The following is a 57671-nucleotide window of genomic DNA, read 5'->3' on the forward strand; positions in this document are numbered from 1 at the left end:
CTTTTGATGTAACCGTGATTTCAAAACAGGTACATAATGGCGAAAAAATAAGTTCAACCATAATCAGGAAAATAGTAAGGGCCGGAGATGTCCACCTTGTTCCTTACTATATGGGACATCATTTTGAAGTTAAAGGGGTCGTTTATGGTTCAAATAGACATAAACACGATAAAAAGAAAAATATGGAGTTCCATATCGAAAATAAGTATATCCTGCCAGCACCAGGTGTATATCATGTAGAAATCAAAACCTGGAACAAAACTTGTCAGGGGTTATTTATAAGATATGGGTCCAGCAGGAAAAATGATGAAATTAGCGGTCAAGTTATAGAAATGCTGAAGGGAGGTGTTGCGGAAGAAGTGACGGTTAAATTTTTAAAACAGATACCTTTTGAGTCAAAGTCTCAGTGCAGTACAAATTTTAAGGAGGTTATAAAATGATGGATGATAGAAATTTTAGAAATGCGATGGGGAAATTTGCTACAGGAGTAACAGTGATCACGACACTTTTAGAAAATGAAGCACACGGTATGACGGCGAATGCATTTATGTCAGTTTCCCTTAACCCAAGGTTGGTTATCATATCCATAGGCGAAAATGCTAAAATGCTAGATAAAATTAATGAGTCTGGAAAATTTGCTGTAAATATATTGTCAGATGCCCAAAAAGAGTTATCCATGCATTTTGCAGGGCAGATTAAAGATAATCGCCAGATTGAATTTGGCTGGATAAATGAACTTCCAGTAATAAAAAATGCTTTAGCAAACATCGTCTGTAAGGTCCATAGTAAACAAATAGCTGGGGACCATACACTCTTTATTGGAGAAGTAACTGAACTCGACATTAGCGAAGGGGCACCACTAACCTTCTATGAAGGGAAATACGGCAAAATACTCAGCTAAACTTATGGCAGGATTATTTTTTAAGTTTAATAGTTAAAGTTGTGTGAGCTTTCTAAAAAGGGCTTTTGTTGTGGTTAAGGAGGGGAAACTCATGCAAAGCAAAAATAAGACAGTCGTCAGATCAATGGATATCCTTACTCTTTTCTTAACGCATTCAAAGCTAAGTCTTAATGAAATCGTACAGTTTTCAGGGATACCGAAAACATCTGTTTTTCGAATGGTGATGTCACTTGAAGAGATGGGTCTTCTCGATAAAGATAGAGGTGGAAAATACTCACTTGGGCTGTTATTTCTTCAGTTTGGCCATTTAGTAGCTGAACGGTCCGATATTCGAGAAGTAGCTCTGCCGATTATGCAAAAACTTCATGATAAGGTAGGGGAAGCCGTTAATCTCATCGTACTTGATGGCAATGAGGCAATCTGCATCGAAAAACTGGATACAAAACAGCGGGTAAGGCTTAATACGGCAATTGGCCGGAGAATGCCGCTATATGCCGGAGCGTGTTCACGTGTTATTCTCGCTTTTCAGCCGAAGTATGAACAGGAACAATATTTAGAGCAAACCGAACTGAAGTCGATCGCATCTGGAACGATTACAGTTAATGAGAGACTTCGTACTCTTCTAGAAGAGACTCGAAAAACGGGATTTACGGTCAGTCACTCGGAACTTGAAAATTATATATCTGCAGTAGCCGCTCCTATTTTTGATCATAAAGGTTATATCATAGCGGGCATTAGTGTTGCAGGTCTTGAGGTGAACTATGAAAAGGAGTTATTGCCTCCATTGGTTAAAAAGGTTAAGTGTGCAGCACTCGAGATTTCATGGAAATTTGGATATACCGATAAACATCTTTGCTTAGGTTGATATATCAATATGTCCACGGTTGAGAACAAGTGGCGATTGTCTTTAAACTTTTTCACCAGAACGACTTTTATCTTTATTGACTGTATTTCTATAATGTATTGTGTATACACAATACATTATACATAATACATATTGAATTAAAAGCTCATTAACTCATGTTCAAGATGATTACGGATGGGAAAGCAATACGAGAGGTAAGAGTCAGGCTCTCTACCTTCTATTAAAGAAAATGTGGAAGAATTATCGGAAGGCCATCTTGATAATTCTTCAACATCTAAGAAACCACATCCAGAAATATAACTAATTCGGAGGTGTGTTAAATTGAGTGGGAAAAAGAAACTGGACAAGAAATCAAAAAAGATATTATTTGCGAGTTTACTTGGCAGTACCATTGAATTTTATGATTTCTTTCTTTATGGAACCGTTGCTGCACTTGTGTTTAATAAACTGTATTTTCCTAATGATGATCCATTTGTAAGTTTATTGCTTGCTTATGCATCATTTGGCATTACTTTTTTTATACGACCTCTTGGAGGGCTTGTATTTAGTCATTTGGGAGACAAGTTTGGCAGGAAAAATACTCTCGTGCTTTCACTTTTATTAATGGGAGTTTCTACCGTCTGTATTGGACTCCTTCCAACATATAGCATGATAGGGCTTTGGGCACCAATCCTCCTTGTTTTCTTTCGTCTCGTTCAAGGTATCGGGCTTGGCGGAGAATGGGGAGGAGCAATACTCCTAGCTGTTGAATCTGCGCCTAAAGAAAGACGTGGCTTTTTTGGAAGCTTTCCTGCAATGGGTATCCCTCTTGGGATGTTACTAGGGACATTTTCCATTTCATTAATGAGTTTACTTCCAGAATCACAATTTCTATCATGGGGATGGAGAGTGCCATTTGTCTTAAGTGCGATTTTGGTTGTTATTGGTATTTGGATACGAAAAGGGATTGAGGAAACCTCGGCATTCAAAGAAGAGAAAGAAAAAGGAAACGTCGTAAAAATTCCACTCTTTGAGACACTCCGATATCATTGGAGAGCGGTATTGATTTCTTTAGGTGCAAAATGTGTTGAAGTGGGCCCATTCTACTTATTTTCCACATTTTTCATCTCCTATGCTACGGAAACACAGGGTTTTTCAAGGACTACAGCTTTAAATGTAGTTACGGTGGCAACAATCGTTACAGCAATTTGCATGCCATTTATGGGAATGTTGTCTGATAAAATTGGCCGTAAACGAGTCTTTCTTATTGGGACAATCGGGATAACTCTTTTTGCCTTTCCATACTTTTATTTGTTTTCCTTACACTCTACTCCTTGGTTATATGTTATTTCAATAGTAGGATTAGGAATTCTATGGCCTCCAATTGCGGCGACTATTGGTACAATGTTTACTGAAATGTTTAATACGAATGTTGGCTATACAGGAATAACACTTGGTTATCAAACAGGCTCTGCATTATTTGGTGGAACTGCTCCAATGATTGCGACTATATTAGTCGGCGCTTACAATAATTCTTGGATTCCACTGGCATTATTTTTAGTATTTCTTTGTATCGCCTCTCTTATTTCAGTATTATTTGTCCGAAATAGTCAAAGTAACAGTATTCCTCTCTCTGAAAGTAGAACAATCGACTAAAAGGATTCAGAAAATCCAATAGGTGGGTAATGGTTTGTTTTCTACTGGGAGATCGTTGGTGAAGAAAAATCGAATCAAATGTTTGATTTAATCTTTAATAATAGTAACGTTTTCACAGTTGATGAAGATTAAAGTTGGACGGTAGCGGTTGCTGTTAGGGATGAAGAGATGCTTTACGTTGGTGAAAACTTTGAGTGATTGAAATCTGAAGTTAAGCAGAAAAAATTAAATATCATGATTCCATTATCCATTAAGGGGAGGGATATTTTGAAAAAGAAACCAACAAAGGTTAGATGGGGACTTGCACTGTTTTTCTTTATCATCGGTGTAATCGCTTACATGGATAGGTCAAATATTTCTATAATAGCAAAGCCTATGATGGATGATTTAGGATTGGATAAAGTTCAGTTTGGTATGCTTGCATCATTATTCTCATTAGGTTACGCGTTAGTTCAAATTCCAGCTGGACTTTTGGCGGAAAAATTTGGGCCAAGGAAAATGATTGCATTTTCTCTTATTTGGTGGTCAGTATTTACAGGTCTTACAGGTTTAGTGAAATCTCACAGTCTTTTGTATGTAGTGAGATTCTTATTTGGAATAGGTGAAGGACCAATGTTTCCATCTAACGCCGTATTTAATACAAACTGGTTTAGAAAAGATGAAAAAGCTAGAGCTTCTAGTGCCTTATTGGCAGGTTCATATTTTGGACCAGTTATAGCCCCTATCGTTACGGTTTATATCTATCAATACTTTGGCTGGCAAGCTGTATTTTACATTTTTGGTATTTTAGGAATAATGATTGCAGCTGTATGGTACGTTATTGCCAGGGACTATCCTGAAATTCACAAATTAGTTAATGAACAAGAAAAAGAATATATACTTGAAAACAGAGAAATTGTTGAAACTGCTAAAGTGAGGGCACCTTGGAGTAATTTTCTGAAAAACTCTCAATTTTGGGCGTTAGGAGTGCAGTATTTTGTTGTTTTATATATTATTACTTTCTTTTTAGTTTGGTTACCTACTTATCTATTGGAAGATAGGGGATTCTCATTAAGTAAAATGGGATTTGCTGCAAGCCTACCATGGTTGGCAATTCTGATAACTGTAATGTCTGGTGGAATTCTTTCCGACTACTTAGTGCATAAAGGATTTTCAAAACAAATATCTAGATCCTCTTTAGCAATAACAGGCTTATTAGTTTTTATTATTTCAATGTACCTGGCTGTTATGACAGTATCACCATATATGAATGTTTTGTGGTTATCATTATGCTTGGGCTCACTCGGATTCACAGTAGTGTGTTCTTGGGCCGCAGCTACAGACTTAGGGAGAAACTTTTCTGGATCAGTTTCAGGTTGGATGAACTTATGGGGGAATTTAGGAGCATTTGTATCACCGTTATTATGTGGATGGTCAGCAGAAAACTTTGGTTGGAATATCACTTTAGGAGTAACAGTAATCCCTGTGTTTATTGCAGCTATATTGTGGGTGTTTGTGAAACCAGATACCTCTTTACTAAATACAACTGAGCAATTACCAATGAATTTTTAGTATTTCAAGTGGATTAAATAGTTCAATGTCAAATTTTTTTTAGTTCCTATAGAAATTTGATTACTAGGGTGAAAAAATCAATCGATAGGGGTTTGATTACGATGAAGAAAAAATACTTCTTACTTTTTTTTATAGCTTTGCTTTTTAGTTCGGTATTTACCGGGTGTTCGTTGGAAAAGAAAAGTTCGAATAAGGTGACTGGGAAGGTAACTTCGAATCAAACGGCTGATTTGATTTTTAAAAACGGTGAAGTCTACACAGTTGATAAAGATCGGAGTTGGGAGAAAGCAGTTGCGGTTAAGAATGGCAAGATTCTCTACGTTGGTGATAACAAGGGAGCTGCAGCCTTCAAGGGGAACGATACCAGAGTGATTGATCTAAAGGGGAAAATGGTCATGCCTGGGTTTACCGACAGTCATAACCATGCGTACCTAATGGCAGAAAGCCTTTTTTGGCTAAGTCTCAATCCTTATTCCACAGTGGAAAAACGCCAACAGGCTATCAAGGATTACTTAAAAGAGCATCCCAATATAAAGCAATTACGTGGAGTAGGCTGGGATGACATCAAACGAGATAGTAAATCCAGAGGGCTGGCTCCTAAAGAATTGCTTGACCAAGTTGTCCCTGATATACCTGCTGTCTTTATCTCAAACGGCCATCACAGTATATTAGTCAACTCAAAGGCTCTTGAGATTGCAGGGATAGACAAAAACACCCCTGATCCGCAAGGCGGGACTATTGAACGTGATCCTAAAACAGGAGAGCCGACAGGAGTTTTAAACGAATTTTCCGCCGAAAACCTTGTAATTAACGTTCTTCCTCAACCGGACTTTACGGTAAAGCAGTATAAAAAGACGCTTTTAACTTGGCAGAAAACAGCTGCAGAGGATGGAGTTACCTCAGTATTCGTGCCTGTTCACTACCCAACGGAAAGTTTGCTTAAAGCATTTGAAGAGCTTGATAATGCGGGTAAATTGACCGTGAGATACGATTTAGGGTTATGGGCTGATGAAAACAAAGGGACAAAGCAAATCGGGAGGTTAAAAGAACTCCGTAACAAATATCAAGGAAAGTCGTACAAGATAGATACAATTAAAATATTTGCTGATGGTGTCGGAGAAAATAAACTAGTTTGGGATCAAAATATATTAGAGAAGACCGTGGCAGCTTTGGATAAAGAAGGTTTTCGCGTCTATATCCATGCGATTGGCAATCAGGGGTTTTACCCTTCTCATAATGCTTTAGACGCTTTTGAATATGCGGCTAAATTAAATGGAAAAAGGGATTCGCGTCATGTAATCACCCATTTAGACTGGGTAAAGGAAAATGATGTTGCCCGGTTTAAGGACTTAGGAGTAATACCTACTCCTCAACCTTCCTGGTTTGGTAAGGATTGGTATACCAATGTAAGAGGTGAGGGGTTGAAGGAACTTAATCATATGGGTAGCTATTTTGAAGCCGGAATACCGGTTGCTTCATCGAGTGATTTTCCTTCAACAGATACTTTTAAAAGAGATATGTATCCCCTTACAGGATTAGAAGTAGGGATAACGAGATTGGATCCAGACAAAACCACAGAAGACGATCTAAATAAAGTAGTGTGGCCTAAGGAAAAAGCTTCTCTCGAAGATATGATTACTAGCTATACAATCAACGGAGCTCATTTGATTTTCCAAGAGGATGAAAGAGGTTCTATAGAGGCGGGCAAGAAAGCGGACTTGATCGTTTTAGACAAAAATCTCTTTCAGATTCCAGTAACGTCAATTGGTGAAGCGAAGGTCTTGATGACTTTTTTCGAGGGGAAGGAAGTATTCCGTCATCCTAATTATTAATGCATCCTATATAAAGACACTTGTTGAGCAATTCGAAGAAGATAGGGAAATTGTCAACCATGTGTTGCCCGTTCACTACAGACACATTTGGATACCGTGGTCCGTTTTGAAAAACTGGAAGCAGACAAAAGGATTGTCAAGCACATTAAAAGGTTTAACAAGTTACTTGGTAAGCATAAAAAAGATGGGTTGATATCCAAGGATGCGTATACCTTTAATTAAGAAGTGGCAAAAAGATTGCAAGAAAGACCTGGGTTACCAAGTTGATGTCGAATAATGTAGTTTCAAGGGGAGGGATGTTCGTGGTCCCTTTTCTTATACTCATAAATAAATAAGTTTTGAGGGCTTTTTCTATATGACACAGTAGTAATAAGCGCGGGATTTGCGTGTCATATCAGATACAATTTAACGATGACGCCATTACGGCACGTAGCTTATTTCGAACCTTATTCGTATGAACCAGAATACACGGTGAGACATCTTCGTAGCTAATGACTATTATGCAATCATAATTAATTGATGCAATATTGCATAAAACTAGTAATCCATTAAGTAGTCAGTATATTTTAGTTATTGGGAATATACGGATAATTCAACCGTTAAATAATCAATCTCCGCTTGGTATGGTATTTGCATATAAATTAATTAATCACGAATAAGGGTGGAGTGATACATGGAGAATGCAAAATTAAGACGTTCGTTAACAGTATTTCCCTTAGTTCTATTTGGATTGGCTTATATGGCACCTACAACAGTTTTTTCAACTTATGGAGTTGTTGCGGAAATAACGAAAGGGATGGTGCCGGCTGCTTATATCATAGCTTTGGTAGGTATGTTGTTTACAGCCTATAGTTATGGTCAAATGGTCAAGGCCTACCCTGTTGCCGGTTCTGCTTATACATTTACTCAAAAGGCCCTTAATCCTCACCTTGGATTCTTAGTGGGATGGGTCATCCTATTGGACTATTTATTTTTGCCAATGATCAATGGATTATTGATCGCCATTTACTTAAACGCGTATTTTCCATCCGTTCCCTTTTCCGTCTGGTTAATTGCCTTTGTCATTTTAATCACCGCTGTAAATATAATTGGAGTGAAAATAGCAACAAAAATAAATCTATTATTAGTTGCCTTTCAATTCTTAATAATCGTTATATTTACATTCCTCTCGATTAAAGGGTTACTGAACGGAATGGGTTCAGGAACATTATTCATGAGTTCTCCATTCGTGAATGGCGATATACCGCTATCTTTAGTATTGGCAGGATCCTCCATTTTATGTTTATCTTTTTTAGGATTTGACGCTGTAACCACATTTTCGGAGGAGACCATTAATCCGAAAAAAATGATACCAAAGGCCATTTTCCTCGTCGCATTAATAGGGGGAGGTCTGTTTGTCGCCATCTCATACATCAGTCACCTTGTTTACCCGAATTTCCAAGCCTTTAAAGATCCAGATTCCGCTTCCTTGGAAATTGCCATGTACATCGGGGGTCATTTATTTCAATCTATTTTTCTAGCAGGATACATTACCGGGGGGCTGGCTTCCGGTTTATCAGCTCATGCAAGTGTTTCGCGGCTTTTGTATGCGATGGGAAGAGATGGAGTTCTTCCAAAGAAAATATTTGGTCATATTCATCCGAAATTTCAAACTCCAACACACAACATCATCTTAGTGGGTATTTTTGCTTTATCTGCTTTATTTGTTGATTTAGTGACAGCCTCATCCTTTATTAACTTTGGGGCGCTTGTTGCATTTACTTTTGTCAATCTTTCGGTTATCTCCCATTATTTTATTAGAGAAAAACAGCGAAAAGGAATTAATGCACTGAAATACCTTATACTGCCGATTACTGGTACGGGTTTCACAATTTGGTTATGGACCAGTCTTGATTCAAAGGCACTTTTACTCGGACTAGGATGGTTCGGAATTGGTGTCATCATGCTGCTTTCAAATACGAAAATGTTTAGTAAGCGGCCGCCAGAGCTTTCTATTGATAGTGCGATTGAAAAAGAAATTCAAGCATAAAAGCTTTATGCATCAAGGAGGATAATAATGGTAAATGCAGATATCATTCTTTCTGGTCAACATGTTTTTACTGGATTACAAGATGAGCCTATACAGGCAGCTATCGCTATTAAAGATAATAAAATGATTAAAATCGGTTCTAAAGAAGATATAATGTCATTCCTTGGAGATCAAACAAAGGTGTATGACTTCGAAGAAGGGCTGATCATTCCGGGATTTCATGATTTTCATATGCACATTATGATGGGAAGCATTTTACAGAAGGATAGTGCCAAATTATTTGATGCAGCTTCAGAAGAAGATGCAGCCAAAATAGTAGCCGAATTTGCAGAAACGAGACCAAATGATGAGTGGATATTCGGTGTTGGCTGGGATCATACCAATTGGAAGAATAAAGTGCTGCCACATAGAACGACACTGGATAAATATATTTGTGATCGTCCCGTTTTATTATTCAATGCAGAAGTGCATTACGCATGGATCAATAGTAAAGCGATGGAAATGATCCAATTAACGAAGGATACCCCAAATCCGGAATATGGGGAAATTGGAAAAGACGAAAATGGGGAACTGACAGGCCTTCTATTTGAACAGGCAATTGGGTATGCATCAGAACATGCATACAAATTACCGAAAGAAAAACGTGTAAACCTATTCCAAGATTTTCTTAATGAAACAAAAAGGTTGGGAATCACATCCGTAAATGATTTATACGGAGCTAAAATTGCTCCGAATCCATTAGACGACCTTGAAATTTTTAAGGAATTTGAGAGAGAAGGGTTACTAACAACCAGAATTCACTTTTCGCCGGAGTTAAAAATGGATGTAGCTGCGGCCAAGGAATTACAAAAAAATTATCAGTCAGACAAGCTTACCTTTTCTGGATTAAAACAATTTATAGATGGGGTCGTGACTAGTCATACTGCTTTTTTATTGGATTATTACAAAGACCGTCCTGAAACAAAAGGCGGGACCACTTTTCCAGCTGAAACAATTAAACAATTAGTAAAAAAGGCAGATAAGGAAAAATTTCAAATTCGTTTCCATGCTATTGGTAACGGTGCTGTCCGCTTAGCATTGGATGCATTTGAAGAAGCGAGAAACGTAAATGGGGAAAGGGACGCCAGACATGTCATTGAACATGTGGAGGTATTGCATCCAGACGATGTTCATCGCTTTAAGGAATTAAATGTAATCGCCTCATTTCAACCTAAACATATTGAATTAATGGAAAGTGAGGCATATACGGCCAGAATCAGTGAAAAACAACAACCACTCTATTATCCTATCAAAACACTCATGGATACTGGTGCAAAAATTGCCTTTGGTACAGATTTTCCTGTAGTGCCCTTAAATCCCATGATGGGCATTTATCAGGCAATCACGAGAAAAGATTTAACCGGGAAGGCGTGGCAAGAGTCGGAAGGAGTAACGTTAGCAGAAGCGTTAAAGTATTACACGGCTACACCGGCATTCGGGTCTTTCAGAGAAAAGGAATTAGGCACATTGGAAGCAGGGAAGATAGCGGATATCGCAGTATTAAATAAAAATTTATTTAGCATATCAACAGAGGAAATTCTTGAAACAGAAGTGAAGATGACGATCATGGATGGAAAGATCGTATATGAAAACCAGGTCGTCACAACCGTATAAGATAAAAAATGATAAAAGGTAGGTAGTGAGAAAATGTCAAAAGTGAAAGTTGGGCTTATTCAAATTCATTGCGGGGAATTCATTGCGGAAAATATTCAAAAAACGATAGGGAAAATAAAAGAAACAGTAAATAAAGGCGCACAAATCGTTTGCTTGCAGGAATTATTTTCTTCGCAATATTTTCCGCAAACGGTTAGTGTGAAAAATTATGATTTAGCAGAAGATGTAGATAGCGGTACATTGGCCGCAATGGGTGAATTGGCTAAGGAATTGGCCATTGTCTTGATTGTCCCTTTTTACGAAAGAGCAGGTGCTGGTATTTATTTTAATAGTGCAGCTGTATTTGATGCTGATGGGGAATGTTTAGGGATTACAAGAAAAAATCATATTCCGGATGGTCCCCAGTATCATGAAAAATATTATTTCGTTCCAGGCAATACTGGATATCCTGTCTATGAAACGGCTTATGGAAAAATAGGAGTCGGGATTTGCTGGGATGAGTGGTATCCAGAAGTTGCCCGAATTTTGAGCTTACAAGGTGCAGAAATATTATTCTATCCTTCTGCTATTGGTTCAGAGCCAGACCATCCCGAGATATCAACAAGATCATCCTGGGAAAAGGCAATTTCCGCTCATGGCATTTCTAATGGTGTATTCGTTGCTGCGACAAATCGAGTGGGCCAGGAAAAGGACATGAATTTTTACGGCGGTTCATTCATTAGCGATACATTCGGGAATATTTTAGCTTCACTTGATGAGGAAGAAGGAATTATTGTCCAAGAAATTGATTTAAAAGAAATAGAAGAGACCAGAAAAATTCTGCAATTCTTTAGAGACCGTCGTGTCGATACATACGGTCCTATATTACAAAAAGAAATACTCCCGACCCCATCCCCTTCAAAAAAGGGAACAAACAAAGCGCTGTTTAGTTGATATGTAAGAAATAGCAGGCCGGAGTACCTGCTCAGACTGTAGGCAAACCTGATAATGATCGAGTTTGCCGAAATCAATTTATTTTCCACTCTAGACACTCGTTTTCCGCGGGCGGTCCGGGAGCCTTCTAGGCACGGCGCCTGTGGAGTCTCCCTTGGAGAGGCTAAATTTTAGGCGAAGCTATTAGTGGCAGAACTAAATACACTGTGCTTGCAGCAGTTACAAATAATGACTGACTGCATTGCTTGGATAATCTATCGTTGAAATGATAAAAACCAATTTTCCTATATGGAGAGTTGGTTTTTTACGTTATTCATTGGCCGTTAATGTAACAGGCATTCTATTTCTTGCTTTATGATCGGAGCTGTCGCTAAGGCGGCTTTTTCTTATAAGACGGTTAGCTAAGAACAATATGGGAAATACTAAGAGAAACGAAATTCTTACCGAATTTTCAGAAAAATACATTGACGGGAAAACAAGGTTGTTATATATTATTAATAAGTTAAATTTATTGTTATATAACAGAAGGAGGAATCTAGATGATGAACATTTATGACAAAGCTTATGAAAGTTATTTAAAGATTTGTGAAAGGTATGAAATCGAGTCGATAAACATTGACCATTTCATCAAAAATTTAACTAAAGATCAGTTGGATGAATACAGTAAATTAGCCGTTTAAACGAAAGGACGTGATTGCAAAGATGGACCTCCCGGTTGATGTAGATGTAGAAGCCAGTTAGAAACCCCACCAGTTGCTATGGGAACAGGTGGGGTTTTGTCATATGTTTTAAGAGCTTATTTTTAATAGGATAACTCGGCATGTTGCACAGATTTTGTTGGCAATTTATACCAGCGATGACCCTCTTTATTTGTTGTTGAGCACTTTAATAGCTCGCCCGATGACAAAGGTAACTATCAATATGTTCATCGTTTCATGGTCATGTTTGCGAAAGAACCTTCTATTGTTCGAGGACGTGTATAGGGTAAAGCCAGTATGATTGTAATTGCTGGTGTTTTATTAGTTCATCTGATCTTATAAAATCAAAGCAATAAAATATCATTTACTATTACATTACTAGTAAAAGAGAAAGGCTGTGTCATAAACTTTAAGGGGAAGGGTGTAAAATTCAGAATTTTCTTGAAAGTGGTTCATGCACATGTTAGAATTCATTTCAGGTAAGAATATTATAAATAAGATGATTTTGATTTTTTGTTGAAACTACGTTTCCTAATAAGCAACGAAAACCAATAATGAAGGGACTAAAGAATCTATCTAGGATAAAGTCTATGGCGACGCCTTCTTGCCTAGTACTTTAAAACAAAAAATCAGTACAATGATTGTTATACCGTTCGACATAACTAATCATTCTTTTTATACAAAATTTTTTGGTTATAGAAAGGAACAGCGTTGCTTATTAGGGAACTAGGAGTGTTGATTAAACATCTTCAGTTTTAATATTCTTCAAATCTATTTATAAGGGGGGGAGAAAGATGATTTGAAGTGCTTCATTGGACGGGAAATAATAGGTAATAAAATTAGTTTACAGCACCGGTAAAAGTTATGGCGATGTATGTTAATGATTTATTTTGTGGAATGGAAGAAATGTAAGCGCTTGTATAAAGGTTATCAGTTGGTAATGTACCGTGTTTTTACTGTAACACCGTAACTAGTTTAGAAAAGGCACAACTTTACATGATGGAAATGAAATCATTCAGGAGGTTTTTGTTTAATGAACAAACAACTGCAGCTGAAAAAGAAATCTAAATGGAAAGTTCGTTATACTGTCTTATTCGTATTATGGTTATGTTGGCTGTTTTCTTTCCTGGACCGAATGGTAATCACTATTGCATTGCCATATATTGGTGAAGATCTTAATCTTACGGCAACAGCTCAAGGATTACTGTTAAGTATTTTCTTTGCGGGGTATGCACTGTTCCAAATTCCGGGCGGGATGTTATCAGATAAATTTGGCTTTCGTCGTGTGATGAGCATTGCGATTGTTTGGTGGTCAATTTTCACATCATTGACTGGTTTTATTTTTTCTTATCCACTTATGTTACTTATTCGATTCGTTTTCGGTTTAGGTGAGGCATGTTTACCAGGTGCTGCTTATAAAGGAATAGCTAATTACTTTCCCAGTAAACAACGAGGAACAGCTACTGGAATTCAGTCAACAGTTAATACTTTAGGACCGGCTATTGCTGCTATTGCTGCTGCAGCAATTATTGGGGCATTTGGATGGCGTACCGTTTTTATCGTAATGGGTATTCCGGGCATTATACTCGGTCTGTATATCTGGTTTAAATTCAAAGATAATCCGAAAGATCATCCTAAAATGACGAAAGAAGAGCTTGCAGAATTAGAGGAAGACATTGAGAATGAAAAATCGAATGAAGAAAAAAACTCAGGAGTTTCCTTTAAGGAACTATTTAAAAAACCGATTTTATGGCAAATGGCGTTCATTTGGTTCTTCTTTGATATTACTTTCTGGGGCTTCACTTCTTGGCTTCCATCTTATCTGATAAATGTTAGGGGGCTTTCTTTAATGGATACTGGCATTTTCAGTGCCTTACCGTATTTAGTAGGTACAGTCTCCATTATTCTTGGTGGGTACTTGTCAGATAAAGTAAAAGGAAAGAGGAAATGGGTGTTTATTCCTAATGCTGTAATTAGTGGGCTGGCATTATTATTAATGCTTCAATCTACTTCCACTGCAGTGGTCATTACGTATCAATGTGTTGCTGCATTCTTCATGTTCTTAGCTCAAGGAGCATTCTGGGGACTGGTTGTTGACACGCTTCCTGCGAAAATAATGGCTGCAGGTTCATCTACTGTTAACTGTTTCGGATCGATTGCAGGATTTATCTCCCCGTTATTAATGGGTTATATGATTGAAAGCAGCGGTGGTTCTTACAATTCAACTTTCATATTAATGATTGCAGCCATCATTGTAGCAGCAATTATTGCCCTTACGATTGGCAATAATACCGAAAAAGAAAATTCATTAAAGTCAGGAACAATAGTGGAAGCCTAATTTGAATTGCTAATTTAGTAAGTAAATGGATTCATTTATCTTTGTTGAGAATGTTTTTTTACGTGGTAATAGCATTATATTTAGAAAACCCTTGTTGAAAAGAGGCTGTCAGATGCCGAATCCTGTACATTGAAATACAGACGCTTTTTTTCAGATAGTGGGTAAGAAAGAGGGGGAAATGTTGGATTTTCAGAAAAGTATTTAAAATTAAAAGGGAACACTGTTGCTCATTAGGTAACTTAAAGGGCGTGAATGAACGAAATAAGTTAAATCATCTTTAAGGGAGTTTGAATGAATGAAAGTAAATATAAAACCAAACAATGTTAGTTCATTAACAAAGGTACTTGCAGTAGCTACGCAAAATCAATTTGCTGTCGGTTCGTTTACCCCTAGAGCTACAAAGATGGTAGCTCCTATACTTAGAGCGGCCCAAGAAAAGAAATCTGCGGTTATTGTTCAAACTTCTGAGAGGGAGCAGGAACGATATGGAATTAATTTAGCGGAATTTAGCCGAGAGTTTTATCGTGTGATCCAAGAGGAGAATATTACGATCCCTGCTGTGTTACATTTAGACCATACGAAGGATTTCAATGTAATTGCAGAAGCCATCGAAGTTGGTTTTACATCCGTTATGATTGATGCATCAGAGCAACCATTCAATAAAAATATTGAGATAACAAAAAAGGTTGTTGAGTATGCACATTCAAAAGGCGTAACTGTAGAAGCTGAATTAGGCAAGATAGGGACAACCGACTTTATTGAAACCGACGTTGATGAAGAGCTATTTACAGAGCCTGAAGAAGCAAAACAGTTTGTTGAAGAGACCTGTATTGATGCATTAGCGATTTCTATCKGAACTTCACATGGGGTTTATCTCGTTAAAGATCCAAAAATTGATATTGATCGTTTAATGGAAATTCGTGCATTAACATCTGTACCTTTAGTGTTACATGGCGGTTCAGGCACTCCTTCAGAGATGATAAAGAATGCAATTCAAATTCCTAATGGTGGAATTAGTAAAGTGAATATTGCAACAGATTTAGAACATATGATGATAAAAACTCTTAATCGAGAAATTCATGTTACAGAAAAAGAGTGGTCGGAACTACCGACTGAAACATTGACTTTAGTCCAAAACGCAGTTCAGAACGTAGTAAAAGAAAAAATTGAAAACTTTTTACTAAGTAGTGATAGTGCTTCTTACTATGTTTAAGGAGTAATATGATACGAACCTTTGAACAGTACCCCATATATTAGACACATGGATAAACCCTTTAACCACATAATTTATGGCTATACTACTTATCGTTGAAGGTAACTTTTTTTAGAAGAATTGCTAAGGGAATAGGAGGAAAAATAATATGTCTATAGAAAGATCAAATATAGTAACATTTGCTGGAAATCCAGTTACGTTGATTGGGAGTGAAATTCGTGTTGGGGATAAAGCGCCAAATTTTGAAGTGTTAGCAAACGATCTCTCAAAAGTTACACTTGAAGATTCAAAAGGGAAAGTCCGCCTTATCTCATGTGTTCCCTCTCTTGATACAGGAGTATGTGACGCACAAACACGGCAATTTAACCAATCAGCTAGCAATCTAGGAAATGATGTAGAAGTGTTAACAATTAGTGTAGATCTTCCATTTGCACAAAAAAGATGGTGTGGAGCAGCAGGAATAGAAGAAGCCCAAACCCTTTCAGATCATTTTAAGATGTCATTTGGAACAGCTTATGGCACATATATAAAGGAACATCGTTTAGAATGCCGTGCAGTATTCGTTGTAGATGAAAATGATATCGTACAGTATGTTGAATACGTTCCGGAAATTACGGAACATCCGAACTATGAAGCAGCTATAAAAGCAATTAAATCATTTATAAAAGTTAAAAAGTGATATAAGTAAGCAATATACCATGTTTAAAGATCCTAAGAAGTAAAATGTTACTGCATTAAAATCTTTTTTTCTCAGTAGATAGGCTGCCTTTCAAAAGGTCAGCCTTTCTCCTATATGGCTATTAATAATGGGGTGGTGAGGTGCAAAAGTTGTTATTACCTTAAAGGAATAGTCTTAAGTAGAAAAATTGCATCCTGCTATAATAGTATTTATTTTATGTAAATAAGGAGATAAAAATATTCTGAATTTTGAAATTTTTTGTTGAAAAACTAAATTAGTGGTGATAGTATAAAAAATGTGAAATATAGAATAAAATGTTATATTTTACTCACTTATTGAAACGATGTTGCTTATTGAGGGACAGGAAGGGCGGCTAGATCTTTTGAGATTTGGCAATGTTCTTTGAAAACAGACAGATTGAAGCAACTTAAACAACTTAATTTAAATGATCAATCATATAAAATTTAGTACAATAATCCAGTTCAAATTTTTTTACCCAGTATTGTATACAATACTGCATTCAATTTTGAATTCTTCATTGAGGGGAGGTATAAAGTGTTGAATAGTTTAGAAATGGATATCTATAAAAAAATCAAGCAAGCTATTATCCAGCAAAAGCTTCGGCCAAATATGCAACTCATAGAAAAGGATCTTGCTGAATCGTTTGGCGTAAGCCGTACCCCTGTTCGAAATGTTCTGCGCAGATTGGAATATGAAAAATTAGTGAAAATTAAAGAGCATAAAGGTACCTTTGTCTCCTGTTCAACAATTGAAGAAGCAAAAGAAGTATTTGAAATGAGGAGAATCTTAGAAGGGGAAGCAGTGCGAAGAGCATGCAGACTCTATAATGAGGAACAATTAAAAGAACTAGAGACTCTGGTAGAAGAAGAACGACATATTTATGGTAGTCTGGATTTTTATGAATCTTTAAAAGTCTCTGGGGATTTTCATTTGAAAATAGCTGAAATCGCAGGGAATTCGTATTTTTATCAATATCTGGAAGACCTGATTTCCCTAACTTATGTGATTATAGCAATCTATGGAAGAGGTAAAATGGAAACATGTGGTTCTCACGATCATTTGCAAATTTTTAATGCCATTAAGCAAAGGGACGGTGATCTTGCAGAACGCTTATCTCTCATTCATCTTAGTGAAATTGAGTCGAATCTTCATTTTAATGAGGAATTACAGATCTCTTCCTCCTTGTCAGATATATTTCTTTAATTGTAATTTGATATACAGTTAATGAAAGCGCTTACCATTAGGGTTTTTAAGGAGGTGATACAGCCCTTCGAAAGCATTTTCAGATTTAAAGTGTTGTCATGTGGTTTTTTTTTGCAAATTCAAAGAAACGACGTTGCTTAATGCGCGACAATACATCGAGTGATGGAAAATAGTACTTTTAACAAAACAAATTCGCATTTTAATTCCTGTGAATGATGAACGGAAAAGACCACTTAGAAGGAAGTTTGTAACATATCATAGCCTTGGCAAACATCTAAGACCTAACTTGTTAACCAATGCATTAAAATGCGGCAAACAATAAAAAAGGGGTTGGATGTATTATGTCTACAAATTTAGAAAGTTACGTTCCACAAGAAACGCAGATCCAACATGATACGGGTGTGGATGAATCACTTAATCCGAAAACTGAGGAAGGTAGGACGGTAAGTCCGGTAGACTATATTTTCATGTGGGTTGGTGACGGTGTTAATCTAGGTAATATGACGCTTGGAGCCAGTATGATTGTAGCGGGAATCGCTACGTTAAACATCTTTCAGACATTTGCCGCAGCTATCATGGCAATTGGTATCATTTCAACTGTTTTTGCTTTAAATGATAGGCTCGGATACAGAACGGGTATCCCATATGTTGTACAGCTTAGAATGTCCTTTGGCCTGAAAGGTTCCGTAATATCATCACTGATGCGCGGTATTCCCGCCATCGTTTGGTACGGTTTTCAAAGTTGGATTGGCGGTACTGCCTTAAATGAAATTGCGAAGATTATGACGGGTGGAGCCTTTGATAATGTTGCCATTTGCTTTGTCGTGCTGCAGTTAGTGCAAATTGGACTTTCGCTGTATGGATTCCATGCCATTAAATGGGTGGAAACGCTTGCGTCTATTGTTATTGTACTTGCGCTTCTCTATGTATTTGGCGTTCTACTAACCTCCTATAGCGATGTTATTGCAGAAAAATGGGTTCATGCAGAAGGATCATGGGGCTTGCCTTTCTTTGCATTGATCATGATGTTTATGGGGAATTATGCGGCTATCTTTTTAAGTGCAGCGGACTATTCAAGAGAGCTAAAAACCGGTATTAGCGACAAAAAACGCGGGTTTTTGTACTTTCTTCCTATTTTAACAGCGTACGGCTTGACACTTACAATCGGTGGAATGCTTGCTTCCGCAACCGGCATCAACAATCCTGTGAAAGCATTTGCGGTCGTGGTGGATAACTCGTATATTACCCTCTTTGTATCCGCATTTATTGTTTTGGGTGCGGTGGCAGTAAACATGGTTGCCAATATCATTCCGCCAACCTATGTTATTACATTGCTTACAAAAATGAAATATAAACCTGCAGTTACCATAACCGGACTGCTTGCATTTTGTTCATTCCCTTGGGTTCTTGTGCAGGATTCTTCGGCAAAGGGTCTTGGAATCTTCATTCTTATATATTCCGCATTTTTAGGACCGATTGTTTCTATATTATTAGTCGAATATTATATATTAAGAAAGCAGAAGGTGAATGTTGCAGATTTGTATAAGGAAGACGGTCCATTTGCCGGGTATAATCCAGCAGCGGTGCTTGCATTGCTAATCGGCGCCGGTGCAGCCTGTTTGAAAGTGGAGCTGGCATGGATTATCGGCGTTGTTGTGGGAGGCAGTGCATATTTGCTTTTGATGAAATTTGCATTTAAAGATTCAAAATTCAAAAAGGGTACAATTTTTGAAAAGTAGACTTGTATTTCTATGTTTCCGGGGGCTATTCTCTCTGTCTATTTATAATGGATTGATGCAATCTGAGGAGGAAATGAACAAGGCAATTGAACAATGTTAATATACTGAAAATTGCAAAAAAAGGGGGTTGGGAGAATGAAGTTTGATTTAGTTATAAAGAACGGAAATGTAGTAATTGAAAATACAGTGGAACAACTAGATATCGGTATACTTCATGGTAAGATTGCAGAAATTTCAAAAGAAATAACCGGAGAATCTGCTGAAATCATAGATGCTGCTCATCAATATGTCATGCCTGGGATGATAGATGCCCATGTCCATATTTGCGAGCCAGGCAGAACGGAGTGGGAAGGGTTTGTAACAGGAACTCAAGCACTGGCTGCAGGAGGAACAACATCATTTGTAGATATGCCATTAAACGCTTTGCCGGCAACGACTACAAAGAGTTCACTGCATTTAAAATTAAGATCTGCTGAAAATAAGGCGTATGTTGATTATGCTTTGTATGGTGGATTAGTTCCTGATAATCTCCAAGATTTAGAGGACCTTTCTAACGAAGGCGTTGTGGCTTTCAAATGTTTTATGGCAACATGTGGCAGTGAGGAAATTGGAGATTTTAAAAATGTTGATGATTTTACTTTATATCAAGGTATGAAAAAACTATCGGAATTGGGGCATATTTTATCTATACATGCTGAGAATGCAGAGCTTACCGATAAACTGGCAATTGAAAAGAAAAAACAAGGGAAGACAACAGCAAGGGATTATGTAGAGTCCCGCCCCATTTTTACTGAGGTTGATGCTGTAAAACGTGCTTTGTTATTGGGGAAAGAGACTGGATGCAAATTGCATTTTGTTCATATTAGCAGTGAAGAGGCTGTTGAAGAAATCCTTAAAGCACGAAAACTAGGCCAAGAGGTTACGATAGAATCGTGTCCTCACTATTTCACGTTGGATATGGAAACCTTTGAAAGGATAGGACCTGTTGCGAAATGCGCCCCGCCGCTTCGTACTAAAGCAGAACAAGATAAATTATGGGAAGCTCTTAAGGAAGGGAAAATTGATATCCTGGCCTCAGACCATTCCCCATGTCCTCCAGAAATGAAGCAGAGCAACACGAATAATATGTTTGATGTGTGGGGAGGGATTAGTGGCTGCCAAAATAATGTTGATTTAATGTTTGACGAGGCTGTTAAGAAACGTGGGGTTTCTGTAAGTGATTTTTCAAAGATGATTGCGACTAAACCTGCAGAAATATTTAACTTAAGAAATAAAGGAAGCATTAAAGTTTCCTATGACGCTGATATCATTCTTCTTGATCCAAATAAATCATACACCATTCAGCCAGAAGATTTGTATTACCGTCATCAACAAAGCCCTTATGTTGGAAGAAAGATTAACTGTCGAGTGACGAAAACGCTTGTAAGAGGACAACTAGTATTTGATTTTGAGAAAGGGATTGTAAGTCATCCAATTGGGAAGTTCATTTCGGCAAAAAATAGTTTCGTACAAGCATAAAGTTATGTAAAGAAGGTTGACCCAAAAGGGCACTTTAGTTGCCCTTAATGGCGTCATACCTTCTTTTTTGGTTTATTTTTTGACTGGTATTATGTCTGGGTATTGCTCTTGTGGTAAGATAAAGAAACAGGATCAGTAATATAGGATTTAATCGGAGGTTAATATAAATGGTTAAGTCAGTAGATAGGGCGTTAACAATTATTTCATTAGTGAGCAAGCGTAAAGAAGGGATTGGGGTTACTGAGCTGGCCTCCAACCTAGATTTAAATAAAAGCTCTATATTCAGACTATTAAGTACTCTTGTAGATCATGGATTCATCGAACAAAATCCTGAAACTAAAAAATATAGATTAGGCTATAAATATTTAGAATTAAGTTCGATGCTGCTTGAATCTATTGACTTGAGAACTCAAGCTAAACCATTTCTGGAAGAGTTAGAATCACATATTAATGAAGTGATCCACTTGACCGTATATGATCAAGGAGAGGTAGTCTATATTGAAAAACTTGAGGGAAGTGAAACCCTTAGAACACATTCACAAGTAGGAAGACGTGCCCCAATGCATTGTACGGCAGTTGGGAAGGTAATCTTGGCCCATCTGCCATTAAATGAGATCGTAGATATAATTGACAAGCATGGTTTACCAAAACATACTGAACAAACGATTACCGATAAAGAATCCTTTTTTAAAGAATTGGGAAAAATAAGGAACGAAGGTATTGGTAGGGAAATTGAAGAAAATGAACAAGGAATCACCTGTATTGCAGCGCCAATTTTTGATAATCGTAAGAAAATTACAGCTGCTGTTAGTATATCAGGACCAAGCATCCGAATGACTGAAGAAAGATTAACTGAAATTAAACCAATTATAATGGATATTGGTAAAAAGATTTCCAAAAGGCTTGGTTACACAGATAATTAAATAATGTGAAAAAGAATTGGTATAATGCCAATTCTTTTTTTGTGAACAAAAGGGGTTCTAAAAAGTTAAAACAAAGTTGATTGGAACGGAGGGTGCGATACTTCTGCTGGAAAAGCGAGTGCCCGGAGAGGAGAACGTTCAAATTGTCTACAGTCTGAAAGAATGTTTAAGACCAATTCTTTTTTTGTGGAAATTTATTGAATCAAAAGTTTATCTTTGAATAGGAACTTTGGTGTTTTGCCCTGCGAAAATTTTTATAAAAAATTTAATGGTAAAATACTTGAAATATTCAAAAAACGGTGATAATATCAAAATAAGAAACAAGGTTAGTTAATAAGCAACAAATTACTTATTTTTATTTTTTTAATCATTTAATGAAACAACGTTGCTTATTGTGCGACTAAAAGGAGGAGTAAATAGTGGATTTTTCTAAAGAGAAAGGCGAATTTTATAATAATCTAACGAAAACGATTCGCCGGCACATAGTTAAAATGACGAACCATGCTGGAAGTGGTCATCCTGGTGGTTCTTTATCGGCAACTGAATTAATGTCCGTCCTATTTTTTGAACACATGAATGTTGATCCTGACAACCCAGATTGGCAAGACCGAGATTGTTTCTTCTTATCTAAGGGACATTGTACACCTGTATTTTATTCAGTATTAGCTGAAAAAGGTTTCTTCCCGGTTGAAGAATTAATGACATTCAGGGATGTTGACGGTAGGTTACATGGACATCCATGTGGAGAGCATATTCCAGGTGTAGACATATCTTCAGGATCACTTGGTCAAGGATTATCGGTAGCTAATGGTGTTGGATTAATTGCAAAACTGGATGGCAGCAATAGAAGATCCTATTGCATGATAGGTGATGGAGAATTACAAGAAGGTCAAGTTTGGGAAGCGGCAATGACAACTGCACATTACAATCTTGATAACGTTTGTGCGATTATCGACTGGAACAAAATTCAACTTGATGATTTTGTTGAAAATGTAAAAGGTGTAAAAAATCTTGGTGATAAATTTAGAGCTTTCGGTTGGCACGTTGTTGAAATTGATGGTCATGATATTCATGCAGTTAATGAAGCGTATAAAGAAGCTAAACGCACTAAAGGCAGACCTACTGCAATTCTAGCTCATACGGTTAAAGGCAAGGGAGTTTCATTTATGGAAGATACCCATGATTGGCATGGAATGGCTCCGAATGATGAGCAATTAGAAATCGCTTTAAAGGAGTTGGCTTAAGATGGCAAATCAAGAAGCACCACGTAAAGGTTTTGCTGATGCACTAATTAGACTTGGAGAAAAACATGACAATTTAGTGGTACTTGACGCGGACTGCGCAAAATCGAATATGACAAATCTATATAAAAATAGATTTCCAGAACGCTTTTTCAACATCGKTATTTCTGAATGTGATTTAGTAGGTACCGCAGCCGGTATGGCAGTGGCGGGTAAAGTGCCATTTGCCAATGCTTATGCAAACTTTCTTACTGGGCGCGCATTTGATCAAATGAGAATTTCAGTATGTTATTCAAATAACAATGTGAAAATTGTCGGTCATAACGCTGGTACATCAGCTGCACAAGAAGGTGCAACACATTTACCGCTTGAAGATATTTCCTTAATGCGATCACTTCCACGTATGACGGTAATTGTTCCAGCTGATGCGGTGGAAATGGAAAAAGCAGTAGAAGCTGCTTATTACCATGAAGGACCAATTTACCTCCGTGTTGGCAAATTACCAGTACCGATCGTTACCAAAAAAGAAGAACCATTCAAAATAGGTAAAGCAATTAAATACCGTGAAGGATCTGATATTACAATCATCAGTACTGGGATAATGCTTGATGAATCACTAAAAGCAGCAGGTGAATTGGAAAAGCAAGGTGTAAGCGCCGAACTTTTACACATCCATACAATTAAACCTATTGATAAAGAAGCCATTATTGCATCTGTTGCGAAAACAAAACATGTCATCACAGTTGAAGAGCATTCAATTATAGGTGGATTAGGTAGTGCTGTTGCTGAAGTATTATCGGAAAACCAACCAGCTAAATTAAGAAGAATCGGTACAAATGACCGTTTTGGGGTTTCTGGAAAAATGGATGAATTACTTGATTTATTTGAATTAAGAGCACACCGTATTATTTCTACTGCAAATGAATTATTAGGGCATAGAGTAACTAGCTAATCACATTTTTAGATAATGAAAGGGGGAGGGTTTTTGTCAAACGCAACCCAATATCTAAGTTTAAAGGATACTTTAGACCTCTTCTCTAAATCGGATGACAGCCTTCGTGCTGAAATCAAAGCTCATTTAAATCAAACAAAACATAAGTTTATCGTTTTAGATGATGATCCAACCGGTGTCCAAACGGTACATGATATTTTTGTCATCACGGACTGGGGAAAAGACTGGATTAAAAAAGGATTATCTGATGAAAGAAGTGTACTTTATATTTTAACTAACACAAGAAGTTATAATGCAGAAAAGACGGAAAACATCAATAGGGAGATTGTCCAAAACATTGTTGACGTTACTAAGGAAATGGGAATCAATTATTCAATTATCAGTAGAAGTGACTCAACATTAAGAGGGCATTATCCACTTGAAATTAATGTGCTCCAAGATGAATTATTAAAAACTGCTGATGTACAAATTTCAGGTCATTTAATCATTCCGGCTTTTTTTGAAGCACATCGTTACACCATAGATAATATTCATTATTTAGGTGTGGACGGCCAGCTTGTCCCAGTAAATGAAACAGAATTTGCGAATGATTCCGTATTCGGTTTCAAAACCGCTAATTTGCCAAAATGGATTGAAGAAAAGACAAATGGAAGCGTAGCTTCAGAGTCAGCATTGATCATTTCACTGGAAGATATTCATAATGGCGGCATTGATAGAGTTTATGAGATTTTACTATCTGCTAACAATAATGCTCCTATTATAGTAAATGCTAAATCTTATTATGATTTGGACATCGTATCATTAGCTGTCCTTAAAGCAATTGATTCTGGCAAGCAATTCTTGTTTAGAACTGCAGCATCTATTGTTAAATCGATTGCGGGAATTCAGGATCGTCCATATTTATCAGCTAATGAGATTGTTTCAAATGATGAAAGCCAAAACAATGGTGGCTTTATTATAGTAGGTTCTCACACGAATAAAACTACGGAACAAATTAAGGAACTCATGAGTAAATACCCGATTGAACAAATCGAAATGAGTGTTGTGAAAATTCTAAATAAAGAAACAAGAATTGAAGAGCTAACACGAGTATGTCAATTAGTAGATCAAAATATTTCTTCTAATCGCGATACGCTTGTATATACGAGTAGAGATTTAATTAGTGCGGAAGATAAGGAAGAAAACTTAAAGATTAGTCAAACTGTTTCAAGTTCTTTAGTTAAAGTTATTCGCTCACTAAAAGTAAAGCCGAAATTCATCATTGCAAAAGGTGGTATAACTTCGAGTGATGTGGCAACTGACGGCTTAGATATTAAATATGCAAAAATTTTAGGGCAAGCGATCGCCGGTGTTCCAGTATGGTTAACCGGAAGTGAAGCTAAGTTCAAAGATACACCTTATATCGTATTTCCGGGCAACGTTGGGGATAAAGATTCAATTGCTCAAATCTTTGAAAATATAAAAAAGGATCAAAAGGGAGAGATATAAATGGCTAAACAAAAAATGACAGCTGCTGAGTTAATTGCCTTGTATTTAGAAAAAAGAGGGGTGAAACATGTTTATGGTGTACCGGGAGCTGCGATTTTACCATTCTATGATGCAGTAAAAGAATTAACTAAAATTGAATCATATATTGTTCGTCACGAACAAACGGGTGCTTTCATGGCTGATGGTTATTCAAGAGCAACTGGTGAAGTAGGCGTATGTGCTGCCACATCAGGTCCTGGCGGAACTAACTTCTTAACTGGCCTTTACGGTGCATGGATGGATTCCATTCCAATGATAGCCATTACCGGTCAACAAAAAAATAGTTTAATTGGAACCATGCAATTCCAAGAAGCGCCTATCGTTGAAATGGCAAAGCCTGTAACGAAAGCTGCATACCGTTTAACTGACGGTTCGAAAGCTGCTGAATTTATCCATGAAGCATGGGTAACAGCTACTACTGGCAGAAAAGGTCCAGTTCTTCTTGATTTACCAGTTGATCAACAAAAAGTTGAAATAGAAGTCGACTTAGATGTGCTTATCGGTTCTACTCCAGTCGATAACTTACCACAAGCTTCTGACGCTGATATAGAGAAAACATTGGAATTATTAAAAGATGCTAAAAGACCGGTCTTACTATCTGGTGGAGGGGTCAACATTGCAAACGCTACCATTGAATTGAAAGCGTTAGCTGAAGAACTGCAAATCCCTGTAGTAACTTCTGGCATGGGGATGGATACCTTCCCTAACGATCACCCTTTATTCGCTGGACGTATGGGAACGATGCTTGATACTCCATTCGGTAACAAAACAATTGTTGAAGCTGACTTAGTAATCAACCTTGCCGGACGTTTCGCTGATCGTTCAACTGGTAATGTTTCTGTATTCACACAAAACGGTAAGAAAATTATCCACGTAAATCTTGATAATAAGGAAATTGGTAAAGTTGTACCAACGATTTTAGGTATCGTTTCTGATGTTAAAACATTCATGGTTAAACTTGCAGAAGCCCATAAAGCACTTGGTGCTCAAGTAGCTGCAACTGCCGAAGTAGGTACTAGGGTCAACTTAACTGAAGAGCGTAAGAAATGGGCACGAAAAACGGATTACACAACACTTCCAATCAGACAAGAACGTGCATTGCGAGAACTTCGTGAATTCTTAGATCGAGATGCCTTCGTATCACATGACTGCGGTATCAGCCAAATCTGGTCTTCTCAATTATTTGAAACGTATGTACCAAGAACTTACTTATTAACTGGTGGTGCGGGGACAATGGGTTGGGGCCTTGGTGCAGCAATGGCAGCGAAACTTGCATTTCCTGAAAGACAAAGTGTAAACATCCTTGGTGATGGAAGCTTGGGGATGTCATTACAAGATATTGCTACAGCTGCAAAGCATGATATTCCGGTCATTATTTTCTGTATGAATAACTCATTAATGGGTTTAATTCGTCAACAACAAAACTGGTTCTATAATGGACGTCAAATTTCTACGGACTTAATTTACAAAAATGAATTATGTGATAATGAAGAGCGCGGAATCGACTTTGTTAAAACGGCTGAAGGTATGGGTGTTCGTGGTGAGCTTGTTACACATTATGATGATATCAAACCAGCTCTGCAACGTGCAGTTGACTCAGGTAAACCATATTTAATCGAAGTTATAGTTGATCCAGATCCTAAGAACGCATGCGAATTCTCTAATAACGGTGCACTTAACGGCTTCAAATACTCCGAAAAGATTGATTATTCTAAATAATCACCACTCTTGATGGAAGTGTTTTTTGAAGCAATGGGATATAACCTATTGCTTCAAAAAACATATTAGTAATGAAAAGCAGTCTTGACTGTACTTAAATAATGGGTTCATTAAAGGAGGGAAGCCGAAAAATCGGCGAAACAATGTCAGCAAATCTTCATAATTCTATGAAAGTCGGAATTGTTCACTTCATGGCTTATCCGGAAACAATGGGTGGAGATGGCCCAGCTGTTGAAACAATTAAGAAAATTGTACAAGATGATTTTTTCTCTGGAATTGAAATTACATCTATTAACAATCCTGAAGAACGTAAAGAGGCTGCTCAAATTTTACAATCCGGTGGAATGAATGTAGGATTTGGTGCACAACCGATTCTATTAAGAAACAAAGGAAACCTTAATTCTTTTGATGAAGCTGAGCGTAGAAGGGCTATCGATTTAGTAAAAGGCGGAATTGACCAGGCTTACGAAGTAAATGCTGCTAAACTTGGTTTCTTAAGTGGGGCTAAACCAGATACTCAACAAGATGTTGCCTTACAATTACTAACGAATTCTATCAAAGAATTATGCGATTATGCAAAATCTAAAGGTGATTTAGTACTCTCACTTGAAACATTTGATGATGAGACTGATAAGAAATGTTTAATCGGTTCGAATAAACTTGCTGTTGAAGTTGCAAAAGAAGTTCGTAAAGTAGATCCCACTTTCGGTTTAATGCTTGATTTAAGTCATTTACCAATGCAGCGTGAAACGTCTCATGATGCATTAACGTTAGCTCGTGATTATATTAACCATGCCCATATCGGAAATTGCTATATTAAAGATACTTCTGATCCTGCTTACGGCGATCAGCATCCGCGTTTCGGATATCCAGGAAGTGAAGTTGATGTTCCTGAATTAGCGGAGTATTTACGATCTCTATTAGAAATTGGTTACATCGGCGAAGGTATAAAGAATATAGTCGCTTTTGAAGTAAAACCTGTCGGTACAGAATCATCTGATATTGTAATTGCACAGTCAAAACGTACTCTCGTTGATGCATGGTCATTATTACATTCAAAAAAAGGGCGTTTAGTTAGTTAGCCTATATATATGTACGATATGTATTAAACGGTGACAAGTGCTTTTGCTTGTCACCGTTTAATCTAACTTTTAATTAGCTTATCATGCAGAATTCCTATTGAGCAAAGACTAAATAAAGTGTTAATATGACTTTGCATATTAAGTAACTGGATTTAAATAACAAAAATTTTACTTAGAGATTAAATTGGCAGGGAAGTGATCGATTGGTTAAACTTCAGAAGGATGTTGATGCTATAAGAATCAACACTAGAACCGAAGAACTTGCTGCTTGTTCATCCACAACTGTTGGTGTCACTAGACTTCCTTTCACAGTGGAAAGTTTAAAAGCAGAAAGTCTAGTTGAAGAGTGGATGAAAGCAGCTGGGATGTCGGTAAGAAAAGATGCTCTTAATAATATAATCGGACGTTATGAAGGGAAAGATCCAACAGCTCCAGTCTTAATGATTGGTTCACATTTAGATAGCGTGATTGAAGCAGGTAAATATGATGGGATTCTAGGAGTTATAACTGGAATAGAAGTTGTTCAAACTCTTAAGGATAATGGCATTATATTATACAATCCAATCGAAGTGGTAGGTTTTTGTGATGAGGAAGGAGTAAGGTTTCACTCAACTTTCCTTGGTAGTAAAGCGATTGCAGGAACTTTTACTGCTGAAGATTTAGAAAGAGCAGATGAACAAGGAATAACAATTGCTGAAGCGTTAAAAGGAATTGGTATTGCTGACCCATATGCTTATAAAGACGCTAGTCGTACTCCAGAAGAACTTCTCGCTTATTTGGAACTTCATATCGAACAGGGGCCTGTGCTTGAGAAGGAGAATGAACCTGTCGGTATAGTTCGTGGGATTGCAGGTGCTACAAGATTTTATTTTGAAATTATCGGGAAACCTGGACATGCAGGGACAGTTCCTGTTGCCCTTAGACAAGATGCGCTTTTAGGAGCTAGTGATCTCATTTCCTACATTGAGAACATCGCTATCCAAAATGAACCATTAGTGGCGACCATCGGAAAACTTACTGTAAGTCCGGGTGCTAGTAATGTAATACCTGGCCTTGTAACAGGAACGCTGGATATCCGTGATTTAAATGTGGATCGTAAGAAAAAAGCCATTGATGCCATATTAACTGAAAGTGAAAGAGTAGCAAAAGCTAGAGGACTCCAAATTCATTTTGAACAGGTCATGGAAGCCGATCCTGTATACTGTGATGAACAATTGATTAAAGTAATCGAGGAGTCCATTAGCGAATTGGATGGCAGTCCTATCAGTCTTGTAAGCGGTGCTGGTCACGATGCGATGGCTATGGCGGAGGTAACGAATGTTGCAATGATTTTCGTTCGTTGTAAAGATGGTCTCAGTCATCACCCAGATGAATTCGTGACTGTAGAAGATATGGGTGCAGGAGCTAGAGTCCTTTACTCTACAGTGATTAAGATAGCCACAAAACAATATTGAGGAACTTATAAGTTTTAGCTATCAACTAAAAGAGAACTTACAAAAAAACTCGTGATCCGACTGTATCGGAACACGAGTTTTTTCAAAATGTATACATTTCAATTATAGGACAAAGATCCTTCATTCGATGAAACAGTCATGCGTATCGACAATGATCCAATGTAATTTAAAAAAGGCCACTGAAATTCCTGGATTTCCTTAATCCAAGACACTTCCAGAAAAAAAGTCGAGATTTACTCTTTATATTGATCTCTGTCTGCGTGGAGCAGTTTACCTTCAGTCAATATCTGCTTTAGTAGTGATTACAATAACTTATTAATCACTATTACCCCTGAAAATTGAACTCATGAGTAAAGCTATACGTAAATGAAGTGAGTTTTTTGCATCATGAACGGAATAATTCAACATGTCCTCACATTTGGCAATTCGGTATTTAACGGTATTACGGTGAACAAACAGTTTCCTGGATGTAATAGCAAGTTCACAATTATTATCCAAATATACCAATAAGGTATTAACTAAGTCTTTTTCATCTTTATTTTTCGGGTAGGATAAAGAACGTAAAGTATTTTCATAAAATTTTTTTAAATCTTTTTCGGGAATTAACCGAATCAGTTCGATTAATTGCTTGGTCTCGTAAAAGTTGATAAATTTATTTTGAAACAGTTCAGCCCCATTTGTCCATGCTTCCACTGCCTCTTCGTATGTAAGGTGGATATAGGTAAGGTCATTAGAAAAGTTACCAACTCCAAACGACAACGAAATTTTTAGATTTGAATAAGCCTCATTCTGGAACTCCTTCAGCCGTTCTTCTATTATGCTTTTAATCGAATCATTAATATTCAGAGGAGCTTGCATCAAAATAACAAAATATCCATCTTTCATAAAAACGATGTTGTTAGTATCTATTTTTAAAAATGATTTATGTAAAAATTTATATAAATAGTCGTATAATCTATTCATTATGTCTGCACTTTTTTGTAAAGCGTTTTGTTTATCATCATCAATCTTACATACAATGCATACATATTTCATATTGTCGATTAAGCCATGCTGTTTTCCCCTATGAATAATTTCTTGTTTGTTAGAAATCTTTCCATCAACAAGGGAAGCAAAAAAGTTATTTTCTAACAAACGACTGTTTTCTCTAATAGCCTCGTTTTTAAGCAGCGTGAATGAAATGACTGTTGATGCTTGTTCTATAGCTAATTGTGAAGATGGGTATGAAAGCTTCTCAGGGTGAAGAATTAATAGAAAATAGGGATAGGGACGCATTGTTTTCACCCGAAACATTTTTATAGAAATGTCCGTATTTTGGATGTCGATAGTAAGCTGGTTTTTCTCTAGGTATGTTTCTATATCACGTTTAATTTGTTCTTGAACATTTTTCATAACGATTTTCATATTTCCTGTACGAAAATGATGAGAAAAGGATGTCACATCACCAATAGGATCAAGTAGGAGAACAGGACATTTTAATAGGGAGCCAAGATTTTCAATTAAAGAATTCAGACTGTAGCCTTTTATCATCATATTGGTAAATTCCTTGTGAATATGCATCGCATAGAATAACTCTTCAATTTGGTTATCCCATATAAAGCTTAATAATTGATGAGCAACCGCACCTAATGTTAATGTCTCTGGAATTTGAATAATTGGAAATTCTAATGAATCGGCCAATTCGATTACATCCTGCGGGATCTCATCAATGAATCTTTTAAGTTTAATGGCAATCCCTGCACATGGAAGTTCATTAATTTGGGAAATGAGATTGCATAATGCATGGGGGTCGTTTTTAAAAGCGTATCCTGTTGTCAATAATAGGGAGTTCTTAGCTAAAAAATTGATGGCATCTGGTGTTTCTGAAATCTCAATTGATTCTACTTTCCTTTTAAGTCCGGCATGTCCAGCAATAATTTTGGCTTCTTGAAACACATCAACGATAAATAAATCTTCTACCTTTTTCATCATACACCTTCTAATTCTACATTTTGTCAGTTTTTATTACTAGAAAGGGAAGCAAACGAATCTTGTTAAATTTGGACAAAAATTTAAATGGAAATTGTTTACATCGCATAATGATTTTGTGAATGAATCCGCTTATAATCAATTGTATAGAGGATTGAAGGTTAATGAAACTGTTTTCAAAATTTTTTTTACATTCCATAAATCCCAAGTTTTTATTATATTTAGAAACTATATTTATATTTTGAAGCGTATACAATCCGCCAGTTCTCTATCATTTTTCTCAGGTACGATGCTCGCATTCGTTCATCTATATTGTTTTTGTTTAAGGCTGTTCGCCGCATACTTTGTTGCTATTTACGAAGTAGTGCAGTGTGGTTGATTTCCCCTCCAGGTGCTCGCTTTCCTTGGGGCGGGCGGTGAGCCTCCTCGGCGTATACGCCTGTGGGGTCTCACCTGTCCCGCTGCTCCCGCAGGAGTCTCGCACTTCCGCTCCAATCAACCTAAAATAGTTTCGTTTTAAAAACAACAATCTTTACGAAAGAACCTTGTTTAAAAAGCGCAATAGGAACGAGAGGATGTGGTTAAAGGGGCTTAATTAAGAAACGTGAAATAGTCAGGAAAAGAGTCCGAATATTTAAAAAATGTATCAGTGTTGACGTCCTTGGTGAGGGTGCCGTACAAAACCAGATAACAGCCAAGGCTGCGCATCTCGCTTCCTGTCTTCATAAAGGTGGATGCGATTAAGTTGGGAAAATGGATTGTGAGTTTCATTCCAAAATTGCTTGATAGAAGTTTTAGCGGAATCTACTAAATCTCAAAACGATGTTCAGAATGTAATAGTTGTATTTAATTCCGAATACGATTTCAGCTGACCAAAGCAAGATGTTCGTTTCTTCATTATGCAACTTGTAAAAGAGGATTCTCCTTAAAAGTTTTTATAAAATTTGAATTCCCACAGAAAGGAATGAACCTATGGCTACATATGATTTACTCATTAGAAATGGAAATCTTGTAATGTTTGATTCGATTGTTCAAGGAGATATTGCAATTAAGGAAGGAAAAATTAAAGAAGTGACTATCGGAAAAAATATTGATGCTTTAGCAACAAGAGAAATTAATGCTGAGGGGCAGCACATCCTCCCAGGATTAATTGATACTCATGTTCATTTCAACGAGCCAGGCAGAACTGAGTGGGAAGGTGTTCAAACTGGTAGCAGAAGTTTAGCGGCAGGTGGGGTGACAACCTATTTTGATATGCCATTGAACAGTACACCACCAACAATCAATAAAGAATATTTGGCATTAAAGAGAGCTTGCTCCGAAGAAAAGTCGGTAGTCAATTGCCGCTTTTGGGGTGGACTTATACCGGAAAATATTGAGAATATTAAGGAACTTGATGAAAATGGAGTAATTGGATTTAAAGCTTTTATGTCACCGAGCGGAATTGTCGATTTCAATCATGTCGATGATAGTACGATTTTTAAAGGGATGAGAGAAATTGCCTCTGTTGGTTCACTTTTAGCCGTTCATGCTGAAAGTACAGTGATTTGTGATCAGCTTGCACAAGAAAAACAAAGACAAAAAAAGACGACTGCAAAGGACTTCGTCGAATCAAGACCGATAATTTCCGAAATTGAAGCGGTAAGAAGAATAATTTCATATGCAGAAGCTACAGGGTGTAAACTGCATATTGTTCATGCGAGCAGCCGCAAAGTAGTGGAAGTCATCAATCAGGCAAAACAAAGAGGCCTGGATATTACGGTAGAAACATGCCCTCATTATTTATCTTTGACATTAAAAGACTTAGAGGAAAAAGGCGGGTTGGCAAAATGCTGCCCTCCACTGCGTGATGATGAAGAAGTAGAACAATTATGGGAAGCTGTAGCAAACGGTGAAATTGACGTAATAGCATCCGACCATTCACCAGCACCTGCCTCTATGAAAGAAGTAATAAATGATGACTTTTTCAGTGCCTGGGGCGGGATTTCCGGTGCCCAATCTACGCTCAATATTATGTTGACAGAGGGGCATTTCAACCGTAATCTTCCTCTGGGGAAAATTGTTGAATTAACATCAACGAATCCAGCTAAGTTATTTGGCCTTTATCCCCATAAAGGGATAATAGCCGTTGATAGCGACGCTGATCTGGCGATAGTTAATCTGAACAAAAGCTTCGAGCTGAAAAAGGAAGATTTGTTCTACCGCCATCAGCAGTCGCCTTATGTTGGCAGGACATTCAAAGGGCAAGTAACAACAACGATCGTCAATGGGGATATTGTTTTTGAAAATGGAAGCATTACCACTGTGGAAAAAATTAAAATCTAGGATTGTTAAGCATAAAGGACTGGAGAAAATCTTTTTATCTATAATGAACAAAAATATAAAACGTTTTTATCAATTAGGCATAAAGACTAATTAAATGAAAGCGGTTAATATTTATATAAGGGACTTAATTGTTTCTAACACAAGCTAATAATATATGAAAAGAAGCTACAATTATAAGTTGATTTATAGCGGGAAATGGGCACACCACGAGTCACATATTTCAAATAAAATACGATTAAAAGGAGAGTTTAAAAGATGGGTTATCCTAAAGATTTATTAGCAAGCAGATCAATAATTGAGCACGGTAAATATGCGTTAATTGCACCTGAAGGATTGGTTAATAATGTTATTCCGGGATTTGAGAATTGTATCATTTCCATTTTGGGTTCTCCAAAGCTTGGAGCAAGCTTTGTCGATTACATTGTGACAATGCAAAAGGATGGAAAGAACAGCGAGGGGTTTGGTGGACAAGAAGATGTTGAGACATTTGTCTATGTTATTGAAGGGAAAATAAAAGCTGCTGCAGGTGAACAAGAGTTTGTCCTCGATGAAAGCGGTTATTTATATTGTCCGCCCGGAACAAAGATGTATTTAGAAAACCAATCGGATGGAGATTCTAAACTTTTCCTATATAAGCAAAAGTATCGTCCGCTTGAAGGACGGAGGCCATGGGTTCATTCAAACCATGCGAACAACATCGAATTCAGGATTTATGATGATATGCATAATGTCCATCTTAAGGATCTTTTGCCTGCTGATATAGATTTTGATATGAATTTTCATATTCTTTCCTTTGATCCTGCTGCATCTCATCCATTCATCGAAACACATGTGCAAGAACATGGAGCCTACTTACTCTCGGGAGAAGGGATGTATAATCTGGATAATCAGTGGGTTCCTGTAAAGAAAGGAGATTACATTTTTATGGGTCCATATGTACATCAAGCAGCCTATGCGGTAGGCAGAGAAAATTTAACATATGTTTACTCTAAAGATTGTAATCGTGATGCATCCTTGTAAAAGGTCACATCAAGAAATGAGTAGATGACAACTTCAAGAGATTTAATGCGGGCAGAATTGTATTTTAGGGAGATGACCATTAAATATAAAAGAGGTGCTGAGGTATGGACCAGAATGTAATTTTGAACAAAAAGTCGATAATAGAGGAAAGAGTTTTTGAAATCGATAAAATAGCAAAATTCGATTCTAATGCACCACAAAAAAATTATTTCTATGAAACGGATAAAACTGTTGGGGCAGTTTGGTGTCTTGAACCTGAGCAGGAAGTATATTTACATTCCCATTCGAATGTTGATGATATTTGGGTCTGCATTGAGGGGGAAGGAATATACTTCCCTGACCTAGAGAATGAGATCACGATCAGAAAAGGAATGGTAGTATTGGCCAAGCCTAATCAAATTCATGGAATGCGAAATACAGGAAACAGCCGATTCATGTTTGTAGGCTTTGCTGCAGGGGCATTGCCTATGGATATAACAAGATATTAAAAAAATGCTAAGTTTATTAAACTTTACAAAATAATTTAAGTTTCTTCTTTTAAAAAACAAAAAAGTGATTAAGGCGAAGCGATTGTAGTGAAGACAGCGCTTCGCTTATATTTTTATTTATAAAAAGTGATGATTTTGTAATTTCTACGATTGGCTTCCTTAAAAACTAGCAAACAGATTTTATAAAAATCCAGAAATCGGAAATGGTGATGATTAAGATGAAACAGCAAGGAGTTACTGTAACATTATTCTCCTCTTTACAGTGGCTTTTTTTTATTTTTGCCAATACGGTTGTCGTACCAATTTCTGTAGGAGCAGCATTCCAGCTTCCTACAGAAACGATTGAAATGACGATAAGGTGCTCCTTTATCTTTACCGGAATATCCTGTATTCTGCAGGCATGGGTTGGGCATCGTTATCCATTATTGGACAGCCATTCAGGGCTAATGTGGGGTCTGATGATAAATATGGGCATCTCTGCATCTGCACTCGGATTGGATTTTGCAACCGTAGGGGGAGGTATTGCAACAGGTATTTTGCTGGCTGGAGCTGTAACCGTACTGCTAGCGGCATTTAACCTGATTTATATCATACAAAAAGTAATTAAGCCGATGGTGATAAGTGTTTATATATTTTTACTGACCTTTCAGCTCATCTTTATTTTCTTCAAAGGTATGTTTAAAATAACCGAAAGTGGAACAATTGATCTCCCTGTCAGTTTGTTTTCAATCTTGATTGTCATCTTCGTCGGCTTTTTAAGGATTAAAGGAGGGAAAATACTAGGCAATTTCTCAATCCTGATCGGAATTATCGTAGGGTGGTCATTATATCGAATTATTTTCCCTTCAGATCTTCCGACGGCTAGCTCTTCAGGTATGGCATTCACTTTCTTTCCCCTTGGAACTCCAAACTTGAATATTGGTATTATTTTTGTTTCCTTTTTTGCTGTCCTTCTGAATTTAACGAATTCTTTCGCTTCTATTCAAGCTGTTGCAGATGTTTACAAGGAAAAGGTGGAACATAGTCAATACAGGAGATCTATTTTTGTAACAGGTATTTTTGCGTTTATCACTTCGATTTTTGGCTTGGTCCCTTTTACACCATTTACATCTACGATAGGTTTTTTACAAAGTACCAAGTTAGTCAAACGAAAGCCATTCATTATAAGCGGATTTTTGTTTACTCTCCTTGGAGTTATTCCTCCATTAGGGAGATTCTTAGGAACAATACCATTAACAATAGGTAACGCTGTTTTATTTGTCGCATACCTTCAATTGTTCGGGACCGCATTAAACAGTCTGAAAGGAACGTTATTCAACTCTGAAACGATACTCCGTTTAGCAGGGCCGGTCCTAGTTGGAGTTAGCATTATGAACATCCCGCCAGCATTATTCGGCAGTATACCTGTCCTCTTGCAGCCTTTCATTACAAATGGTCTCATTATGGGTGTCATTATATCGATCTTTTTGGAGAAATTCATTAATTGGAATAAATTAATGAATAAGTTGGAGGTCGGGCAGTAACCGATCTATCTACCTGGAAATGGAAACACAAAGTGATTATTTTTTAAAAAATGGGCTTTCATTTTGCGAGTGAAGAAAAAAAGGTGTTCATACCATACTGACTATATTTGACATCTCTAACGATAAACTTGAAATTGATTATAAGAAAACAAAACAATAAATTTGAGAACTTGAAATCGAAAACAAACTAAGTATTGAACCCGTTCAAAGGGAGGAGAGATCACCTGGTTTAAGAAAATTATCTCGGCGTATGCCGGGAGTCAAACTAATTTTTAGAGGAGGAATACATCATGGGAGAATATGTGAAAGTAGGTAATCTTCAAGTGGCTTCGGTACTTTTTGAATTTATCAATAAAGATGGGCTGCCTGGAAGCGGACTGAATCAGGAACAATTTTGGGTAGATTTTGAAAAATTGGTACATGACATGTCTCCAAAAAACAAAAAATTATTAGCTCGTCGTGATGAAATTCAAACCAATATCAATCAATGGCACAGGGAAAATAAAGAGATGGACTTTGCTGAATATAAAACATTTTTACAAGAAATTGGCTATCTCGAACCTGAAGGAGAAGACTTTCATATTACCACAGAAGGGGTAGATGATGAAATTGCCTTCCAAGCCGGTCCGCAGCTAGTTGTCCCGGTTGATAATGCTCGTTATGCTATTAACGCTTCAAATGCAAGGTGGGGAAGCCTTTATAATGCCCTATATGGTACAGATGTTATTAGCGAAAAAGAAGGAGCCTACCGAGAAGGGAGCTACAATGAAGTACGCGGTGGAGAAGTCATTTCATTTGCAAAGGATTTTCTTGATCAAGTAACTCCTTTAAAGGATCATTCACATAAAGACGCCGTGAAATATACAGTAGTAGATGGAAAATTAGCTGTTACACTCAGAAATGGAGAAATTACGAGTTTAGTAGAGGAATCTAAGCTAGTTGGCAATCAAGGTGAATACGGAAATCCATCGGCGATATTATTAAAAAATAATGGGTTGCATTTTGAAATTCAGATTGATAGAAGTCACCCGATCGGTAAAAAAGATAAAGCAGGCGTTAAGGACATTCTAATGGAATCTACTCTTACGACAATTATGGATTGTGAGGATTCTGTTGCGGCAGTGGATGCTGATGATAAAGTCCTGGTCTATCGAAATTGGTTAGGTCTTATGAGGGGGGATCTGGCTGTAACCTTCAAAAAGGATAATAAAATGATGACACGTACAATGAACCCGGATCGTTTATACAGGGCACCAAATGGAGAAGAATTCTCTTTACCTGGTCGTTCACTTATGTTTGTCCGTAACGTGGGACATTTAATGACCACAAACGCAGTCCAGGATGCAAATGGTGAGGAGATTCCTGAAGGGATTATGGATACAGTCATGACTAGTTTACTTGCCAAACATTCCTTGTTGGGGAATGGTAAATATCAAAATTCATCTAAAGGATCAGTTTATATCGTTAAGCCAAAAATGCATGGATCCGAAGAGGTGGCTTTTGCCAATGAGCTCTTTGATCGTGTGGAGGACATGCTTGGTCTACAGCGAAATACACTGAAAATTGGCGTTATGGACGAAGAACGTCGAACTTCATTGAACTTGAAAGCTTGTATCCGCCAAGTTAAAGAAAGGGTGGCATTTATTAATACAGGGTTCTTAGATCGAACGGGAGACGAAATTCATACTTCTATGGAAGCTGGACCTATGATCCTCAAAAATAACATGAAAGGATCAAAATGGCTACAAGGTTATGAAAAATCGAATGTCAATGTAGGTCTGGCAACCGGTTTTCAAGGTCGAGCTCAAATTGGTAAGGGAATGTGGGCAATCCCTGATATGATGGCGGAAATGTTAACGCAAAAGATTGGCCATCTGAAAGCGGGGGCGAATACAGCATGGGTGCCTTCACCGACTGCAGCGACATTGCATGCTCTTCATTATCATCAAGTGGATGTAAAAAAGGTGCAAGATGAGTTGAAAAAGAATCCAGTAAATTTACGTGATGATATTTTGGAAATCCCGGTGGCTCAAAACCCCGAATGGAGTCCGGAAGAAATTCAGCAAGAGCTGGATAACAATGCCCAAGGTATCCTCGGTTATGTTGTACGTTGGGTAGAACAAGGAATTGGTTGTTCCAAAGTACCAGATATCAACAATGTAGGGTTGATGGAAGACCGTGCCACACTAAGAATTTCGAGTCAGCATATCGCTAACTGGCTTCACCACGGAATTTGTACAAAAGGACAGGTTTTGGAGACTTTACAACGAATGGCTAAAGTAGTGGATGAACAAAACCGTGGAGATTCAGCCTATCAATGTATCGCGGATAATTACGACAGCTCAGTGGCGTTTCAAGCGGCATGCGACCTAGTGTTTCAAGGCTATAACCAACCAAGTGGGTATACTGAGCCTATCCTGCATCGACGACGCATTGAAGCGAAGAAAAATAAGTGTAAACATTAAGTGATTTCTGGGGCATCGGACCAACCAGGATGCAATGTTATTAAATTCACGAGGCTTAGCATAGTGTCATATCTTAACTTCCACCAGTAATTCATACGGAGCTTCGGATTAAAATAAGTGATTAATAGATAAAATGGGGAACAAGTGATCACGATTACTTGTTCCCCATTTTGGTCTAATTCTTTATAAAAAAAGCAAATAAAACATATGTGAATTAGATGTAAAAAGATTAGACATCATCTTTTTAGGTTCCCAGTCCATCAAAAGTTAATTTGGCCGGCATAAGTAGAACTAGTATCTCATTTATCAAAAAATACTAGTCAATATGATGAGGAGCTGCCTATAACAAAAGTTCTTTTGATCATAGAAATCTGTATATTTACACATTATTGGTTGTCTTTCAGTTGGTTATTTTGCACAAAAAAGCATCGAAATACTAACAGAATTGTCAATGAAGTTAAATGCGAAAGCAAGTAAAATAATAGATGAGATAAATTTTGTGAATGTTCATGACATCAAAGGCTATTGCGAAGGGAAACGGTATGATGGGCAATCAAACGAAAAATTAATAGATGAAAAGGATGATGTTGCGTTCGCTGATAGAATGGTTAGCATTTTTCGGGGCAACAGAGAGTAATGGAGTGACACGGATATTATATTCCAAAGGAAAGGATGAGCGCTCAGCAGGCAATGAAAGCTGAGGATGGGAAAAAACTTATTATATATTTTGTTAGTGTATGATTTAGGGTTCCCTCCGGTGGAATCATTCCGACAGTTCCCATATGGAAACGGACAAGGATGGGGCGTCACCGCCTTTATACGGTGAAAATCATTGGTAAGAGTGATCATGCGGGCACCACTCCCATTCATAAAGGAAGGATGCTGTCGTCTGGCTTCGGAATTCAATGTTCCGAATGGCATCGGTGAGGAAGAGGTTTTTGAAAGGTTTTGTAAGGACATTTTCGACTCTCGATTCCCTGGCAAAGAAAGCGGAAATGAAACTGGGGTTTCACAATCGATGGATGTCAAACCTGTTGCGATGGATATGGATAAGGGAATCGGATTTTTGAATGAAATACTTTATAAAATAGCCTATTGAAGGAGTTGGTAAAAATGGCATATACAGAATTGAATGCACCGATGAGAACGATCATGACACCAGGACCGGTCGAAGTTGACCCGCGTGTTTTAAGGGCGATGAGCACACCGATATTAGGGCAATTCGATCCTGCATTCACCACTATCATGAATGAAGTGATGGAAATGCTGCGTTTGGTTTTTCAAACGAAAAATAAATGGGCGTTCCCGATAGATGGCACCTCAAGATCCGGTAATGAAGCGATTCTATGCAGCATCATTGAGCCGGGGGATAAGGTCCTGGTTCCTATATTCGGAAGGTTCGGTCATTTATTGGTGGAAATCTGTGAGCGATACGGAGCTGAAGTCCATACGATGGAATGTCCTTGGGGAGAAGTGTTCGAACCGCAAGCAGTCATTGCGGAAATCAAGAAAGTCTCCCCAAAAATAACAGCAATCGTGCATGGGGAAACCTCCACTGGTTGTATGCAGCCTTTGAAGGAAATCGGGCGGGCCTGCCGTGAATTGGGTGTCCTGCTTGTTGTGGATGCGGTTGCCTCCATCGGGGGCACCGATGTTAAGGTGGATGAATGGTGTATTGATGGATTGATAGGAGGGACACAAAAATGCTTGTCCGTTCCTTCCGGTATGGCACCGATTACGTATAATGAGCGAATAGAAGAAATCATCCAGTCCCGCAAAAAGGTGGAACGTGGTATTGCCACAGATGAAGACAACCAACAGGTTTCGCTCAGCCGTCCGATCGCCAGTAACTATTTCGATTTAAGCATGCTGCAGGATTATTGGGGACCGCGTCGTTTGAATCATCATACAGAAGCAACTTCCATGATTTATGCGTTACGTGAAGGATTGCGCCTTGTGCTCGAAGAAGGTCTGGAAACGCGCTTTGCCCGTCATGAACTCCACGAAGCTGCTCTCGTTGAAGGGATCAAGGCAATGGGACTAATGTTATTCGGGGATGGGAAAAACAAACTTCCGTGTGTAACTTGCATTGAAATTCCAAAAGGAATCGATGGTGAAGCTGTAAGAGACATGCTGTTGAATGAATTTGGCATCGAAATCGCTTCCTCATTTGGTCCGCTTCACGGGAAAATCTTGAGAATCGGGACCATGGGTTTCAGTTGCAGGAAAGAAAACATCCTGTTTGTATTGGCCTCCTTGGAAGCTGTCCTATTGCGCCAGGGGTTTCAAGTTAATCGGGGAGAGGCTTTGCAGGCTGCGCTTGATGTATATGTAGGAAAGAAGGAGAAAATGGTAGCATCACAAGGGTCTCTTTGAATAATGGATGTCCATGTGGATTTCAGCAAATCTGGCCATGATCATCGGGAAGGCAAAGAGGGAAAATCGCTTATCAGACGGATGGGATAATTGAACGGGAGTGCGGCGAGTCGTTAATCGTGATAGGTAACAGTATTACGGTCAATAACTAAAAGAAGGGTTATAAAATAGGGGAGGGGGGATTCCAATCGGGAATCCCCCTTTTTTTTTGTACGTATCCTTGGAAAATCAAGGGAGAGGAAACCGGACTTATGGATTGCATGTCCGCTTTCAAACGTTACTTATTCAACTTGGTCGACGAAATATTGATTTTTCCTGAATACCATCGCTTCCATGGTTGCAATCAATTCCCTTTCATTTAACACGTCTATTTTATACCAGGCCAGTTTATGGTTTTTCTTGATCTCTTCCGCTCTGGCAGTTAAAGTTTCACCCCGTTTGCCAGCTGATAAGAAATTGATGTTGTTTGAAACGCCAACCGCTATTTTGCCATATGAATTGCTGGCTGCTGCGAAAACGTAATCAGCAAGTGAAAAGATAATGGCACCATGAACCGTTCCGTGGCTATTTAGCATGTGGTCACTTGGAATCAATTCTGCTTCCGCTGTGCCGGGACCGAGTTTCGTCAATCTCATCCCTAGAAAAGAAGCATATGGTTCGTCGACCAGTACTTGTTTGATTTGATCATAATGCAATTCGTGAATATCCTTATCTAAATGTGCGGTCATGAAAATCCCCCTTATTAATGGTCTTTTGCTGAATTTATCCCATATCCAGTGTTTGATTTGAACAGTACTTCAGCAAACCTGTTTTCCTCATCTTTTGCCTTTGACAAGATTGTGCCTAAATAAGCTCCAATAAAGCCGAGCTGCCATGTTTCCAGCTGGGTTTGTTTCGACGATCCGCTCAAACCCGACGAAAGATGCAGCCCCGAAACCAAGGAAAATCGTCATGATGAAAAATCCCCCTATAAACCATGTGGAATATACGACGGATTTCCTTGCAGTAACTGCGTCCTTTACTGTAAAGAAGCGGACGAGTAAATGCGGAAGGCCGGCTGCTCCAAGGACAAGCGACATATTGAATGAAATCATGTCGAGTCCATCGGTGTATTTATTTCCTGGATCCAAAAAATCCTTTCCGAGCGGTGTTGCAGTTTGGACATGATGAAAAATCTCTGAAATGTTGAAATTAAAACGCGAAAATAGGATGAACGTCAATACGCTAGAACCGCCTAGCAAGAGCACTGCTTTGGTGATCTGCACCCAGCTTGTCGCTGTCATCCCTCCGAAAATCACATAAATCGTCATCAGTACACCGACAAGCAGAACGGATAGCCAATAATCGATGCCGAGCAAGAGTTTAATTAATCCTCCTGCACCGACAAGTTGGGCAATCATGTAAAAGATTGAAATGACAAGTGTGTTAGCCGCAGCTATCCCTCGCACTTTTTTTGATTTGAAGCGTGCTGAAATCATATCTGCCAGCGTAAACTTACCTRGATTGCGTAATGGTTCAGACACTAGATACAATAAGACAAGAAAGGCAACAAGGTTCCCGATGCTCATGTAAAAGCCATCAAAACCATCAGTGCGATTGCCCCCGTAATTCCGAGGAAAGATGCGGCTGACATAAAGTCACCTGCCACGGCCAATCCATTCTGCCATGCTGTCAATCCGCCGCCGGCCGTATAAAAATCACTGGCATTTTTCGTCTTCTTAGAAGAGTAATAGGTTATAGTAAGCGTTAACAAGATGATGCCCAAAAAAAGCGTGAGGGATAAAAGGCTCATTCGCCAAGCTCATTCTCATATTTATTCAAGATTTTTTTTGCCATCTTGTCGTACTTCGCTGCTTTTTTTATCCATACGACGGCAAATTGGAGGAGTGCGTATACCCAAGCCCAAGTAATATGGAAGAAGGCTTCGCCTTTCAGCACTTCGCTATAAGCAGCTAAAATTGGCAGAACAAAATAAAAAGCAAGAAAGAGGAGAGTGACAGGTACATGAAAGCTTTTTCCTTTGGATTAGTTCCTTGAATTCTTCCGTTTCAATTAATTTACGATACTTATTTTCTCTGTCATGTCCTGATGGTGAATGCCCAGTTTAGCCTGTGATTCCATAGTAATCCCCCTTTTAATGTAGTACGTTTTTAAAACGAGTGTTTGATAAAATGATATATCATTGTTAAAATTAACATAGTCTGAAAACTTAGTAAATTGGTATTTTGTCTATTCAGTCATTTTATCTGAATTATAAAAACATGATTGACAACGTAGAAATGACGTATTAATCTTGAACTAAATCATAACAATAATTTATTCTCCGTTTTATTACTGTTATGAATGTCGGTGGGACAATAGTAAAATTGAGGGGGACTGAAAAAAATGTACAATCCGGAAGTTGAAACGGCTTCGCGTGCTGAAATGGAAAGTTTACAAATGGCACGCCTTAAAAAAACGATTAGCCATGTTTATGAAAATGTACCTTATTACAGAGAAAAGTTTAGGGAGATGGGCCTGGAACCAGAAGATATTCAAACTCTAAACGATGTGATAAAGCTTCCCTTTACAAAAAAACAGACGCTTCGTGATCAGTATCCATTCGGTTTATTTGCCGTTCCGATGGAGGAAGTAACACGCATTCATGGTTCATCCGGAACGAGCGGAAAGCCTACAATTGTCGGGTATACGAAAAATGATTTGGAAATCTGGGCAACAATCGTCGCACGTGGAATTGTAGCTGCAGGAGGCCGCAAGTCAGATATTTTCCATAACGCATATGGATATGGTCTGTTTACAGGGGGCCTGGGCTTGCATTGCGGGGCAGAAAAGCTAGGGGTTGCGACAGTACCCATTTCAGGGGGGAATACCGATAGGCAGATTACGATCATCAATGACTTTAAACCGCGAGGCATTTGCGGAACCCCTACTTATATTTTGAATATCGCTGAAAAGATGGAAGAGATGGGAATTGATCCTGCTGATAATGGGCTTGAGTACGGAATTTTCGGAGCTGAGCCATGGTCGGAGGCAATGAGGGCAACACTTGAGAGGAAACTGAAATTGAAAGCCATCGATATTTACGGATTGAGTGAAATCATGGGGCCGGGAGTTGCGATTGAATGTCATGAAGCACAGGATGGACTGCATATCGCAGAAGACCATTTTCTTGTCGAGGTCATTAACCCGGACACGCTTGAACCGGTTGAGGACGGCGAAGATGGGGAACTTGTATTCACCAGCCTTACAAAGGAAGCGCTTCCAATCATTCGTTACCGTACAGGGGACATCGCCTCAATTACACATGAACCGTGTAAATGCGGGCGTACGACAACTAGAATGTCCCGTGTTAAGGGCAGAACGGATGATATGATCATAGTCAGGGGAGTGAATGTATTTCCATCTGAAATAGAGCGTGTGTTATTCCAAATGGAGGGAATTGTGCCGCACTATCAGATTCATCTCGTTAAGAAGGGGAATATGGATGGTGTTGAACTGCACATTGAAATTGAAAGCGGTTTCTACAAAGAGATTGAAGAAGACTTAACGCATGGGAATGTAGAGATATTAAGGAAAACGATTCAGCATCATTTGAAATCCGCATGTCTTGTCACGATGGATATTGTTGTCAACATCCCCAAAAGCATTCCCCGTTCAGAAGGAAAAGCGATTCGTGTCGTTGATAAGCGGAAGGATGAAGTCATTCGTTTGTAAATTCCATGCTCATGAATATGGATGTGGAAACCGGACGATTCTGTCGTTCAGTTCTTTCCAGCTGAAGTATCGATTGGAATAAGTGGAGCTGAAGAAATCGAACAAGTAAACGCCATACATAAAGCGGATGCAATCGTGTTTAAATATGGGTTTATCTCTTAATGGAAGAGAAGATGGAGCCAATCATGAAATGGAGAAGGAGGAGGGCCTCTTGTCAAAATATACAGTTGTGGATCAAGAAACCTGCATTGCATGCGGTGCATGCGGTGCCGCTGCACCTGAAATCTTTGATTACAATGATGAGGGAGTGGCATTTGTCATCCTGGATGAAAATGAAGGAACTGCAGAGGTCCCGGAAGGTTTCTTTGATGATCTGGATGATGCGGTGGAGGGTTGTCCGACAGATTCTATCAAAGTGGAAACTTCGCCCTTTAAAGTTTTAGTGGATTAAAAGATTCAAAGAAACCCAGAAAATTCCCTTTTATTTAAAAAAAGACAGAATAGTCTTGCATTAAGTATAACAGTAAAATATAATAACGTTATATAAACGTTATATTTGAAAAAAGAGGTGATTTGGATGAACGTTCTTTTAAATGATATGGCAGGGGAAGAAAAGCTAAATCAATTCATTGCCAGAATCGAAGCGGGAGAAAAGATAGAGGCGGATGATTGGATGCCGGAAGAATACCGGGGCACTTTAATCAAATTAATATCTATGCATGGAATCAGTGAAATCATGGGGGCGCTTCCAGAAAAGGAATGGGTACCTAAAGCCCCGACCTTAAATAGGAAACTTGGAATCATGGCAAAGGTGCAGGATGAAATGGGGCATGGGCAATTATTGCTTCGCGTCGCCGAGGATTTGCTAAAGCCTTACAGCAAAAAACGGGATGACCTCATGCAAGATTTGTTTAAAGGAGATTTAAAGTTTCATAATGTTTTCCATATGGAAGCCAAATCCTGGGGCGATGCTGGATTGATTGGCTGGCTGGTTGATGGTGCAGCCATCATTTCTCAGACGAACATGCTTGGTGCCTCATACGGGCCTTATGCCCGGGCATTACAGAGGATTTGCGCGGAAGAAGTTTTTCACGCGCAGCATGGTGAAGCGATAATCATGGCTTTGGCTGAAGGGACGGAAGAACAAAGGAAATTGGTTCAAGACTCCATCAATTATTGGTGGGAATCTTTATTACTTTTCTTTGGACCTCCCAGTAAGAATGAAGTGGGCACATCCAAACAGGATATAACGATTAAGTACAAAATCAGAACCAGTACGAATGAAGAACTTCGACAAGCTTTTTTTTCCAAATATGTGAAGCGGATCCTTTCGCTTGGCTTCAGCATTCCAGATGAATCGCTTAGGTTTGACAAAGAGTCTGAAACCTGGATTTACCAACAACCCGATTGGGGGAAATTGAAGGTGTTCGCAAGGAATGAAGGTCCCCGTTCGCAGGATCGCTTAAGTCTTCGAAGAAATTCTTATGAAAAAAATAAATGGGTACGCGAGGCATTGGCGCCAAAGGTCATTTAAGGGAGGGGGAAGGACGATATGGAAACTAGACAAGGAAATTACTTTGAAGAATTTGAAGTATTCAGCCGTAAAACGCAATCATCACCCGTTCAATACCACTTCAGCCTGCTCGCCCCGAATGAGGATATCGCCATCATGATGGCACAAGAAAACTTCATGAGACGTGAAGCGGTTGATGATATCTGGGTCGTGAAAAGACGGAATATACGGAAAATGACGGCCGAGGAAAAGAAAACGCTTCAACGTATCGATAATAAAGACTACAGGACCACAAAAGGGTACGGGTATTTAAAGAAAAAATGGCGGAAGTATGAGCAGGGAATGCTCGATGAAAAAGAGATAATGTCTTGGGCTGGAGGTGTGAAAAATGAGGAATGAATCATTGAAGGACATCGCAATCAAGGAATTGCTGCTTCAACTGGCAGACGATGACTTCATCCATTCATACCGTGGTGCAGAATGGTTGGGACTCGCACCGCATATCGAAGAAGATGTTGCATCCGCCTCGATATCCCAAGACACGATGGGGCATGCAGCCATTTATTATAAGTTACTTGATGAACTCGGTGAAGGGGATGCGGATAAGCTGGCTCATGACCGTCCCGCCAAGGAACGGCGCAATGCGATCATTCTCGAATTGGTCAATGGTCCTGGTCACTATATGAAAGACCCGGATTATGATTGGGCGTTTGCGGTAGTGCGGAATTATTTTTATACCCAAGCCAAAGCAATTAAGGTTCAATCCCTTCATTCATGTTCATATGAACCGCTTGCTGAAGTGGCACAAAAGGTACAGATGGAACTTTACTATCATTTGATGCACTGGAAAACCTGGTTCGTCCAATTGCTGGGATCTGGTCACTTGGAAGCGGTTTCGAGAATGAAAGCGGCGATCGGTAAAACAATGCCCGATTTTGCTGGCGTATTTTCACTTGGACAATATGGGGAGGAAATGGTGGAGCTCGGCTTGATAGAGGGCGAAGCTGTTTTACAGAAAAAGTGGATCGAGGCCATCACACCAATTTTTGAAAGTGTCGGCTTGGCAGCAACGATTCAAATAGGGATGGCAAGAGGTGATGGCCGCAATGGCCAGCATACGGAAGATTTGGAAAAGGCGCTAGAAACGTTAAGCGAAGTATACGCAAGCGATAAAGCAGCTTCATGGTGAATCAATAGAAAGGGGAGGGGTACCATGGCGACCGTACAGTTAAACACAGAAGAAATATATAGGCTCCTGGAAGACGTTAAAGATCCCGAAATCGATACAGTAAGTATTCTGGATTTAGGGATGGTCCAAGACGTGACGGTTTCGGGCCAGGACGTTTCGGTAAAAATGCTGCCAACTTTTCTTGGGTGCCCGGCATTGTCGATCATTCAAAAAAATGTGGAAACAGCCCTTAAACAGCTGCCTGCCGTAAAAAATGTAAGTGTGGAATTTTTACGTTCCCCTTCCTGGACATCCGATCGAATTACGGAAAAGGGGAAAGCTGGATTAAAGGTTTTCGGAATCTCCCCTCCTCCTCGACAAATGAAAAGTGATGGATCATGGCATGTGGATTGCCCATATTGTGAATCGACATATGTCACGATGGAAAATATCTTCGGTCCAACGGCCTGCCGCAGCATTTTATATTGTAAGGCATGCAAAAATCCGTTCGAAGCGATGAAACCGATGATAAAAATAATCTAATAAAATGGAGGTTTTCTAAAATGGTAAAACTAATCGCCCTTTATAAACAACCTGAAAACAAGGAAGAATTCGATGAGCACTACTTCAATGTACATGGTCCGATAACGGAAAAAATTCCTGGTCTTCAAAAAATGGAGGTCACTAAAATTGTAGGAACCCCAATGGGCAAAGACTCTGAGTACTACATTCTTTGTGAAATGTATTATGAAGACCATGATGCATTGCAACAAGGAATGCGTTCCCCGGAAGGAAAAGCATCAGGGAAAGACCTAATGGGCTTTGCCGGGAAACTTGTAACGATGATGATCGGTGAAGAAATAAAATGAATGCGCTTCGATTCATCGAAACGTCAATCTCGGATGGAATTGGTTATATCTCTTTAAATCGGCCTAAGCAACTTAATGCCCTTAACAGGATAATGGTTAGGGAAATAGTTTCAACCATGGAAGAATTCGACCGGGACCCGCAAGTGAAGGTGATTTTGCTATCGGGCAATGGAAAAGCATTTTCCGCTGGAGCTGATATTGACGAGATGGTGAACGATGATCCAATCAGTATGGAGTTAACGAACCAATTTGCCGATTGGGACCGAATAAGCCTAGTCAAGAAGCCTGTGATTGGTGCGGTGAAAAGTTTTGTATTCGGCGGTGGTTTTGAACTTGCTTTATCCTGTGATTTCCTGATTGCCGCAAGCGATACCCAGTTTTCCTTTCCTGAAGTGACACTAGGGGTCATGCCTGGTGCAGGAGGAACCCAAAGGTTGACGAAATTGGTAGGTAAGACGAAGGCACTTGAATGGATATTGACGGCTGAAAGGATAAAGGCAAAGACAGCCCTGCAATATGGTTTCATTAATAAGATCGTCGCACCTGAATTGTTAATGGAAGAATCGGTTGAATTTGCTAGAAAGATAGCAAAGCAACCCCCGTTAGCTGTAAGGCTGATCAAAGAATCCATCAATAAGGCCGTTGATTATCCCTTAAATGAGGGCATGCAATTTGAACGGAAGAATTTCTATATCCTTTTCGCATCAGAGGACCAAAAAGAAGGAATGAAAGCATTTGTTGAAAAAAGGGAGCCAAAATTCACAGGCGGATAAGGGGTGCTCTATGTACGAAACGATCAAATATAGGGTTGAAAATGGAGTTGCTTGGCTTACTTTGAACCGTCCTGATAAACTAAATGCCTTTACGTCCCAAATGAATAAGGAAATACAGAAAGCGATCAAAATATCCGCGGGGGCAGATGAAGTCCGGGCCATTATCATTACTGGGGAAGGCAGGGCATTTTGTTCGGGGCAGGATTTATCGGATGTTGATGAGGGCATGAATTTAGGCCAGAAGCTGCGTGAGGATTACGGTCCGATGATGGAGCAAATAGCAAACTGTGAAAAACCGATCATTGCAGGAGTCAATGGGGTGGCTGCAGGTGCTGGCTTCAGCCTGGCGCTGGCATGCGATTTTCGGCTTGTTTCTGAAAAAGCCAGTTTTTTAAATGCTTTTGTCAATATTGGATTGATTCCTGATTCGGGGAATCTGTATTACCTTTCGCGAATCGTTGGTCATGCGAAAGCCCTGGAATTRTCTTTATTGGGCGAAAAGGTTACGGCTGGCGAGGCGAAAAATATCGGGCTCGCTACAAAAGTGATCGGTGTGGATGAGTGGAACGAGCAATTGAAAGCCTTTGCAGAGAATATCGCAAACAAACCAACGAAGGCAATCGGATTAATCAAAAGATACTTAGAGGCGTCCTATCATCTTTCATTGGAAGAATACTTAAAAGAAGAAGCGGAGGGTCAGCGCATTGCTGGCTTAACGAAGGATTATGCAGAAGGTGTGACAGCATTCACTGAAAAAAGGAAAGCTCAATTCATAGGCAAGTAATATAGAAAAGGGAGTGGGATTACATGGTTAGAGTACAAGAGGCGGCATTTGAAAAAGCGGAAATGAAGCGTGATTATTATCATCTGATCATTAATGGAGAAAGAGTGGAAAGCTCGGATGGTTCCACGATTGATGCGTACAATCCTGCGACTGGTGAAATCATTGCCAAGGTTGCAAAGGCGACCAAGGAAGATGCAGAAAAGGCTGTTCAAGCTGCACGTGAAGCATTTGATAAAGGGAAATGGAAGAGGACTCCGATTAACAAACGGTCTCGTGTTTTGAACAAAATTGCAGCGATCATGCGTTCACGCTTTAATGAATTGGTTGAATTGGAAGTCCTGAACAGCGGCAAATCCATTTCTGCAGCGCAAGGCCAAGTCATGCAGGCAATTGAAGATTTCGAGTTTTATGCAGGAGCGTTAGTTGCACACCGCGGATCTGTGAATAATGTGCCTGGTCAATTCCATAACTATACGGAAAAAGAGCCAGTAGGTGTTTGTGCCCAAATCATCCCATGGAATTACCCTATGATGATGGCTGCGTGGAAAATTGCACCTGCAATCGCGGTTGGCTGTTCAGTGATCGTTAAGCCAGCCTCGTTAACGCCGCTGACGGCCATTGTTTTAGGGGAAATCTGTTTAGAAGCAGGTGTTCCTTCAGGCGTGGTCAATATCATTCCAGGTCCTGGATCGGACGTAGGGAATTACCTTGTTCAGCATCCGAAAGTGAATAAGGTGGCCTTCACGGGTTCTACGCCAATCGGCAGAGATCTTATGGGCAAGGCTTCACAGACATTAAAAAGGGTCACATTGGAGCTTGGCGGCAAGTCCCCTAATATTGTTTTTGAAGATGCAGACCTTGAAGCAGCCATCGATGGATCATTATATGGAATTTTCTATAATACTGGGCAGTCTTGCGAAGCTAGATCCCGTTTATACGTTCACGAAGACATATACGATGAGTTCGTTGCCAGATTCGTAGAAAAGACGAAAAAATTGAAATTGGGCAATCCGCTCGACAAAGAAACACACATCGGTGCAGTCATAGATCAAGGGCAATTGGATGTCATCGACAATTATGTCCAATCTGCCATTACTGATGGAGCGAAGATCCTGACGGGAGGAAAGCCAGCGGTCATTGAAGGTTTCGAAAACGGTTATTGGTATGAGCCAACGGTCATAGCGAATGTCAATCATGAAATGGATGTAGTGAAAGAGGAAATATTCGGGCCGGTCGTTGTCATAATGAAATTCAAAGATGAAAAAGAAGCTGTGAGGCTTGCGAATGATACGGAATTCGGTTTGGGTTCAGCCCTTTGGACAAAAGATGGCGGGCGTGCGACTAGAGTGGCCAATCAAATAGAAGCGGGAATCGTCATGGTGAATTGCCCATTCTCCGCATTTCCTGGAACACCTTTCGGAGGGTATAAACAGTCAGGATTCGGCCGGGAACTTTGCATTGAGACACTTGATCTTTATACAGAAACGAAAAGCATCATTTCCTATCATGGAAGCCGTCCGTTAAATCCATTTGGAATTCAATAAAACAAAAAAATAGACGGCTGGCTGAACGGTATGTCGGAAAAGTAATTCAGGTATGGTTGAATGCTTATCTGATTCACCCACAGCCAGCCCTATTTATTTTTGAAGGAGGAATGAACGAATGATTAGTAATCTAGTGGTCGTCGGATCTGGTGTCATGGGCAGGGGAATAGCTTATGTAGGAGCAATAGGGGGCTTTAATGTAATATTGGTGGATGTGAATCAGGATGCTTTGGAAAGTGCTAGAAACGAAATCGATTCCATTTTTGAAAAGGGTTTGCGCTACCAAAAGATTACCGAGGAAGAAGCGGCAGCTGCAAAAAGCAGATTTACCTATTCTGCCAATCTGAAAGAATCAGCAGCATATGCCGACTTGATTATAGAGGCAGTTCCGGAAAAGGCGGAAATCAAGAGGGCAGTCTTCGAAACGATTGAAATCCATGCAAAAGTAGATTGTTACTTTGCAACCAATACTTCCACGATGAGTCCGACGGAAATTGGTTCTTATGGAAAGCGTCCCGAAAAAACGATTGCCATGCATTTTTTCAATCCTGTACAAAAAATGCCGCTCGTTGAAATTGTACGTGGTCTTGAAACAAGCGATGAAACGGCAGCCATAATAAAAGAGGTAGCCGAAAAAATGGGGAAAGAGACCGTGGTCATAAATGAATTCCCTGGGTTTGTTACAAGCAGGATCAGCTGTTTGGTAGGTAATGAAGCGTTCTTTATGCTTCAAGAAGGCTTAGGAACACCAGAAGAAATCGATAAGGCAATAAAGTTAGGGCTGAATTACCCAATGGGACCATTTGAGCTAGGTGATTTGGTGGGATTGGATGCCCGCTTGAATAATTTAAAATATTTACATAGTAAACTGGGTGAGAAATACCGCCCGGCTCCCCTCCTTGAACAGTATGTTAAAGCTGGCAGGCTCGGCCGTAAGTCTGGTAAAGGTGTGTACGATTATACAAAAGACGGCGAGCTGGTGAGGAAATGAAGGATGTTGTGATCATTGATGCTGTGAGAACACCAATCGGAAGATATAAAGGCGCATTGAAAAGCGTTCGCCCGGATGACCTCGGCGCAATTGTAATCAAGGCGCTGATAGATCGCAATCCAGAGCTGCCGCCTGATCAAATTGAGGATGTCATCTTCGGGAATGCAAATCAAGCGGGAGAGGATAATCGCGACGTGGCCCGGATGTCCGCCCTCTTAGCTGGTCTTCCGGTAAATGTAGCTGGAACGACAATAAATCGTTTATGTGGATCCGGATTGGATGCCGTCATGTATGCTGCACGCTCCATTGCAGTCGGTGAAGGCGATATTTATATCGCAGGGGGTACTGAAAGCATGACAAGGGCGCCGTACGTCATGGCCAAACCTGAAAGTGAATTTCCGCGGGGGTCAATGGAGCTTCAGGATACAACGATCGGATGGCGTTTCACGAATGAGAAACTTAAAGAAATGTATGGTGCGGATTCCATGCCTCAAACGGCTGAAAACGTCGCCCTGCGTTTTTCTGTTTCAAGGGAGGACCAAGATCAATTCGCTTATCAAAGCCAGMAAAGGGCGAAAAACGCAGTGGAAAATGAGCGTTTCATTAATGAAATCGTACCTGTTCGATATACGGATCGAAAAGGGAATGAGGTCATTATCGAGAAGGATGAACACCCTCGTCCTGACACGACCATCGAAAAGCTGGAAAAACTCAAACCGATCTTTAAAGGCGGCACTGTAACCGCCGGTAATGCTTCAGGTGTAAATGATGGAGCCTCGGCACTGCTTTTGATGAGTGCAGAAAAAGCACGGGAGCTTGGATTGAAGCCTCTGGCCAAATATGTTGTAGGGGCGGTAGCGGGCTTGGAACCGTCCATTATGGGCCTTGGCCCGATTCATGCCACTAAAAAAGCATTGGAGAGGGCAAGTTTGACGATTGAAGACATCGGGCTGGTGGAATTGAATGAAGCATTCGCTTCCCAATCCTTGGAGTGCATCCGCCAATTGAAATTGGATCAGGAGAAAGTGAATGTCAACGGCGGGGCAATAGCTTTTGGCCATCCGCTCGGTGCAAGCGGGGCGCGTATTTTAACAACACTCGTCCACGAAATGAAAAAGCGGAAAGTACGCTATGGCCTTGCGACGATGTGTGTAGGCGTCGGCCAAGGCATTTCCGCCATTATAGAAAATATCGATAAAGAATGATTAAGCGTATGGCCCTTATTAATTTTATCTGCATAAGGGTCATTTTTTCAAAAAGGGGAGGAGACTCATGTCCAAGGTTATTTATAAAGTGATAAATCAAATCGGCTATATAACAGTGAATCGGCCCGACGTATTGAACTGCTTCGACTATGAGACACTTTGTGAACTGCAGCAAGTCATCGATGCCGTTTATTATGACGGCGATATCCGTGTCGTCATTTTCACCGGTGCAGGGGAAAAAGCATTCAGCGCGGGAGCGGATTTGAAAGAAAGGAAGTCTTTGAATGATGCCGAAGTAAGAAGGAACGTTAAAGCGATTCGCGATGTTTTTAATAGTATCGCAGGGCTTCCGCAGCCGACACTGGCTGCCGTCAATGGATATGCATTGGGGGGAGGATTTGAATGGCTGCTTTCATGTGACTTTGCAATTGCTGCGGAAGGTGTTTCTTTGGGGCTCACTGAAACTAGCTGGGCCATTATTCCGGGAGCAGGCGGTACACAGCGGCTGCCGAGATTGATTGGGGAAATGAAGGCCAAGGAATTGATCTTCACCGCTAAAAAATTGACTGCGGAAGAAGCATGTCAATTAGGGATCCTTTTGAAGGTCGTACCAAGGGATCGTCTAATGTCAGCCTGTGAGGAATTAGCAGCCAATATCATGAAGAATGGGCCGATTGCAGTCAAACAAGCCAAATATGCGATTGACCAAGGAATGAATACGGACTTGCAAACGGGAATGGCCATAGAAGGAAAAGCCTATGAATTGACCATTCCGACCCAAGATAGATCGGAAGCGCTCCAGGCATTTAGTGAACGGAGAAAAGCGCGATTTACTGGTGAATAATATTGCGCTTTCATTTTAAATAGATATAATAATTATTATGTCTTCCGTGTGAAAATAGTAACAATGTTAGGACGAGGTGAGAAAGATAGGTACTAATACACAATCCATGATTTTTACGATATACGGCGATTATATCCGTAACTATGGAAGTAAAATCTGGATAGGCAGTTTAATTCGTTTGTTAAAGGAATTCGGCCATAATGAGCAGGGCGTTCGTGTAGCCGTTTCACGAATGGTCAAGCAAGGGTGGATTCAGTCAGAGAAGCAGGGAAATAAAAGCTATTATTTTTTGACTGATCGCGGTGTGCAGAGAATGGATGAAGCGGCCAATCGCATATATAAGATGAAACCGAATGAATGGGATGGTAAATGGCGCATCTTAATGTACACGATCCCTGAAGATAAGCGGCAATTACGGGATGATCTCCGCAAAGAATTATTATGGAGCGGGTTTGGCAGTTTTTCAAGTGGTTGCTGGATTTCCCCCAATGATTTGGAAAAGCAAATCAATCGCTTGATCGAGAAATATGACATAGATGAATATGTTGATTTTTTCATCTCGGAGTACAAAGGTCCAAAAGAAAACCAATCGCTTGTAGAGAAGAGCTGGCAATTAGAAGAGATTGAAAATAAATATGAAGAATTCATCGAGAAATACAGTAAACAATTCATCGTTCATCAAAGCATCATTAGCAGGGGTGAAATGTCCGATGCAGATTGTTTTGTGGAACGAACGAACTTGGTGCATGAATACCGTAAATTTTTATTCATCGATCCGGGCCTGCCAAAGGAACTTCTGCCTTCTAAGTGGAATGGGAATCATGCTGCTCTTTTATTTAGCCAATATTATCAAGTCTTGGCTGAACCAGCAAGCCGTTTCTTTGAAAGCGTATTTCAGGAAAACAATGATTTATGCCGGAAAGATGAAACCTATGATGCCAAGGACCATCCACTCATCATTAAGTGAAAAAGAGCTTCAGCCAGCAGTTAACGACGACTGGCCGGAGCTCTTTTCAAATTCCTTGCAATAATTAATCGAGTATCCCTTTGAAGTCTTTCCCTTTTTGAACATATGTATCGATGGAAAGTTGGATCAATTCAAGATCTTTATCATTCAAACGGCGAACCACTTTTCCCGGGGAACCAATGACCAATGAACGTGGAGGTATGATTTTGCCAGAGGAAATCAATGTGTTCGCTCCGACGATGCATTCTTCGCCGATCTCTACATTATCCAATATCGTTGAACCCATACCAATAATGGAGCGTTTGCCTATTTTACAGCCATGCAGGATGACATTGTGACCGACCGTCACTTCATCTTCAATGACAACCGGGCATCCTTCAAATAAATGAATGGTGGAATTATCCTGAATACTGCATTTTTCTCCTATTGTAATTGAATCTTCATCACCGCGCAGTACGGAATTAAACCAAATGGTCGAGTCTTTCCCAATCCAAACATCACCGATTAAATGAGCGCCGGGTGCCACGAAAACGGTATCATCAATGGATGGTTTTTTATTATTGTACGGAATAATCATAGTCTCGCTCCTTTTTTTAAAAAGTCAGAATTGTTTTTCTAATGAATATAGTATAACATTAAATTGAACGGGAGGGATGAAAGTGAAATATATTTGTGAACTTTTTAAGATAAAATATCCAATTATTCAAGGCGGCATGGGGAATATAAGCAATGCAAGTCTTGCTGCTGCAGTATCCAATGCAGGGGGCATGGGAACAATAGGGTGCGGTACCATGACTCCTGAACAGGTAGAAGCCATCATTCTCGAAACCAAAGATAAAACCAATAACAATTTTGCGTTGAACATTCCAATAAATGTTAGTCCATATACAGATGAATTAGTGAATCTTGTCCTGAAGCATGATATACCTGTAGTTTCCTTATCTGCAGGGAATCCTGCCCCTTTCATTCCACTATTGCAAAAAAAGAATATAAAAGTGATTGCCATCGTTGCGTCGGTCAAGCACGCACAAAAAGCGCAAGAAGCAGGGGCAGATGTGCTGGTCGCGGAAGGGTTTGAAGCCGCCGGCATCAACTCGAACCTGGAAATGACGACGTTTACACTCATTCCGCAAATCAGCAAGCATGTGACGCTTCCCGTTCTGGCCGCTGGAGGAATAGGCAATGGGCAGGGGTTGGCAGCTGCATTGATGCTGGGAGCTTCAGGCGTCCAATTGGGAACCAGGCTGATTGCTACACAAGAAGCACCGTTCCATCCGTCATATAAGCAGAAACTAATCGAAGCGATGGGCAATGATACAGTAATTTTGGGCAGATCATTTGGACAGGTCAGAAGGGTATTGAAGGACCCATATACCGAGAGAGTGCTGGATCTGGAGAAACAGGGTCTGTCTCCTGTGAATTATCGTG

The 57671-nt window shown here is 39.3% G+C and carries 49 protein-coding genes and 3 pseudogenes (2 of these 52 cut by a window edge); 47 read left to right on the forward strand and 5 right to left on the reverse strand.

Annotation, left to right across the window (positions count from 1 at the left end):
* The 24 genes and pseudogenes from AC1DVB_RS03250 to AC1DVB_RS03365 all read left to right on the forward strand — a co-directional run.
* Positions 1 to 440 carry the 3' portion of an FAD synthetase family protein gene (locus tag AC1DVB_RS03250; RefSeq protein ID WP_328119292.1) on the forward strand. Its footprint begins 382 nt before the window's first position, so 440 of the gene's 822 nt are visible here — the last part of the coding sequence; its start codon lies off the left edge, out of view; it ends in the stop codon at positions 438 to 440.
* The gene (locus AC1DVB_RS03255) at positions 440 to 901 is read left to right on the forward strand and encodes a flavin reductase family protein (protein WP_057275883.1); all 462 of its coding nucleotides are present in this window, start codon (positions 440 to 442) and stop codon (positions 899 to 901) included. Before AC1DVB_RS03250 ends, AC1DVB_RS03255 begins: the two co-directional genes overlap by 1 nt.
* Positions 902 to 992: 91 nt before the next feature.
* Positions 993 to 1766: an IclR family transcriptional regulator gene (locus tag AC1DVB_RS03260; RefSeq protein ID WP_057275686.1), complete on the forward strand. Its 774-nt coding sequence runs from the start codon at positions 993 to 995 to the stop codon at positions 1764 to 1766.
* 321 nt (positions 1767 to 2087) lie between these two features.
* A complete protein-coding gene (locus AC1DVB_RS03265; protein ID WP_239860436.1) occupies positions 2088 to 3401 on the forward strand; it encodes an MFS transporter in 1314 nt (437 codons plus the stop codon).
* A gap of 267 nt (positions 3402 to 3668) precedes the next feature.
* Positions 3669 to 4952 carry an MFS transporter gene (locus AC1DVB_RS03270; protein ID WP_057275688.1) on the forward strand — a complete coding sequence of 428 codons (1284 nt, stop codon included), beginning with the start codon at positions 3669 to 3671 and terminating at the stop codon, positions 4950 to 4952.
* A gap of 101 nt (positions 4953 to 5053) precedes the next feature.
* Positions 5054 to 6784 carry an amidohydrolase gene (locus AC1DVB_RS03275; protein WP_477588150.1) on the forward strand — a complete coding sequence of 577 codons (1731 nt, stop codon included), beginning with the start codon at positions 5054 to 5056 and terminating at the stop codon, positions 6782 to 6784.
* Positions 6785 to 6859: 75 nt separating this feature from the next.
* Positions 6860 to 7006: pseudogene (locus tag AC1DVB_RS03280) on the forward strand (FIMAH domain-containing protein); the annotation flags it as partial.
* A gap of 451 nt (positions 7007 to 7457) precedes the next feature.
* Complete coding sequence (locus AC1DVB_RS03285; protein ID WP_477588152.1) at positions 7458 to 8813, forward strand: APC family permease; 1356 nt, start codon at positions 7458 to 7460, stop codon at positions 8811 to 8813.
* Between the two features lie 27 nt (positions 8814 to 8840).
* Complete coding sequence (locus AC1DVB_RS03290) at positions 8841 to 10466, forward strand: amidohydrolase (RefSeq protein WP_454862071.1); 1626 nt, start codon at positions 8841 to 8843, stop codon at positions 10464 to 10466.
* Between the two features lie 33 nt (positions 10467 to 10499).
* Positions 10500 to 11399, forward strand: a complete 900-nt coding sequence (locus AC1DVB_RS03295; protein WP_052137514.1) for a carbon-nitrogen hydrolase — start codon at positions 10500 to 10502, stop codon at positions 11397 to 11399.
* A 539-nt stretch (positions 11400 to 11938) separates the two neighbouring features.
* The gene (locus AC1DVB_RS03300) at positions 11939 to 12079 is read left to right on the forward strand and encodes a hypothetical protein (protein WP_153246179.1); all 141 of its coding nucleotides are present in this window, start codon (positions 11939 to 11941) and stop codon (positions 12077 to 12079) included.
* Between the two features lie 1051 nt (positions 12080 to 13130).
* Complete coding sequence (locus AC1DVB_RS03305) at positions 13131 to 14435, forward strand: MFS transporter (RefSeq protein ID WP_057275692.1); 1305 nt, start codon at positions 13131 to 13133, stop codon at positions 14433 to 14435.
* A gap of 295 nt (positions 14436 to 14730) precedes the next feature.
* Positions 14731 to 15648: a class II fructose-bisphosphate aldolase gene (locus AC1DVB_RS03310; RefSeq protein WP_477588155.1), complete on the forward strand. Its 918-nt coding sequence runs from the start codon at positions 14731 to 14733 to the stop codon at positions 15646 to 15648.
* Between the two features lie 148 nt (positions 15649 to 15796).
* Positions 15797 to 16327, forward strand: a complete 531-nt coding sequence (gene tpx / locus AC1DVB_RS03315; protein ID WP_057275694.1) for a thiol peroxidase — start codon at positions 15797 to 15799, stop codon at positions 16325 to 16327.
* A 558-nt stretch (positions 16328 to 16885) separates the two neighbouring features.
* Positions 16886 to 17551 carry a GntR family transcriptional regulator gene (locus AC1DVB_RS03320; protein WP_230134720.1) on the forward strand — a complete coding sequence of 222 codons (666 nt, stop codon included), beginning with the start codon at positions 16886 to 16888 and terminating at the stop codon, positions 17549 to 17551.
* 341 nt (positions 17552 to 17892) lie between these two features.
* A complete protein-coding gene (locus AC1DVB_RS03325) occupies positions 17893 to 19290 on the forward strand; it encodes an NCS1 family transporter (RefSeq protein WP_057275695.1) in 1398 nt (465 codons plus the stop codon).
* A gap of 135 nt (positions 19291 to 19425) precedes the next feature.
* The gene (allB, locus tag AC1DVB_RS03330; protein ID WP_095678297.1) at positions 19426 to 20808 is read left to right on the forward strand and encodes an allantoinase AllB; all 1383 of its coding nucleotides are present in this window, start codon (positions 19426 to 19428) and stop codon (positions 20806 to 20808) included.
* Positions 20809 to 20975: 167 nt separating this feature from the next.
* Complete coding sequence (locus tag AC1DVB_RS03335) at positions 20976 to 21731, forward strand: IclR family transcriptional regulator (protein WP_034314964.1); 756 nt, start codon at positions 20976 to 20978, stop codon at positions 21729 to 21731.
* Positions 21732 to 22150: 419 nt separating this feature from the next.
* Positions 22151 to 22975 carry a transketolase gene (locus tag AC1DVB_RS03340; protein ID WP_034314956.1) on the forward strand — a complete coding sequence of 275 codons (825 nt, stop codon included), beginning with the start codon at positions 22151 to 22153 and terminating at the stop codon, positions 22973 to 22975.
* A 1-nt stretch (position 22976) separates the two neighbouring features.
* Positions 22977 to 23924, forward strand: a complete 948-nt coding sequence (locus AC1DVB_RS03345) for a transketolase family protein (protein WP_477588158.1) — start codon at positions 22977 to 22979, stop codon at positions 23922 to 23924.
* Positions 23925 to 23957: 33 nt separating this feature from the next.
* On the forward strand, positions 23958 to 25412 hold the full coding sequence (locus tag AC1DVB_RS03350; RefSeq protein WP_477588160.1) for a four-carbon acid sugar kinase family protein: 1455 nt from the start codon (positions 23958 to 23960) through the stop codon (positions 25410 to 25412).
* Positions 25413 to 27170 (forward strand): thiamine pyrophosphate-binding protein, encoded by a 1758-nt coding sequence (locus AC1DVB_RS03355; RefSeq protein ID WP_057275699.1) that lies wholly within the window; start codon positions 25413 to 25415, stop codon positions 27168 to 27170.
* Between the two features lie 143 nt (positions 27171 to 27313).
* On the forward strand, positions 27314 to 28252 hold the full coding sequence (locus AC1DVB_RS03360) for a sugar phosphate isomerase/epimerase family protein (RefSeq protein WP_057275700.1): 939 nt from the start codon (positions 27314 to 27316) through the stop codon (positions 28250 to 28252).
* A 203-nt stretch (positions 28253 to 28455) separates the two neighbouring features.
* A complete protein-coding gene (locus tag AC1DVB_RS03365) occupies positions 28456 to 29706 on the forward strand; it encodes an allantoate amidohydrolase (protein ID WP_239860446.1) in 1251 nt (416 codons plus the stop codon).
* A gap of 315 nt (positions 29707 to 30021) precedes the next feature.
* Here AC1DVB_RS03365 and AC1DVB_RS03370 read toward each other — a convergent pair whose 3' ends face one another.
* Positions 30022 to 31674: a PucR family transcriptional regulator gene (locus AC1DVB_RS03370; protein WP_063577191.1), complete on the reverse strand. Its 1653-nt coding sequence runs from the start codon at positions 31672 to 31674 to the stop codon at positions 30022 to 30024.
* A 972-nt stretch (positions 31675 to 32646) separates the two neighbouring features.
* On the opposite strand from AC1DVB_RS03370, the gene AC1DVB_RS03375 reads away from it, so the two are divergent.
* From AC1DVB_RS03375 to AC1DVB_RS03405, 7 genes are all read left to right on the forward strand, one after another.
* Positions 32647 to 33999, forward strand: coding sequence for an allantoinase (locus AC1DVB_RS03375; RefSeq protein WP_034314938.1), 1353 nt, complete (start codon positions 32647 to 32649; stop codon positions 33997 to 33999).
* 255 nt (positions 34000 to 34254) lie between these two features.
* Positions 34255 to 35019: a (S)-ureidoglycine aminohydrolase gene (allE, locus tag AC1DVB_RS03380; RefSeq protein WP_057275704.1), complete on the forward strand. Its 765-nt coding sequence runs from the start codon at positions 34255 to 34257 to the stop codon at positions 35017 to 35019.
* A gap of 104 nt (positions 35020 to 35123) precedes the next feature.
* Positions 35124 to 35507: a cupin domain-containing protein gene (locus tag AC1DVB_RS03385; protein ID WP_477588164.1), complete on the forward strand. Its 384-nt coding sequence runs from the start codon at positions 35124 to 35126 to the stop codon at positions 35505 to 35507.
* Between the two features lie 218 nt (positions 35508 to 35725).
* Positions 35726 to 37030, forward strand: coding sequence for a uracil/xanthine transporter (locus AC1DVB_RS03390; RefSeq protein WP_239860450.1), 1305 nt, complete (start codon positions 35726 to 35728; stop codon positions 37028 to 37030).
* A 290-nt stretch (positions 37031 to 37320) separates the two neighbouring features.
* Complete coding sequence (locus AC1DVB_RS03395; RefSeq protein WP_477588166.1) at positions 37321 to 39495, forward strand: malate synthase G; 2175 nt, start codon at positions 37321 to 37323, stop codon at positions 39493 to 39495.
* Between the two features lie 832 nt (positions 39496 to 40327).
* The gene (locus tag AC1DVB_RS03400; protein WP_377331503.1) at positions 40328 to 40594 is read left to right on the forward strand and encodes a hypothetical protein; all 267 of its coding nucleotides are present in this window, start codon (positions 40328 to 40330) and stop codon (positions 40592 to 40594) included.
* Positions 40595 to 40608: 14 nt separating this feature from the next.
* Positions 40609 to 41871: a pyridoxal-phosphate-dependent aminotransferase family protein gene (locus AC1DVB_RS03405; RefSeq protein ID WP_477588168.1), complete on the forward strand. Its 1263-nt coding sequence runs from the start codon at positions 40609 to 40611 to the stop codon at positions 41869 to 41871.
* A 281-nt stretch (positions 41872 to 42152) separates the two neighbouring features.
* Here the strand turns inward: AC1DVB_RS03405 and AC1DVB_RS03410 are convergent, their stop codons facing one another.
* From AC1DVB_RS03410 to AC1DVB_RS03420, 3 genes and pseudogenes are all read right to left on the reverse strand, one after another.
* The gene (locus tag AC1DVB_RS03410; RefSeq protein WP_057275710.1) at positions 42153 to 42599 is read right to left on the reverse strand and encodes a PaaI family thioesterase; all 447 of its coding nucleotides are present in this window, start codon (positions 42597 to 42599) and stop codon (positions 42153 to 42155) included.
* A 132-nt stretch (positions 42600 to 42731) separates the two neighbouring features.
* Positions 42732 to 43663 (reverse strand): annotated as a pseudogene (locus AC1DVB_RS03415) (solute symporter family protein); the annotation flags it as partial.
* Positions 43660 to 43881: pseudogene (locus AC1DVB_RS03420) on the reverse strand (DUF485 domain-containing protein); the annotation flags it as partial. The pseudogenes AC1DVB_RS03415 and AC1DVB_RS03420, both read right to left, overlap by 4 nt.
* Positions 43882 to 44256: 375 nt before the next feature.
* On the opposite strand from AC1DVB_RS03420, the gene AC1DVB_RS03425 reads away from it, so the two are divergent.
* The 15 genes from AC1DVB_RS03425 (at position 44257) to paaX (ending at position 56243) form a co-directional block, all read left to right on the forward strand.
* A complete protein-coding gene (locus AC1DVB_RS03425; protein WP_057275711.1) occupies positions 44257 to 45585 on the forward strand; it encodes a phenylacetate--CoA ligase family protein in 1329 nt (442 codons plus the stop codon).
* A 21-nt stretch (positions 45586 to 45606) separates the two neighbouring features.
* A complete protein-coding gene (locus tag AC1DVB_RS03430) occupies positions 45607 to 45747 on the forward strand; it encodes a hypothetical protein (protein WP_156404294.1) in 141 nt (46 codons plus the stop codon).
* A gap of 49 nt (positions 45748 to 45796) precedes the next feature.
* Positions 45797 to 46036, forward strand: coding sequence for a ferredoxin (locus AC1DVB_RS03435; protein ID WP_057275712.1), 240 nt, complete (start codon positions 45797 to 45799; stop codon positions 46034 to 46036).
* A 126-nt stretch (positions 46037 to 46162) separates the two neighbouring features.
* Positions 46163 to 47119, forward strand: coding sequence for a 1,2-phenylacetyl-CoA epoxidase subunit PaaA (gene paaA, locus AC1DVB_RS03440; protein WP_063577181.1), 957 nt, complete (start codon positions 46163 to 46165; stop codon positions 47117 to 47119).
* Positions 47120 to 47137: 18 nt separating this feature from the next.
* Entirely contained in the window at positions 47138 to 47497 is a 360-nt protein-coding gene (gene paaB / locus AC1DVB_RS03445; protein ID WP_034314912.1) for a 1,2-phenylacetyl-CoA epoxidase subunit PaaB, read from the forward strand.
* Positions 47487 to 48287 (forward strand): 1,2-phenylacetyl-CoA epoxidase subunit PaaC, encoded by an 801-nt coding sequence (gene paaC / locus AC1DVB_RS03450; RefSeq protein WP_057275713.1) that lies wholly within the window; start codon positions 47487 to 47489, stop codon positions 48285 to 48287. The genes paaB and paaC overlap by 11 nt, the downstream gene beginning before the upstream one ends.
* Positions 48288 to 48311: 24 nt before the next feature.
* Positions 48312 to 48809 (forward strand): 1,2-phenylacetyl-CoA epoxidase subunit PaaD, encoded by a 498-nt coding sequence (gene paaD, locus AC1DVB_RS03455; protein ID WP_057275714.1) that lies wholly within the window; start codon positions 48312 to 48314, stop codon positions 48807 to 48809.
* Positions 48810 to 48829: 20 nt separating this feature from the next.
* Complete coding sequence (locus AC1DVB_RS03460) at positions 48830 to 49135, forward strand: EthD family reductase (RefSeq protein WP_034314904.1); 306 nt, start codon at positions 48830 to 48832, stop codon at positions 49133 to 49135.
* Complete coding sequence (locus tag AC1DVB_RS03465) at positions 49132 to 49908, forward strand: enoyl-CoA hydratase/isomerase family protein (protein WP_454862076.1); 777 nt, start codon at positions 49132 to 49134, stop codon at positions 49906 to 49908. Before AC1DVB_RS03460 ends, AC1DVB_RS03465 begins: the two co-directional genes overlap by 4 nt.
* 10 nt (positions 49909 to 49918) lie before the next feature.
* Complete coding sequence (locus AC1DVB_RS03470) at positions 49919 to 50692, forward strand: enoyl-CoA hydratase-related protein (protein WP_063591926.1); 774 nt, start codon at positions 49919 to 49921, stop codon at positions 50690 to 50692.
* 23 nt (positions 50693 to 50715) lie between these two features.
* On the forward strand, positions 50716 to 52236 hold the full coding sequence (locus AC1DVB_RS03475; RefSeq protein WP_477588174.1) for an aldehyde dehydrogenase family protein: 1521 nt from the start codon (positions 50716 to 50718) through the stop codon (positions 52234 to 52236).
* A 118-nt stretch (positions 52237 to 52354) separates the two neighbouring features.
* Positions 52355 to 53227 carry a 3-hydroxyacyl-CoA dehydrogenase gene (locus AC1DVB_RS03480; protein WP_057275718.1) on the forward strand — a complete coding sequence of 291 codons (873 nt, stop codon included), beginning with the start codon at positions 52355 to 52357 and terminating at the stop codon, positions 53225 to 53227.
* The gene (locus AC1DVB_RS03485; RefSeq protein ID WP_477588176.1) at positions 53224 to 54432 is read left to right on the forward strand and encodes an acetyl-CoA C-acyltransferase; all 1209 of its coding nucleotides are present in this window, start codon (positions 53224 to 53226) and stop codon (positions 54430 to 54432) included. The genes AC1DVB_RS03480 and AC1DVB_RS03485 overlap by 4 nt, the downstream gene beginning before the upstream one ends.
* A gap of 67 nt (positions 54433 to 54499) precedes the next feature.
* Entirely contained in the window at positions 54500 to 55276 is a 777-nt protein-coding gene (locus AC1DVB_RS03490; RefSeq protein WP_454862078.1) for an enoyl-CoA hydratase-related protein, read from the forward strand.
* 85 nt (positions 55277 to 55361) lie between these two features.
* The gene (paaX, locus tag AC1DVB_RS03495; protein WP_095391064.1) at positions 55362 to 56243 is read left to right on the forward strand and encodes a phenylacetic acid degradation operon negative regulatory protein PaaX; all 882 of its coding nucleotides are present in this window, start codon (positions 55362 to 55364) and stop codon (positions 56241 to 56243) included.
* A 64-nt stretch (positions 56244 to 56307) separates the two neighbouring features.
* On the opposite strand, the gene AC1DVB_RS03500 is transcribed toward paaX, so the two are convergent.
* Entirely contained in the window at positions 56308 to 56820 is a 513-nt protein-coding gene (locus tag AC1DVB_RS03500; RefSeq protein ID WP_454862079.1) for a gamma carbonic anhydrase family protein, read from the reverse strand.
* A gap of 82 nt (positions 56821 to 56902) precedes the next feature.
* On the opposite strand from AC1DVB_RS03500, the gene AC1DVB_RS03505 reads away from it, so the two are divergent.
* Positions 56903 to 57671: the 5' portion of an NAD(P)H-dependent flavin oxidoreductase gene (locus AC1DVB_RS03505; RefSeq protein WP_477588178.1), read on the forward strand. Its footprint extends 197 nt past the window's final position; only the first 769 of its 966 coding nucleotides appear in the window; the start codon lies at positions 56903 to 56905; its stop codon lies beyond the right edge, outside the window.

Source organism: Peribacillus sp. P4_D6, from assembly GCF_056401795.1.

Excerpts from the sequence above, each read along its gene's own strand:
- AC1DVB_RS03255 (WP_057275883.1), top strand. The coding sequence starts at position 440 with ATGGATGATAGAAATTTTAGAAATGCGATGGGGAAATTTGCTACAGGA.
- AC1DVB_RS03260 (WP_057275686.1), top strand. The coding sequence starts at position 993 with ATGCAAAGCAAAAATAAGACAGTCGTCAGATCAATGGATATCCTTACT.
- AC1DVB_RS03275 (WP_477588150.1), top strand. The coding sequence starts at position 5,054 with ATGAAGAAAAAATACTTCTTACTTTTTTTTATAGCTTTGCTTTTTAGT.
- AC1DVB_RS03285 (WP_477588152.1), top strand. The coding sequence starts at position 7,458 with ATGGAGAATGCAAAATTAAGACGTTCGTTAACAGTATTTCCCTTAGTT.
- AC1DVB_RS03290 (WP_454862071.1), top strand. The coding sequence starts at position 8,841 with ATGGTAAATGCAGATATCATTCTTTCTGGTCAACATGTTTTTACTGGA.
- AC1DVB_RS03295 (WP_052137514.1), top strand. The coding sequence starts at position 10,500 with ATGTCAAAAGTGAAAGTTGGGCTTATTCAAATTCATTGCGGGGAATTC.
- AC1DVB_RS03300 (WP_153246179.1), top strand. The coding sequence starts at position 11,939 with ATGATGAACATTTATGACAAAGCTTATGAAAGTTATTTAAAGATTTGT.
- AC1DVB_RS03305 (WP_057275692.1), top strand. The coding sequence starts at position 13,131 with ATGAACAAACAACTGCAGCTGAAAAAGAAATCTAAATGGAAAGTTCGT.
- tpx (WP_057275694.1), top strand. The coding sequence starts at position 15,797 with ATGTCTATAGAAAGATCAAATATAGTAACATTTGCTGGAAATCCAGTT.
- AC1DVB_RS03325 (WP_057275695.1), top strand. The coding sequence starts at position 17,893 with ATGTCTACAAATTTAGAAAGTTACGTTCCACAAGAAACGCAGATCCAA.
- allB (WP_095678297.1), top strand. The coding sequence starts at position 19,426 with ATGAAGTTTGATTTAGTTATAAAGAACGGAAATGTAGTAATTGAAAAT.
- AC1DVB_RS03335 (WP_034314964.1), top strand. The coding sequence starts at position 20,976 with ATGGTTAAGTCAGTAGATAGGGCGTTAACAATTATTTCATTAGTGAGC.
- AC1DVB_RS03355 (WP_057275699.1), top strand. The coding sequence starts at position 25,413 with ATGGCTAAACAAAAAATGACAGCTGCTGAGTTAATTGCCTTGTATTTA.
- AC1DVB_RS03360 (WP_057275700.1), top strand. The coding sequence starts at position 27,314 with ATGTCAGCAAATCTTCATAATTCTATGAAAGTCGGAATTGTTCACTTC.
- AC1DVB_RS03370 (WP_063577191.1), bottom strand. The coding sequence starts at position 31,674 with ATGAAAAAGGTAGAAGATTTATTTATCGTTGATGTGTTTCAAGAAGCC.
- AC1DVB_RS03375 (WP_034314938.1), top strand. The coding sequence starts at position 32,647 with ATGGCTACATATGATTTACTCATTAGAAATGGAAATCTTGTAATGTTT.
- allE (WP_057275704.1), top strand. The coding sequence starts at position 34,255 with ATGGGTTATCCTAAAGATTTATTAGCAAGCAGATCAATAATTGAGCAC.
- AC1DVB_RS03385 (WP_477588164.1), top strand. The coding sequence starts at position 35,124 with ATGGACCAGAATGTAATTTTGAACAAAAAGTCGATAATAGAGGAAAGA.
- AC1DVB_RS03390 (WP_239860450.1), top strand. The coding sequence starts at position 35,726 with ATGAAACAGCAAGGAGTTACTGTAACATTATTCTCCTCTTTACAGTGG.
- AC1DVB_RS03395 (WP_477588166.1), top strand. The coding sequence starts at position 37,321 with ATGGGAGAATATGTGAAAGTAGGTAATCTTCAAGTGGCTTCGGTACTT.
- AC1DVB_RS03405 (WP_477588168.1), top strand. The coding sequence starts at position 40,609 with ATGGCATATACAGAATTGAATGCACCGATGAGAACGATCATGACACCA.
- AC1DVB_RS03410 (WP_057275710.1), bottom strand. The coding sequence starts at position 42,599 with ATGACCGCACATTTAGATAAGGATATTCACGAATTGCATTATGATCAA.
- AC1DVB_RS03425 (WP_057275711.1), top strand. The coding sequence starts at position 44,257 with ATGTACAATCCGGAAGTTGAAACGGCTTCGCGTGCTGAAATGGAAAGT.
- AC1DVB_RS03430 (WP_156404294.1), top strand. The coding sequence starts at position 45,607 with ATGTGGAAACCGGACGATTCTGTCGTTCAGTTCTTTCCAGCTGAAGTA.
- paaA (WP_063577181.1), top strand. The coding sequence starts at position 46,163 with ATGAACGTTCTTTTAAATGATATGGCAGGGGAAGAAAAGCTAAATCAA.
- paaB (WP_034314912.1), top strand. The coding sequence starts at position 47,138 with ATGGAAACTAGACAAGGAAATTACTTTGAAGAATTTGAAGTATTCAGC.
- paaC (WP_057275713.1), top strand. The coding sequence starts at position 47,487 with ATGAGGAATGAATCATTGAAGGACATCGCAATCAAGGAATTGCTGCTT.
- paaD (WP_057275714.1), top strand. The coding sequence starts at position 48,312 with ATGGCGACCGTACAGTTAAACACAGAAGAAATATATAGGCTCCTGGAA.
- AC1DVB_RS03460 (WP_034314904.1), top strand. The coding sequence starts at position 48,830 with ATGGTAAAACTAATCGCCCTTTATAAACAACCTGAAAACAAGGAAGAA.
- AC1DVB_RS03465 (WP_454862076.1), top strand. The coding sequence starts at position 49,132 with ATGAATGCGCTTCGATTCATCGAAACGTCAATCTCGGATGGAATTGGT.
- AC1DVB_RS03475 (WP_477588174.1), top strand. The coding sequence starts at position 50,716 with ATGGTTAGAGTACAAGAGGCGGCATTTGAAAAAGCGGAAATGAAGCGT.
- AC1DVB_RS03480 (WP_057275718.1), top strand. The coding sequence starts at position 52,355 with ATGATTAGTAATCTAGTGGTCGTCGGATCTGGTGTCATGGGCAGGGGA.
- AC1DVB_RS03490 (WP_454862078.1), top strand. The coding sequence starts at position 54,500 with ATGTCCAAGGTTATTTATAAAGTGATAAATCAAATCGGCTATATAACA.
- AC1DVB_RS03500 (WP_454862079.1), bottom strand. The coding sequence starts at position 56,820 with ATGATTATTCCGTACAATAATAAAAAACCATCCATTGATGATACCGTT.